The 56,579-nt window shown below is 67.6% G+C and carries 46 protein-coding genes and 1 tRNA gene (2 of these 47 cut by a window edge); 15 read left to right on the forward strand and 32 right to left on the reverse strand.

Annotated elements, in window-relative coordinates; translation table 11 throughout:
- From ACYQ6W_RS01885 to ACYQ6W_RS01920, 8 genes are all read right to left on the reverse strand, one after another.
- A protein-coding gene (locus ACYQ6W_RS01885) for an ABC transporter ATP-binding protein (protein WP_459673217.1) crosses the window boundary here: on the reverse strand, window positions 1-43 show its 5' end (the start). The gene continues 743 nt to the left of window position 1, outside the view; only the first 43 of its 786 coding nucleotides appear in the window; the start codon lies at window positions 41-43; its stop codon lies beyond the left edge, outside the window.
- Entirely contained in the window at window positions 36-1,106 is a 1,071-nt protein-coding gene (locus ACYQ6W_RS01890) for a FecCD family ABC transporter permease (RefSeq protein WP_459673219.1), read from the reverse strand. The genes ACYQ6W_RS01885 and ACYQ6W_RS01890 overlap by 8 nt, the downstream gene beginning before the upstream one ends.
- Entirely contained in the window at window positions 1,096-2,238 is a 1,143-nt protein-coding gene (locus tag ACYQ6W_RS01895; protein ID WP_459673221.1) for an ABC transporter substrate-binding protein, read from the reverse strand. Before ACYQ6W_RS01895 ends, ACYQ6W_RS01890 begins: the two co-directional genes overlap by 11 nt.
- Before the next feature lie 126 nt (window positions 2,239-2,364).
- Entirely contained in the window at window positions 2,365-3,495 is a 1,131-nt protein-coding gene (locus ACYQ6W_RS01900) for a sulfate/molybdate ABC transporter ATP-binding protein (protein ID WP_459673222.1), read from the reverse strand.
- Complete coding sequence (gene cysW / locus ACYQ6W_RS01905) at window positions 3,495-4,343, reverse strand: sulfate ABC transporter permease subunit CysW (protein ID WP_459673224.1); 849 nt, start codon at window positions 4,341-4,343, stop codon at window positions 3,495-3,497. Before cysW ends, ACYQ6W_RS01900 begins: the two co-directional genes overlap by 1 nt.
- Window positions 4,336-5,196: a sulfate ABC transporter permease subunit CysT gene (gene cysT, locus ACYQ6W_RS01910; RefSeq protein ID WP_459673226.1), complete on the reverse strand. Its 861-nt coding sequence runs from the start codon at window positions 5,194-5,196 to the stop codon at window positions 4,336-4,338. Before cysT ends, cysW begins: the two co-directional genes overlap by 8 nt.
- 5 nt (window positions 5,197-5,201) lie before the next feature.
- Entirely contained in the window at window positions 5,202-6,233 is a 1,032-nt protein-coding gene (locus ACYQ6W_RS01915; RefSeq protein ID WP_459673228.1) for a sulfate ABC transporter substrate-binding protein, read from the reverse strand.
- 32 nt (window positions 6,234-6,265) lie between these two features.
- Window positions 6,266-7,579: a porin gene (locus ACYQ6W_RS01920; RefSeq protein ID WP_459673230.1), complete on the reverse strand. Its 1,314-nt coding sequence runs from the start codon at window positions 7,577-7,579 to the stop codon at window positions 6,266-6,268.
- Window positions 7,580-7,829: 250 nt separating this feature from the next.
- Between ACYQ6W_RS01920 and ACYQ6W_RS01925 the strand changes: the two genes are divergently transcribed.
- The 4 genes from ACYQ6W_RS01925 to ACYQ6W_RS01940 all read left to right on the forward strand — a co-directional run bounded on the left by ACYQ6W_RS01925 (window position 7,830) and on the right by ACYQ6W_RS01940 (window position 14,544).
- On the forward strand, window positions 7,830-9,167 hold the full coding sequence (locus ACYQ6W_RS01925; RefSeq protein ID WP_459673232.1) for an MFS transporter: 1,338 nt from the start codon (window positions 7,830-7,832) through the stop codon (window positions 9,165-9,167).
- An 86-nt stretch (window positions 9,168-9,253) separates the two neighbouring features.
- Window positions 9,254-9,835 (forward strand): TetR/AcrR family transcriptional regulator, encoded by a 582-nt coding sequence (locus ACYQ6W_RS01930; protein ID WP_459673233.1) that lies wholly within the window; start codon window positions 9,254-9,256, stop codon window positions 9,833-9,835.
- Window positions 9,836-10,101: 266 nt separating this feature from the next.
- Window positions 10,102-11,346, forward strand: coding sequence for an efflux RND transporter periplasmic adaptor subunit (locus ACYQ6W_RS01935; protein ID WP_459673234.1), 1,245 nt, complete (start codon window positions 10,102-10,104; stop codon window positions 11,344-11,346).
- Between the two features lie 15 nt (window positions 11,347-11,361).
- Window positions 11,362-14,544, forward strand: coding sequence for an efflux RND transporter permease subunit (locus ACYQ6W_RS01940; protein ID WP_459673235.1), 3,183 nt, complete (start codon window positions 11,362-11,364; stop codon window positions 14,542-14,544).
- 60 nt (window positions 14,545-14,604) lie between these two features.
- On the opposite strand, the gene ACYQ6W_RS01945 is transcribed toward ACYQ6W_RS01940, so the two are convergent.
- The 8 genes from ACYQ6W_RS01945 to ACYQ6W_RS01980 all read right to left on the reverse strand — a co-directional run bounded on the left by ACYQ6W_RS01945 (window position 14,605) and on the right by ACYQ6W_RS01980 (window position 23,600).
- Entirely contained in the window at window positions 14,605-15,306 is a 702-nt protein-coding gene (locus ACYQ6W_RS01945; protein ID WP_459673236.1) for a response regulator, read from the reverse strand.
- A complete protein-coding gene (locus tag ACYQ6W_RS01950) occupies window positions 15,303-17,966 on the reverse strand; it encodes a DUF4118 domain-containing protein (RefSeq protein ID WP_459673237.1) in 2,664 nt (887 codons plus the stop codon). The genes ACYQ6W_RS01945 and ACYQ6W_RS01950 overlap by 4 nt, the downstream gene beginning before the upstream one ends.
- Window positions 17,967-17,978: 12 nt before the next feature.
- Entirely contained in the window at window positions 17,979-18,533 is a 555-nt protein-coding gene (gene kdpC, locus ACYQ6W_RS01955) for a potassium-transporting ATPase subunit KdpC (protein ID WP_459673239.1), read from the reverse strand.
- A 1-nt stretch (window position 18,534) separates the two neighbouring features.
- Entirely contained in the window at window positions 18,535-20,562 is a 2,028-nt protein-coding gene (kdpB, locus tag ACYQ6W_RS01960) for a potassium-transporting ATPase subunit KdpB (protein WP_459673241.1), read from the reverse strand.
- A 9-nt stretch (window positions 20,563-20,571) separates the two neighbouring features.
- On the reverse strand, window positions 20,572-22,269 hold the full coding sequence (kdpA, locus tag ACYQ6W_RS01965) for a potassium-transporting ATPase subunit KdpA (protein WP_459673242.1): 1,698 nt from the start codon (window positions 22,267-22,269) through the stop codon (window positions 20,572-20,574).
- 10 nt (window positions 22,270-22,279) lie between these two features.
- Window positions 22,280-22,399, reverse strand: coding sequence for a K(+)-transporting ATPase subunit F (gene kdpF, locus ACYQ6W_RS01970; RefSeq protein WP_459673244.1), 120 nt, complete (start codon window positions 22,397-22,399; stop codon window positions 22,280-22,282).
- A gap of 307 nt (window positions 22,400-22,706) precedes the next feature.
- Complete coding sequence (locus tag ACYQ6W_RS01975; RefSeq protein ID WP_459673245.1) at window positions 22,707-22,889, reverse strand: hypothetical protein; 183 nt, start codon at window positions 22,887-22,889, stop codon at window positions 22,707-22,709.
- Window positions 22,890-23,524: 635 nt separating this feature from the next.
- Window positions 23,525-23,600: transfer RNA gene (locus ACYQ6W_RS01980), tRNA-Glu, on the reverse strand.
- 200 nt (window positions 23,601-23,800) lie between these two features.
- Between ACYQ6W_RS01980 and ACYQ6W_RS01985 the strand changes: the two genes are divergently transcribed.
- Window positions 23,801-26,635, forward strand: a complete 2,835-nt coding sequence (locus ACYQ6W_RS01985) for a phosphoenolpyruvate carboxylase (RefSeq protein ID WP_459673246.1) — start codon at window positions 23,801-23,803, stop codon at window positions 26,633-26,635.
- A 61-nt stretch (window positions 26,636-26,696) separates the two neighbouring features.
- On the opposite strand, the gene ACYQ6W_RS01990 is transcribed toward ACYQ6W_RS01985, so the two are convergent.
- From ACYQ6W_RS01990 to cysE, 4 genes are read right to left on the reverse strand one after another with little or no spacing between them, the layout of a single operon-like run.
- Entirely contained in the window at window positions 26,697-27,026 is a 330-nt protein-coding gene (locus tag ACYQ6W_RS01990; RefSeq protein ID WP_459673248.1) for a ferredoxin family 2Fe-2S iron-sulfur cluster binding protein, read from the reverse strand.
- Window positions 27,027-27,062: 36 nt separating this feature from the next.
- Window positions 27,063-28,235, reverse strand: a complete 1,173-nt coding sequence (locus ACYQ6W_RS01995) for a cysteine desulfurase family protein (RefSeq protein WP_459673249.1) — start codon at window positions 28,233-28,235, stop codon at window positions 27,063-27,065.
- On the reverse strand, window positions 28,232-29,335 hold the full coding sequence (locus ACYQ6W_RS02000; RefSeq protein ID WP_459673250.1) for a cysteine desulfurase family protein: 1,104 nt from the start codon (window positions 29,333-29,335) through the stop codon (window positions 28,232-28,234). Before ACYQ6W_RS02000 ends, ACYQ6W_RS01995 begins: the two co-directional genes overlap by 4 nt.
- A complete protein-coding gene (gene cysE, locus ACYQ6W_RS02005) occupies window positions 29,335-30,012 on the reverse strand; it encodes a serine O-acetyltransferase (protein ID WP_459673251.1) in 678 nt (225 codons plus the stop codon). Before cysE ends, ACYQ6W_RS02000 begins: the two co-directional genes overlap by 1 nt.
- A 360-nt stretch (window positions 30,013-30,372) precedes the next feature.
- Between cysE and ACYQ6W_RS02010 the strand changes: the two genes are divergently transcribed.
- Together ACYQ6W_RS02010 and ACYQ6W_RS02015 are read left to right on the forward strand one after the other, a co-directional pair.
- Window positions 30,373-31,038, forward strand: a complete 666-nt coding sequence (locus ACYQ6W_RS02010; RefSeq protein WP_459673253.1) for an alpha/beta hydrolase — start codon at window positions 30,373-30,375, stop codon at window positions 31,036-31,038.
- A gap of 95 nt (window positions 31,039-31,133) precedes the next feature.
- A complete protein-coding gene (locus ACYQ6W_RS02015; RefSeq protein ID WP_459673254.1) occupies window positions 31,134-31,829 on the forward strand; it encodes an aspartate/glutamate racemase family protein in 696 nt (231 codons plus the stop codon).
- On the opposite strand, the gene ACYQ6W_RS02020 is transcribed toward ACYQ6W_RS02015, so the two are convergent.
- Window positions 31,826-32,974 carry an alpha-hydroxy acid oxidase gene (locus ACYQ6W_RS02020; RefSeq protein WP_459673255.1) on the reverse strand — a complete coding sequence of 383 codons (1,149 nt, stop codon included), beginning with the start codon at window positions 32,972-32,974 and terminating at the stop codon, window positions 31,826-31,828. The genes ACYQ6W_RS02015 and ACYQ6W_RS02020 overlap by 4 nt on opposite strands.
- 10 nt (window positions 32,975-32,984) lie before the next feature.
- Window positions 32,985-33,905, reverse strand: a complete 921-nt coding sequence (locus ACYQ6W_RS02025) for a LysR substrate-binding domain-containing protein (RefSeq protein ID WP_459673256.1) — start codon at window positions 33,903-33,905, stop codon at window positions 32,985-32,987.
- A 417-nt stretch (window positions 33,906-34,322) separates the two neighbouring features.
- On the opposite strand from ACYQ6W_RS02025, the gene ACYQ6W_RS02030 reads away from it, so the two are divergent.
- From ACYQ6W_RS02030 to ACYQ6W_RS02045, 4 genes are read left to right on the forward strand one after another with little or no spacing between them, the layout of a single operon-like run.
- Complete coding sequence (locus tag ACYQ6W_RS02030; protein ID WP_459673257.1) at window positions 34,323-35,987, forward strand: ABC transporter substrate-binding protein; 1,665 nt, start codon at window positions 34,323-34,325, stop codon at window positions 35,985-35,987.
- 23 nt (window positions 35,988-36,010) lie between these two features.
- The gene (locus ACYQ6W_RS02035) at window positions 36,011-36,970 is read left to right on the forward strand and encodes an ABC transporter permease (protein ID WP_459673258.1); all 960 of its coding nucleotides are present in this window, start codon (window positions 36,011-36,013) and stop codon (window positions 36,968-36,970) included.
- The gene (locus tag ACYQ6W_RS02040; RefSeq protein ID WP_459673260.1) at window positions 36,967-37,857 is read left to right on the forward strand and encodes an ABC transporter permease; all 891 of its coding nucleotides are present in this window, start codon (window positions 36,967-36,969) and stop codon (window positions 37,855-37,857) included. The genes ACYQ6W_RS02035 and ACYQ6W_RS02040 overlap by 4 nt, the downstream gene beginning before the upstream one ends.
- Window positions 37,858-37,864: 7 nt before the next feature.
- The gene (locus ACYQ6W_RS02045; protein ID WP_459673261.1) at window positions 37,865-39,883 is read left to right on the forward strand and encodes an ABC transporter ATP-binding protein; all 2,019 of its coding nucleotides are present in this window, start codon (window positions 37,865-37,867) and stop codon (window positions 39,881-39,883) included.
- A gap of 343 nt (window positions 39,884-40,226) precedes the next feature.
- On the opposite strand, the gene ACYQ6W_RS02050 is transcribed toward ACYQ6W_RS02045, so the two are convergent.
- Window positions 40,227-41,039: a bestrophin-like domain gene (locus ACYQ6W_RS02050; protein ID WP_459673262.1), complete on the reverse strand. Its 813-nt coding sequence runs from the start codon at window positions 41,037-41,039 to the stop codon at window positions 40,227-40,229.
- A 168-nt stretch (window positions 41,040-41,207) separates the two neighbouring features.
- Between ACYQ6W_RS02050 and ACYQ6W_RS02055 the strand changes: the two genes are divergently transcribed.
- Together ACYQ6W_RS02055 and ACYQ6W_RS02060 are read left to right on the forward strand one after the other, a co-directional pair.
- On the forward strand, window positions 41,208-41,906 hold the full coding sequence (locus ACYQ6W_RS02055) for a MarC family protein (RefSeq protein WP_459673263.1): 699 nt from the start codon (window positions 41,208-41,210) through the stop codon (window positions 41,904-41,906).
- A 10-nt stretch (window positions 41,907-41,916) separates the two neighbouring features.
- Window positions 41,917-42,603 (forward strand): MarC family protein, encoded by a 687-nt coding sequence (locus ACYQ6W_RS02060; protein WP_459673265.1) that lies wholly within the window; start codon window positions 41,917-41,919, stop codon window positions 42,601-42,603.
- On the opposite strand, the gene ACYQ6W_RS02065 is transcribed toward ACYQ6W_RS02060, so the two are convergent.
- Together ACYQ6W_RS02065 and ACYQ6W_RS02070 are read right to left on the reverse strand one after the other, a co-directional pair.
- Window positions 42,600-43,898 carry an MFS transporter gene (locus tag ACYQ6W_RS02065; protein ID WP_459673266.1) on the reverse strand — a complete coding sequence of 433 codons (1,299 nt, stop codon included), beginning with the start codon at window positions 43,896-43,898 and terminating at the stop codon, window positions 42,600-42,602. The two genes, ACYQ6W_RS02060 and ACYQ6W_RS02065, sit on opposite strands and share 4 nt — an antisense overlap.
- 62 nt (window positions 43,899-43,960) lie before the next feature.
- Window positions 43,961-44,869: a DUF72 domain-containing protein gene (locus ACYQ6W_RS02070; RefSeq protein WP_459673267.1), complete on the reverse strand. Its 909-nt coding sequence runs from the start codon at window positions 44,867-44,869 to the stop codon at window positions 43,961-43,963.
- Window positions 44,870-44,958: 89 nt separating this feature from the next.
- Between ACYQ6W_RS02070 and ACYQ6W_RS02075 the strand changes: the two genes are divergently transcribed.
- Window positions 44,959-46,791, forward strand: a complete 1,833-nt coding sequence (locus ACYQ6W_RS02075) for a hypothetical protein (RefSeq protein ID WP_459673268.1) — start codon at window positions 44,959-44,961, stop codon at window positions 46,789-46,791.
- Window positions 46,792-46,854: 63 nt separating this feature from the next.
- On the opposite strand, the gene ACYQ6W_RS02080 is transcribed toward ACYQ6W_RS02075, so the two are convergent.
- From ACYQ6W_RS02080 to ACYQ6W_RS02095, 4 genes are read right to left on the reverse strand one after another with little or no spacing between them, the layout of a single operon-like run.
- Entirely contained in the window at window positions 46,855-47,772 is a 918-nt protein-coding gene (locus tag ACYQ6W_RS02080; protein WP_459673269.1) for a flavin reductase, read from the reverse strand.
- A complete protein-coding gene (dxs, locus tag ACYQ6W_RS02085; RefSeq protein WP_459673270.1) occupies window positions 47,772-49,697 on the reverse strand; it encodes a 1-deoxy-D-xylulose-5-phosphate synthase in 1,926 nt (641 codons plus the stop codon). The genes ACYQ6W_RS02080 and dxs overlap by 1 nt, the downstream gene beginning before the upstream one ends.
- A 4-nt stretch (window positions 49,698-49,701) precedes the next feature.
- On the reverse strand, window positions 49,702-50,610 hold the full coding sequence (locus ACYQ6W_RS02090; protein ID WP_459673272.1) for a polyprenyl synthetase family protein: 909 nt from the start codon (window positions 50,608-50,610) through the stop codon (window positions 49,702-49,704).
- A 25-nt stretch (window positions 50,611-50,635) separates the two neighbouring features.
- Window positions 50,636-50,905: an exodeoxyribonuclease VII small subunit gene (locus tag ACYQ6W_RS02095; protein WP_459673273.1), complete on the reverse strand. Its 270-nt coding sequence runs from the start codon at window positions 50,903-50,905 to the stop codon at window positions 50,636-50,638.
- A gap of 215 nt (window positions 50,906-51,120) precedes the next feature.
- Between ACYQ6W_RS02095 and ACYQ6W_RS02100 the strand changes: the two genes are divergently transcribed.
- Window positions 51,121-52,956, forward strand: coding sequence for a DEAD/DEAH box helicase (locus ACYQ6W_RS02100; RefSeq protein WP_459673275.1), 1,836 nt, complete (start codon window positions 51,121-51,123; stop codon window positions 52,954-52,956).
- Between the two features lie 113 nt (window positions 52,957-53,069).
- Here ACYQ6W_RS02100 and ACYQ6W_RS02105 read toward each other — a convergent pair whose 3' ends face one another.
- The 3 genes in view from ACYQ6W_RS02105 to ACYQ6W_RS02115 are tightly spaced (at most 26 nt apart) and all read right to left on the reverse strand, a layout consistent with a single transcriptional unit that may run on beyond the window.
- Window positions 53,070-54,068 (reverse strand): ABC transporter substrate-binding protein, encoded by a 999-nt coding sequence (locus ACYQ6W_RS02105; protein ID WP_459673276.1) that lies wholly within the window; start codon window positions 54,066-54,068, stop codon window positions 53,070-53,072.
- Window positions 54,069-54,094: 26 nt separating this feature from the next.
- Window positions 54,095-56,209, reverse strand: coding sequence for an oxidoreductase (locus ACYQ6W_RS02110; protein ID WP_459673277.1), 2,115 nt, complete (start codon window positions 56,207-56,209; stop codon window positions 54,095-54,097).
- Between the two features lie 24 nt (window positions 56,210-56,233).
- Window positions 56,234-56,579, reverse strand: partial view of an ABC transporter ATP-binding protein gene (locus ACYQ6W_RS02115; RefSeq protein WP_459673279.1) — the 3' portion only. The gene runs 446 nt beyond the window's last position; 346 of the gene's 792 nt are visible here — the last part of the coding sequence; its start codon lies off the right edge, out of view; it ends in the stop codon at window positions 56,234-56,236.

Below are 56,579 nucleotides of genomic sequence, written 5' to 3' on the forward strand. Positions count from 1 at the left end.
GGCGGCCCCCGAGGGTGACGGAGAGGCCGGAAACCTCAAGCATGCCCACCCTCCCGCCGCAGGATCTGCCAGAGGAAGAAGGGCACGCCGAGCAGCGCCGTCAGCATGCCGATGGGCAGGATGGCACCAGGGATGATCACCTGGCTCGCGATCGCCGCGACCAGCATGATGAGGCAGCCGCAGGCGGCCGAGGTTGCGAGCGCGAAGCGCTGATCCTCCCCCACCAGCAGCCGGGCGATGTGGGGAGCCACCAAGCCCACGAAGCCGACGATGCCGACCGTCGCCGTCACCGAGCCGGCGAGCAGGGCGGCGGCGGCAAGTAACACGAAACGGAGGCGCGGCAGGCGAATGCCGTAGGCGGCGGCTTGGTCGCCGAGGCCTGCCGCCGCCGTCAGCATCCAGGCGCGGCCGAGGAGCAGCGGCATCAGCGCCAGGAACAACGCGGCGTCGATCGCAACCTTCGTCCAATTCGTGCGCTGCACCGAGCCAAGCAGCCAGAAGACCAGGCTTTGCAGCTGGTCGGCATCGGCCGCGTATTGCGTGAAGGCGAGCAGGGCGGAAAACGTGAAATGGATGGCGATGCCGATCAGGGCGATGGTCTCGGGCCGCATCTGCCGGCGGTGACCGATGAGGCCGATGGCGGCGACGACGAGCAGCGAGAAGAGGAAGGCCGCCGCCGAAATCAGCAGATCGAGCGGCAGGCCGAAGAACGCGGCCACCATCGGGCCGAGGATGATGGCGAGCGCCGCGCCGAAGCCCGCGGCCGAGGAGAGGCCCAGGGTGAAGGGCTCGGCCAAGGGATTGACGAGCGCGATCTGCATGAGCCCGCCGGCGACGGCGAGGCCCGCCCCCGCGAGCGCCGCGGTGCAGGCGACCGGCAGGCGCAGCTGCCAGAGGATGACGCGCGTCGTGGGATCGGCCTGCCCCGGCTGGACGAGGCCCTGCAGCACCTGCCCCAGGCTGAGCGTGCCGCCGCCAATTACGAGGTCGGCCAGGAAGGCCAGCAGGCAGGCGAGGCCGAGCCCGGCGAGGATCACCGCGCGGCGGCGGATCGCCTGGCCATAGTGCCGGGTGAAGGATGTCTCCGCCGCCAGGCTATCCGCCATGGGCGGGGGCCTGCTGTCCGAGGATGGCGGGCGCCGCCGGGATTTCCGTGAACTGCGCGACCAGGCTCCGATAGGTGGCGCCGGGGTCGAGGTCCGCGAAGGCCTGCGGGTAGATGAACTTCGCCAGATATTCCAGGGCTACGATATTGAAAACACTGGAATAGAAGGGGTGATAGAGGCCGTAGACGCGGCGCTGCTGCACGGCATGCAGCGCGCTCAGCCCGGTGCGTGCCTCGAGGCTTGTGAACGTGCGGCCGATCGCCGGCGCATTCGCTCCATAGCCGAAGCCCAGCATGGCGCCGCCCGGCCCCCTGCCCGTCATGACGACGACATCGGGTTGGGCCGCGATCAGGGCTTCGACCGAAACATCGCCGGAGGGCGTCTTCAGCAGGCTGGAGCCGAGATTGCGGCCGCCCACCGCCTGCACCAGCAGGCCCCAGCCGAAGTCGCCATGGGTGAAGCAGCAGCCACCGGCATCCGCGCGCCCAGCCAGCGCCTCGACGAAGACGGTCGGGTGCGGCTGGGGCTGCGCCGCGATCACCTGCTGCAGATGATCGAGATGCGCCTGGTAGAAGGCATCATACGCCGAGGCCTCCGTCTCCCGCCCCAAAACACGGCCGAGCAGGGTGAGGCTGCGCACCGCGTTGGGCACCGGATGCTCGGCATCGTCCACGAAGATCACCGGAACATGCAGGCTGGCGAGGGTGCGCATGGCGCCGTCCTGCTCCAGAACCGGCCGCGCCCGCAGTTCGGCAATCAGAAGCTGTGGCTTCTGGGCGATCAGCGATTCAAGATTGACGGCGCCATTGTCGTCAAACCCCATGTCGGGGATCTGCGCCGCCTTCGGCCAGCGCTGCGCGAGCAGCGGCCAGAGATCACCGAGCTGCCGGCGCAGCAGGTTGTTCCAGATGACGACGCGGCCGAAGGGATCGGCCCGGTCGAGCAGCGCGAGGTCGAGGGCGATGCGCCCGTCCTGCAGGGCGATGCGGGTCGGCGGCGCGGCGAGGGTCACGGTGCGGCCCGCCATGTCGGTAACGGTGATGGGATCGGCCGCCGCGGGCCGCGCAAGCGCCAGCAGGGCCAGGGTGCCGAGGCAGGCGCCGAGCCAACGGCGCAGGATGGGTGTCGTCATCAGGCTCTCCTCACCGCGCCGGAAGCGGCGAGGCCGCCCCGGCCGGGCGGCGCCTCTTATCGCGATTGACTAGCGGTCGCAATTGAAGCGGGCGGAATAGCAGCCTCCCCGCCGCGCCGCCGCCGCTCAGGCGGAGACGGCGACGGCGCGCGCGGCGAAACGGAGGGAGAGCGGCACGGCCCCCTCCTCCTCCGGCCCGAAGGCCAGGCCATGCAGCACGGTGAGCCGGGCACGCCCGCCTTCGCCGAGACCGGAAGCAGCCAGGCGGTGAAAAGGCATCAGCGCGGTAAGGGCCGCGCCCTGCGCCTGCGCCTCGATCTTGGCGAAGGCGCCCGCCATACGGACGCGGGTGATGACGGCAGGGCCCGTCTCATCCGGCTCCAGCAGCAGATCATGCGGCCGCACGTAGAGCGTGAGCGCCTGCCCCGGCCAGGCGAGCGGATGACCCGTCTCCGTGCTGTGGCTGATGACGACGCTGGTCCCTTCCAGGAGTGCGGCGCCAGCCTCACCGATGCGGCAGGGCAGCCGGTTGGCTTCACCCAGAAATTCCAGCACGAAAGGCGTCGCAGGCCGGCTGTAGAGATCGGCCGGCGTGCCAATCTGCGCCACACGGCCCTGGGCCATCAGCACGATATGGTCGGCGAGTTCCAGCGCCTCCTCCTGATCATGCGTCACCAGCAGGCTGGTGATGCTCTGATCATGATGCAGATCGCGCAGCCAGGCACCGAGTTCCTTCCGCACCTTGGTGTCGAGCGCGCCGAAGGGCTCATCGAGCAGCAGCAGGCGCGGCTCGATCGCGAGCGCGCGGGCCAGCGCGACGCGCTGCCGCTGGCCGCCGGACAGCTCACTCGGATAGCGGTCCACCAGCCAGCCGAGCTGCACGAGGTCGAGCAGCCCGGCGACGCGCTTGGTGATCTCCTGCGACGAGGGCCGCTTTCCGCGCGGCCGCACGCGCAGGCCGAAGGCGATGTTCTCTCCCACCGTCATGTGGCGGAAGAGCGCGTAGTGCTGAAAGACGAAGCCGACGCCACGCTCGCGCGGGTGGCGCGCGATATTGTCCTCGCCATTGATCAGCACCTGCCCGACATCCGGCAGATCGAGCCCCGCGATGATGCGCAGCAGGGTCGTCTTGCCCGAGCCGGAGGGACCGAGAAGCGCCACCAGCGCGCCTTCCGGGATGTCGAGCGAAACATCGCGGAGGGCGGTGAAGCTGCCGAAGCGGCGGGTCAGGCCGCGGATGGAGACATGCGCACTCATCAGGCGACCTCGGCTTGCGGGGTGGAGCGGAAGAGGAAGCGTCGCTCGAGTACCGTTTTGGCGACCAGCGTGACGAGCGCGAGCCCCGCGAGCAGCGAGGCAACCGCGAAGGAGCCGACGATGTTGTAGCCATCATACAGCGCCTTGACCTCGAGTGACATGGTATCCGTCAGGCCGAGGATATTGCCGGAGACGACCGAGACCGCCCCGAATTCTCCCATGGCGCGCGCGTTGCTGAGCAAGACGCCATAAAGCAGGCCCCAGCGCAGCTTCGGGATGGTGATGCGCCAGAACATCTGCCAGCCGGAGGCACCGAGCAGGATGGCGGCCTCCTCCTCCTCCGCCCCCTGCTCCTCCATCAGCGGAATGAGTTCGCGCGCGACGAAGGGCAGCGTGACGAAGATGGTGGCCATGATCATCCCCGGCAGGGCGAAGACGATCTTGAGATTATGGGCTTCGAGCCAGGGGCCGAACCAGCCCTGTCGCCCATAGAGGAGCACCAGCATGAGGCCGGCGACAACGGGCGAGACCGAGAAGGGCAGATCGAGCACCGTCAGAATCAGCGGGCGGCCGGGGAAGCGAAAGCGCGTGAGACACCAGGCGGCGGCAATCCCGAAGACGAGATTGACCACGAGAGCGGCGGCCGCGACCACGAGCGTGAGGCGGATCGCCGAAAGCGTCGCCGGGTCCGCGATCGCCGCGACATAAGCCGGTATGCCGCGGGCAAAGGCCTGGACGAAGACGGTGAGCAGCGGCAGCAGCAGGAAGAGCGTCATGAAGGCGAGCGCGCCCAGGATCATCAGGCGGTGCGCCGCGGTACGGCCGGATTGACCATTCATCCTATGCATGGCGGCCTCCGCGCACCGCGCGCTGCAACAGAAGGATCACGAGGAGGAAGAGGAAAGAGAGCAGCAGCATGACGCTGCCGATGGTGGCCGCTCCGGGAAAGTCGAACTCCTCGAGCTGGTTGACGATGAGCAGCGGAATGATTTCGGACACCCCGGGCCGATTGCTGGAGATGAAGATGACGGAGCCGTATTCGCCCAAGCCGCGCGCGAAGGCCATGGCGAAACCCGCCGTCAGGGCGGGCAGGATCGCCGGGAAGATGACGCGGCGAAAGGTCTGGATCGGCCGCGCGCCCAGCATGAAGGCGGCCTCCTCCTGCTCCGCCTCCAGATCCTGCAGCACGGGCTGCAGGCTGCGCACCACGAAAGGCAGGCCCACGAAGGTGAGGGCGACATAGACGCCGTAGACGGTGAAGGAGACGCGCATGCCATAGGGCGCCAACAGACCACCGATCCAGCCATGCGGCGCGTAGAGGGTGGAGAGCGCGATGCCGGCGACAGAGGTTGGCAAGGCGAAGGGCAGATCGACCATGGCATCGGCGAGCCTGCGCCCCGGAAACTCCGTGCGCACCAGAACCCAGGCGATGAGGAGGCCGAAGATCGCCGAGGTGAGTGCGGCGGCCGCGGAACAGACGAGGCTCACGCGGAAGGCCCCGAAGACCCGCGGGCTCGCCAAGAGCTGCAGGATGCCGGCAGGCCCGAGGGTTGCGGCATCACCGACCATGGCCGTGACCGGCAGGAAGACGACCATGGTCAGCCCGAAGAGCAGGATGGCGAGGCTGAGCCGGAAGCCAGGCAGGATGGAGCGCACGGCACGGCCGCGCGGAACTGGCAAGCTTGCAGCCGTGGCACTCACGGCCGTCAGCCCTGATAGATCTGGTCGAAGAGCCCGCCATTGGCGAAGAAGTGCTTCTGCGCCGCCTGCCAGCCACCGAAGGTTGCAATGTCGAAGGTCTCGACCTTCGGAAACTGCGCCGCGTATTTGGCAGCGACGGCCGCATCGCGCGGGCGGTAGAAATGCCGCGCCGCCAGATCCTGCGCTTCCGGCGTGTAGAGACCCTCGAGATAGGCCTCGGCGAGATCGTGCGTCTTGTGCCGATCGGCATTCGCATCGACGACGGCGACTGGCGGCTCGGCGAGGACGCTGATCTTGGGCGTCACGATCTCATAGGCGCCGCCTTGGGCGACCGCCATATGCGCTTCATCCTCCCAGGAGACGAGCACGTCCCCGACGCCGCGATTGGTGAAGGTGAGCGTCGCGCCGCGGGCGCCGGCATCCAGCACCGGCACGCGCGCATAGAAGGCGCGGATGAAGGCATCGGCCTTTTCCGTGCTGCCGCCGTTGGCCTTCAGCGCCCAGCCATAGGCCGCGAGGAACGACCAGCGTGCGCCGCCCGAACTCTTCGGATTGGCGGTGACGATCTGCACGCCCGGCTTTACCAGATCCGGCCAATCCTGAATGCCCTTCGGATTCCCCTTGCGGGTGAGGAAGACGATGGTGCTGGTATAGGGCGTGCTGTTCTGCGGCAGGCGCTTTGCCCAATCGGGCGAAAGCAGACCGGCCTTGGCGATGGCGTCGATGTCGTAGCCGAGGCCGAGCGTCACCACATCGGCTTCGAGCCCGCTGATCACGGCACGGGCCTGCGCCCCCGATCCGCCGTTCGAAACCTTGACCGAAAGCTCCTCGCCAGTCTTGGCCTTCCAGCCTTCGGCAAAGGCCGCGTCATAGGCGGCGTAGAACTCCCGCGTCGGGTCGTAGGAGACGTTGAGCAGCGAACGCGCGGCGGCGGCACGCGCCTGGAAGGGCGCGAGGCCGGCGGCACCCGCCATGCCGATGGCCGCTCCCCATAGCAGCAGATCACGGCGCGGCAGAGGCAAGCTGTTGCGTGTCATGAGCGGATCCCTTTCAGGATGATGGGATGGCACTACCAGTAGAGCCAGGTGCCGACGGCGAAGACCTGGGCATTGGTGTCGTTGTTCGCCGCACCGGCCTTGTTGGCGAGGAAGTTGAATCCGGTCTGGTGACGGCCGCCATAGAGGTAGGAGGCGAAGAGCTTCAGGCCCGGCACCACGAGATAGGTGAGGCCCGCAGCCGCACCGTATTCGCGGCGGGTGCCTTCGGTGCTGGGCGAGGACATGTCACCCTGGCTGTCATAGACGAAGTAGCTGGCACCGACGGTCAGCGGCCCGGTGTTGTAGAGACCACCTGCGAGCCAACCCACGGCGGTCGCACCCCCTTCGTAGTTCGGTTCGAACTGGCCGTTCATGTTGCCGAACTTGGTGTTGCCGCCAACCATGAAGCCGGCATAGCTCAGGGTGAGGCCGAAGCTGCCGACCTGCATGTTCTGGTAGGGGAGACCGGCCTTGGGCGCGCCGGTATACGCAACGGGTGCCGCCGTCTGATAGGCCGCCGAACTGTTGAGCGCGAGGGCACCGAACTTCTGCTTGTAGCGGATGCCGAGTTCGAGCGTGTTGCGGCGCAGGTCGGTCGCGGTCGTCGAGGAGACGGTCGCGGGCGCGTAGTTTTCCGCCGTTTGGTTCGGTTCGAAGCTCGCACCGAAGCTGACCCCGCTGAAGGTCGGCGTCACATAGTCGATCTTGTTGGTCGTCCGCTCGTTGTTCGACCAGGTGAAGGGATAGACCGGGCGGGCCGAGGAATTGACGAAGAAGGTCGGGATGTCACCGTTCCAGCCACCGCTGTCGAAGGCCTCGTTTCCGCCATCGAAACGGCCGGTGTCGAAGAGGTAGAGCGCGCCTTCCTGCTGGCCGAAGCGGGCGAGGCCCACATTGGGCAAGCCGATATAGCCGAAGGCGCGCAGCACGTAGAGAGTTTCGGTGCTGGCGCTGGTGCCGGGACTGGTGGCGGTGTTTTCGCGAATTTCCGCCTGGGCACCATACTGCAGGCCGTTGGCGGCGACGCCGTCGAAGCCCGGGTAGAGGCGCAGATATCCGCCGAGACCGCCGCCCGCGTATTTCGTGCCGTTGTAGCTCTGGCCAGTGAAGCCGCTCACACCGGCCCATTCCGCGACGCGTCCGCCGAGGCGGACGACGACGGTGCCGGGGGCGATCTTCTTGGTGAAGTCGGGGGTCGAAACCTGGGCCTGAGCGGCGGTGGCGAGGCCCAGGCCGAACGGCAGCAGGGCCACGGCCGCCCGCAGCGGCGTCGGGCACAACAGGGTGCGACGATGGCCTTTCCCCCGCCCCTGCCCCACGCCTGCACCGGAACGCCGTCGCCGCATTTCACTAATTCCTATGTTGTTAATAGGATATTGTCACTAAATGAGATCGCGTTCAATATGAATCTGCACGATTGCGTGACGCCCCGTCCCTTTCTACGCTGAAGCTCTTGGCACCGCGTAAATGCCGGCCGCGCGCCTGAGGGCGCGGCTCGCGGGAGGCTGAGAGCGGGCCGGTCTGGATTTCCTGCGCAACCTCGCCCACTCTCCCATCAAGGCTCGGGTCTCACGAGCCACGACAGGGAGAACGCCGATGGACAAGACATCTCGAGACGGAGTTGCGGGCACGCCCCCTTCAGCCTCGCCACGCATCACCTCCATTCAGCGTTGGGCGCTCGGCCTTTTGGTGATTGGAGGCGTCATCAACTACGTGGACCGCGCGACGCTCGCCGTGGCGAACGGCGCCATCCAGCACGACCTCGGCATCTCCGTCGGCAACATGGGCCTGCTGCTCTCCGCCTTTCTCTGGGCCTATGCCTTCTCGCAACTGCCCGTCGGCGGATTGATCGACCGGCTCGGGCCGCGCCTGCTGCTCGGCCTCGGCATGTTCCTCTGGTCGCTGGCCCAGGTGCTGGGCGGCCTCGTCGGCTCCCTGCAACAGTTCATCGTCGTGCGCGCGATGCTCGGCATCGGCGAGGCGCCGCAATTCCCGTCGGGCGCCCGCGTGGTGCGCGACTGGTTCAACATCCGCAGCCGCGGCACCGCGACCGGCATCTTCAACTGCTCCTCCTCCCTCGGCACCTTCATCGCCGTGCCGTTGCTCACCTTTCTGATGCTCCATTTCAGCTGGCGCTGGATGTTCATCATCATGGGCATCGCTGGCATCGCAATCGCCCTCATCTGGTGGGCCATCCACCGCGACCCGCTGCAGGTCGACCTCACGGCCGAGGAGCGGGCCTATCTCACCGAGGGGGACGAGACGAGCCACGCCCAGCGCGCGACCTTCGCCGACTGGCGGCGCCTCTTCGCCTTCCCCACCACCTGGGGGATGATTGCGGGCTATTTCGGCACGATCTACGTGCTCTGGATCTACGCCTCTTGGCTTCCCTTCTACCTGGAGCACGACCGCCACATCTCGGTGGCGAAGACCGGGTGGCTTGCGGCGATTCCCTTCTTCTGGGGCGTGGTCGGCGGCTTGCTCGGCGGCTGGATCGCCGATGTCCTCGTCCGTCGTGGCGTCTCGCCCATGGCGAGCCGCAAATATCCCATGCTGCTGTCGTTGATCGGCATGGCGGCCTTCACGGCCCTCACCGCCATTGCCCCCAACAATATCCTGGTGCTGGTCTTCATCTCCTGCGCCATGTTCCTGTGCTACATCTCGACCAGCACGGCCTGGGCCATGGCCTCGGTCGCAGCCCCCAGCAACTGCACCGCCTCCCTCGGCGCCATCCAGAATTTCGGCGGTTATTTCGGCGGAGCCCTGGCGCCGCTCTGCACCGGCTACATCGTGCAGGCGACCGGCAGCTTCGCGCCCGCCCTCTTCCTGGGGGTCGGCATCGCCCTCGTCTCGGCGCTGCTCTACGGGCTGCTGGTGGGCAAGCCCGTCGCACCCACCGTAACGGCCACCGCCGGCCTTGCCGGACGCCCGTAACGCCTCCGCCCCTGCCATGCAGGGCCCGCACTTCACCCTTCGGATGACGAGGGTCATATAACCCAGCAGAGGCGAAGGAGACCGCCATGCGCGTGTCCAAAGAGGAAGCGGCGCGGAATCGGGAAAAAGTATTGGAAGCGGCCGCCCGGCTGTTTCGCAAACACGGCTTCGACGGCGTCGGCATCGACGCCGTGATGGCCGAGGCCGGCCTCACCCACGGCGGCTTCTACAAGAACTTCTCCTCGAAAGAGGAATTGATCGCCGAGGCTTGTCGCCGCGCAGCGGGCCAGGCCGACCAGGTGTGGCGAGCGGGGGAAGCCGAGGCCGAGGACAAGCTGGCCGCCTTCGTCGACCAGTATCTGTCCCTCGAACACTGCCAGGACCCGAGTTCCGCCTGCCTCTTCGTGACGCTCGCCGGCGATGCCGCACGGCGTGAAACCCCCGTGCGGGATGCCTTCGCCGAGGGCCTGTGCGGCTTCGTCACCCACATCGAATCGCTTCTGCCGCATCTGCCAGCAGCCCGGCGGCGCGACCGCGCGCTCGCCATCGCCTCCGCCATGATCGGCGCGGTGACCATCGCGCGCGCCACCAGCGATGCCGCTTTCGCAAAAACGGTGCTCGCGGCAGCGCGCGAGACGGTGCTGGCCGAGGCCGCCAAGCCCGTCTGATACCGCGCGGGCATCAATCCCCGCCGGCCCTCCCCGCTTTCACTGGACCGCATGGATAATAGATGACGACATTCATCTATTTTCCGTATAGATGGTATCCGTCATCTATTGCTAGCCAGCGGCCTTCGCACGTGCGAAACAAAGCTTCAAGACAGAGCCTCGCCTGCTGGGCGAGGATCGGATGAAGGGTCCTGCCCAGGCGGCTCCCGCTTGCGCTCCACCCCTGGCGACCTCTTGCAAATCTCTTTGTGACGATAGGCAGTCCCATGGACGATGTTTCTTTCGAGCCCCGCACGGAGGAGCGCCTGAGCGCCCCCGTGCGGCGCCGCGCCCGCTGGCGCTGGCTCGCGGCCACCGCGCTGGTGGTGGCCGCAGGCGGCCTCTGGTTCAGCCCCTACAATCCGTTCGGACATAGCGCCGCGCCGCCGGCCCAGGCCGCGATTCCTCCTGCCCCGGTGACGGTGAGCACGCCCCTCGTCCACAAGGTTGATACGGAAATCGGCTTTCTCGGCCAATTTTCCGCGGTCGACCGGGTGGAGCTGCGCGCCCAGGTCGGCGGCACGCTGACCGCCATCCATTTCCAGGACGGGCAGACGGTGAAGCAGGGCGACCTGCTCTTTGAAATTGACCCCACACCTTACCAGATCAAGCTTGCGCAGGCGACAGCGGCCCTCGCTTCCGCCCAGTCGCGACTGATCCTGGCGCGGCAGGAGCTCTATCGCGCGCAATCCCTCAAGAAGACGGATTTCGGTACGGCCGAGAACGTGGACCAGCGGCAGGCTGATGTCGGCGCGGACGAAGCGGCGGTGGAAGACGCCAAGGCGCAGATCCGCGACGCCGCCTTCGACCTGCAGCATTGCCGCATCACGGCGCCCTTCTCCGGCCGTATCGGCGCACATCTCGTCTCCATCGGCAGCCTGATCGCCGGCAGCCGCGCAGGCGGCGCCGGCACCACGCTGCTCGCCACCATCGTCTCGCTCGACCCCATCCATCTCGATTTCGACATGAGCGAAGCCGATTACCTCACCTTTACGCGGGAACGTGCGGCGCTGCAGGGCCCCGCGGCGGATCGCGTGCTGTTCCATCTCAGCGACGAGACGCGCTTCACCCGCCAAGGGCGTCTCGATTTCGTGGACAACGAACTCGATCGGTCCAGTGGGACGATCCATGCTCGTGCGACCGTTCCGAACCCCGACCTCACCCTGACACCGGGCGAGTTCGCGCGCATTCGCCTGGCCGTCGCGCCGCCCCAGACCGCCCTTCTGGTGCCGGACGCGGCGGTTATGCTCGATCAGAACCAGCACATCGTCATGACCGTCGCACCCAACGGCACGGTGGTGCCCAAGCCGGTGGAAACCGGCGCGCTGCGCGGCGGCCTGCGCATCATTCGGGACGGCCTCGCCGCGAACGACCGCGTGATCATCGACGGTCTCATGCGCGCAATGCCGGGCGGCAAGGTGACGCCGGAGCCCGGCACGATCACCTTCAACGCTGCCGACGATCAGAGCTGAGGCAGGAGACCGATCATGCGTCTCGCCCATTTCTTCATCGAAAGGCCGATCTTCGCGATCGTCCTCAGCGTCTTCCTGACGATCATCGGTCTCGGCGCGCTCACCGTTCTGCCGATCGCGCAGTATCCCGAGATCGTGCCGCCTACCGTGCAGATCTCCACCGTCTATCCCGGCGCTTCGGCAGAGACCGTGTCGCGCACGGTGGCAACGCCGCTGGAACAGCAGATCAACGGCGTCGAGAACATGCTCTACATGAGCAGCCAGTCGACGGGCGACGGCAAGCTGACGATTACCGTGACCTTCCGCATCGGCACCGATCTCAATGTCGCCCAGATGCTGACACAGAACCGGGTGGACAACGCCCTGTCCCGCTTGCCCGAGTCGGTGCAGCAGGAAGGTGTCACAGTTCGCAAGTCGACCCCGAACATCCTGCTCGCCGTGCATCTCTACTCGCCCGACAGTTCGCGCGACCTGCTCTACATGTCGAACTATGCGACGCTGCACGTGAAGGACGCGCTGGCGCGCCTGCCGGGCGTGGGCGACGTGCAGTATATGGGTGCGCGCGAATATGCCATGCGCATCTGGCTCGACCCCGACAAGGTGGCGGCGCACGACCTGAATGCGGACGAGGTGCTGGCAGCGCTCCGTGCGCAGAACGTGCAGGTCTCGGCCGGCGTGCTCAACCAGCCGCCGGTGCATTCGGACGAAGCCTATCAGATCAACCTGCAGGCACTCGGCCGCCTGTCCTCGCCCACAGAATTCGGCAACATCGTCCTGAAATCCGACAGTGACGGGCGCGTGACCCGCCTGCGGGATGTGGGGCGTGTCGAAATCGGCGCGGCGGATTATGGCTCGACCAGCTACATGGATCGCGGGCCCGGCCTGCCGCTGCTGATCTTCGCCCAGCCCGGCGCCAATTCGGTGGCGGTCGACCACGAAGTGACCAGCACCATGCAGCGGCTCTCGGCGGATTTCCCGCCGGGTGTCGAATACAAGATCATCTATGACCCGACGATCTTCATCGGCAAGTCGATCCACGAGGTTGTGCAGACGATCTTCGAGGCGATCCTCCTCGTCGTCCTCGTCGTCATCCTCTTCCTGCAGAGCTGGCGCGCCTCGATCATTCCGGTGATCGCGATCCCGGTCTCGCTCATCGGCACCTTCGCCATCCTCGCGGCCGTCGGAATATCGCTCAACAACCTCTCGCTCTTCGGCCTCGTGCTGGCCGTCGGCATCGTGGTGGATGACGCGATCGTGGTGGTCGAAAACGTCGAGCGCAACCTCGCCATGGGCATGCAGCCGAAGGAGGCCGCGCATCGCACGATGGATGAGGTGGGCGTCGCGCTCATCGCGATTGCGCTGACGCTCTGCGCGGTCTTCGTGCCCTCCGCCTTCCTCTCCGGTATCTCGGGTCAGTTCTTCCGCCAGTTCGCGGTGACGATCGCAGCCTCGACCATCATTTCCTGCTTCGTCTCGCTGACGTTGAGCCCGGCGCTCTGCGCCCTGCTCTTCAAGGCGCATGTGACGCATGCCCACCAGCGGCTCAGCCTCGGCCGCCGGCTGCTGAACGGCTTCTTCGGCGGCTTCAACCGCGGCTTCGACCGGCTGTCCCACGGCTATGGGCGGGCGACGCGCCGGCTGGTGCGGGTGAGCGCGCTGATGCTCGGCCTCTACGCCGGTCTGCTAGTGCTGACCGGCGTGCAATTCGGCCGCACGCCGACGGGCTTTATCCCCGAGCAGGACCAGGGCTATCTCATCACCGTCGTTATGCTGCCGCCCGGCGCTTCGCTGGAACGCACGGAAGCGGTGGTGAAGCAGGCGGTGGACATCATCCTCAGCACGAAGGGGGTGGAGCACGTGGCGCCCTTCGCCGGGCTTGATGCGACAACCTTCACTGTCGCCTCCAACTCCGGCACTATCTTCTCGGGCCTCCCCTCGCTCTACAACCATCACATCAAGGGTGTGACGGCCAATACCGTGCTCGCCGATCTCCGCCAGCGGCTCTCGGTCATCCAGGGCGCCTATGTGCTGACCATCCCGCCGCCGCCCGTGCCCGGCATCGGCAATGCCGGCGGCTTCAAGATGATGCTGGAGGATCAGGCGGGTCTGGGCTCGGATGCCTTGGCCCAGGCGGCGCAGGCCATGGTCGCCGCCGCCAATCAGGACCCGGCGATTGCCGGAGCCTTCACCCTGTTCAGCGCCCGCTCGCCCTCGGTCTATCTCGACATCGACCGCGAGAAGGCCGAGATGCTGGGGCTGACCCCCTCCAACGTCTTCGACACGCTGCAGCTCTATCTCGGCTCGCAATACGTCAACGACTTCAACTATCTCGGCCGCACCTTCCAGGTGATCGCGCAGGCCGACGGGAAGTTCCGCCGCAACGGCAACGACATCTCCCGCCTCAAGGCCCGCAATGCCCAGGGCGAGATGGTGCCGATCGGCAGCGTGGCGCAGCTGGAGCCGCAGACGATTCCGTACCGCGTGCCGCGCTATGACCTCTTCCCGGCGGCCGAGGTGCAGGGCGTCGCCGCACCGGGCGTCGCGACGGGCGTGGCCCTCGCCCATATGGAAGCGATCGCCCGTCGCGTGCTGCCGCATGGCATCGGCTTCGAATGGACGGAACTCGCCTATCAGCAGCAGCAGAAGGGCACGCCGACGCTGCTCGTCTTCGCCGCCGCCGCGCTCTTCGTCTTCCTGGTGCTGGCAGCACAATACGAAAGCTGGAAGCTGCCGCTGGCGGTGGTGCTGATCGTGCCGATGTGTCTGCTCGCCTCCGTCACCGGCCTCGGCTTGCGCGGCATGCCGATCGACATCCTGGCGCAGATCGGCTTCGTGGTGCTGGTCGGCCTCGCCGCGAAGAACGCGATCCTCATCGTGGAATTCGCCCGCCAGGCGGAGGAGGAAGGCGCCAGCACCATCGAAGCCGCGGTGCGCGCGGCGCGCACCCGCCTGCGGCCGATCCTGATGACCTCCTTCGCCTTCATCCTCGGCGTCGCACCACTGGTGGTGGCGACCGGCGCGGGCTCGGAGATGCGCCAGTCCCTCGGCACCGCCGTCTTCTTCGGCATGCTGGGCGTCACGGGCTTCGGTCTGCTCTTCACCCCGGTCTTCTACACCGTGGTGCGGCGCTTCGGCCGCAAGCCTGTGGCGGCGCCGGCGACGTTACACGGCGCGGCAGGCTTTCCCGGCGCCGACTGAACAGGGCTCTATTGATCGAAAAGGGGGCGGGTCGCGCGAGCGGCCCGCCCCTTTCGTCTTTCAGGCCGGGCTGTCACCGTCCCGCAGGCGGTAGCCGACGCCCGGTTCCGTCACCAGCAAGGCGCCGGCACTGCCGAGCTTCTGGCGCAGCTGCCCGACATAGACGCGCAGATACTGCACGTCCTCAGCATGCGCTGGGCCCCAGATCGCGGTCAGCAGCTGCGTATGCGTCAGCACCCGGCCGGCATTCTGGGCGAGGAGCGCGAGCAGCGCCCATTCGCGCGGGCTGAGGGTGAGCGGTCCCTCCCCCTCGCCGAGCCGCGCTTCGCGGCGGTCGAGATCGACGACGAGGCCGGGCAGACGGATGGCTTCGGGCGTGCCTGTCTCGCTCCGATGATGACGCAAGGCCGTGCGGATGCGTGCCAGCAGCTCGCCGATGCCGAAGGGCTTCTCAACATAGTCATCGGCACCCGCATCCAGCGCCGCGACCTTCTCCTCTTCCCGATCCCGCGCTGACAGCACGATGACGGGCACGGCGCTGAAGGCGCGTAGCCGCGCAAGCACCGTATGCCCATCCTGGTCCGGCAGACCGAGATCGAGCAGCACCGCCTGCGGGCTGCGGGTCGCGGCCAGGCGAAGCCCCTCGGCCGCCGTGTCCGCGCGCTCCACCCGATAGCCCGCAGCTTCCAGCGCCGGGCGCAGAAAGCGGTGGATCTGGGGTTCGTCGTCGATGACGAGGATGAGGGCGGCAGGTCCGCTCATGCCGCGGACCGCAGGGCGATGCCGATCACGGTGCCGGGCATGCCGTCGCGCGCGGCATCCGGGCGCGGGCTACGCGCCGAGATGCGGCCGCCCATCGCTTCCACGAGGCCGCGGGCGATGGCGAGGCCGAGACCCGTGCCCGGGGCCACCCGATCCCCGCGGCTCGCGCGGAAGAAGCTGTCGAAGACACGCGGCAATTCCTCCGCTGGAATGCCGACCCCCTCGTCGGCGATGTCGAGCTGAATCATGCCCTGGGTTTCGGTCGCCGTCACGCGCACGAGCGAGCCTTCGGGCGCATAGCGAAAGGCGTTTTCCAGCACGTTGAAGAGCGCCTGTTCCAGCAGCGTGGCATCCGCCATCACCCGCAGCTCCGGCGGCACGTGCAGCCCGACGAGATGCGCCGCGGCCAGCCGGCCGACCGCGGCCTCCACCACGTCAAGCAGCGCGACCGGCACGAGGTTCGGTCTGATCTCGCCACTCTCCAGCCGCGTCAGCTCGCCGATGCTGGCAAGGAAGCGCGTCATCCGGCCGACATCCTCCTCGATACTCGCGAGCAGATCCCGCGCGGTCTCGGGGTCGAGCTGCCCACCCAGGCTGCGCAGCGTGCTGGCCGCCCCCTGGATGCTGGCGAGCGGCGTGCGCAGATCATGCCCGAGCGAGGCGAGCAGCGCCGCGCGCAGGCGCTGCGTCTCCTCCATCGCCGTCGCCCGCGCGGCCTCCAGCGCCAGGCGCACGCGCTCGAGCGCGACGGCCGCCTGATCCATCAGCGCTTCCAAGGCCTGAAGGCGCGGCTCGTCCAGCGGCTGATCGGATTGCACACCCACCACGGCGAGGCGGCCGCGCAGGGTGCCGAGCGGCAGGAAGCGCCAGCTGGCCGCCGGCAGCGTGGTGGTCCCCTGCCCGGTCGGCTCGCCCCGCGTCCAGGCCCAGCGCGCCGCGGCCCAAGCCCCTTCGTCGAAACCGGCTCCGGCCTCCGGCGGATGGGCGTTCCGCAGCGTGAGATCCTCGCCCGCACCGGTCAGCACCACTGCTGCGGCACCGAAACCGGCGGCCTGGCGCGCGATCTCGGCCAGCAATTCGGGCTCCGTCGTCGGCTCGCCGAGGCGCCGGCTGAACTCGCCGATGCGGCGCAGCCCGTCGATCCGCGCGGCGGCCGCCCGCTCCTCCCGCCGCAGGCGGCCGGCGAGCGTGCCGGCAAGGACGGCGACGATGCCGAAGACGACGCCGGTCAGGATGTCGCGGGGGCTATCGATGGTGACGGTGTAGAAGGGCTGGATGAAGAAGAAGTCCCAGCAGACGACACTGAGGCCGGCGGCGAGCAGCCCGGCGGCGAGCCCCCAGCCCGTGGCGCAGCCGAGCACGATCGCGAGATAGACCATGTCCGCCGCTTCGATCGGCAGATCGCGGCGCAGGAGATGGCCGAAACCGGTGACGAGCCCGACCGTCGCGGTGGTGCCGGCATAGGCGAACCAGCGCGGCCGGGCCGGACGCAGCACAGGCAGCCGTGGCGCCGTGGCCTGGTCAGGCGGCGGCACCAGATGCAGCACGAAGCCCCCAGCCTCGCGCAGCAGCCGGTCGGCGAAGCGGCGCCCGAGCACCCGGCGCCACCATGGTGCCTTGAGACGACCGAGTACGAGATGGGTCGCGTTCAGCGCCTGCGCGCGGCTGAGGATGACGGCAACCGGCTCGGCGCCCCCCGCCACCGCCACTTCCGTCTTCGCCCCGAGCTGCGCCGCGAGCGCCAGAGGCGCGCGGGCGGCAAGGCCCGAACCTGTATCCGGACCCGGCCGTTCGACATGCAGCGCGATCCAGGGGGCGTTCAGCCCGTCGGCGAGGCGCTTGGCCTGCCGCACCACGGCTTCCGCCGCCGCATCGGCGCCGACCAGGGCCAGGACGCGCTCCGCATTCGGCCAGGGCCCGGTGACGCCGGTGCGGCGCATCCAGTCCTGCACGTCGCTGTCGACATGGGCAGCGGCGCGGCGCAGCGCGATTTCGCGCAGAGCCGCCAAGTTGCCTTCGCGAAAGAAGCCGTTCAGCGCGCGCGCCGCATTATCTGCGCGGTAGATCTTGCCCTGTTGCAGCCGCGCGCGCAGTTCACCCGGCGGCACGTCGATCACCTCGATCTCGTCCGCCATCTCCAGCACCCGGTCGGGCAGGGTTTCGGCCGGGCGGATGCCGGTGATGCGGGCGATGTCGTCGTTCAGGCTTTCGAGGTGCTGGACGTTGAGCGTGGTCCAGACGTCGATGCCGGCGTCCAGCAGTTCGGCCACATCCTCCCACCGCTTGGCGTGGCGGCTGCCATGGGCATTGGTATGGGCCAGTTCGTCGACCAGCAGCAGGCCTGGGCGGCGGGCAAGCGCTGCGTCCAGGTCCAGCTCTTCCAGCATCTGGCCGCGATAGGGAATGCGGCGGCGCGGCAGGACAGGCAGATCGCCGATCTCGGCCTCGGTCTCCGCCCGGCCATGGGTTTCGATGAGGCCGGCGAGAACGTCTCGCCCCTCGGCCCGCCGGCGGCGGGCCTGGGCCAGCATCTCGAAGGTTTTGCCGACGCCTGGCGCCGCGCCGAGGAAGATCTTGAGATGGCCATGCGCCCGCTCTTCCCGGGCGAGCGCCGCGAGAAGAGCTTCAGGGTCCGGCCGGTCCTCGTCGCGCACGCCCATCCGCCTGCTTTGCTACTGCGGGCCGATCTTGTCGAGGGCCAGATTGAGCGCCAGGACATTGACATGCGGCTCGCCGAAGATGCCGAGGAAGCGGCCCTGCACATGGGACGCGACGAGAGCGCGCACCTGCTCCTCGGGGAGATGCCGCGCCGCCGCGATCCGCGCCACCTGGCGCTCGGCATTGGCGGGCGAGATATCGGGGTCGAGACCGCTCGCCGAGGTTGTTACCGCATCGGCAGGCACCGGGGTCGCGCCCATCGCCGCGACATCGGCCTTCACCCGCGCGACCAGCGCCTTGCTGGTGGGGCCGAGGTTGGAGCCGCTGGAGGCGCTCGCATTATAGGCCGGGGTCGTGGCGCTCGGGCGGCCATGGAAGTAGCCCGGCTTAGTGAAGGCCTGGCCGATGAGGGAGGAGCCGATCACGCGCCCCCCCTGCGTCACCAGCGAGCCGCCGGCAACCCCGGGCACGAGGCCCGTGGCAAAGCCAGTGAAGGCGAAGGGAAAGGCGAGACCGGTCAGAAGCGTGAAGACCGCGATGAGGGTGAAAGCGGGACGAAGATGCTGCATGTCAGGCGAGCCCCAGGGTGGAGATGACGAGGTCGATGAGCTTGATGCCGATGAAGGGCGCGATCAGCCCGCCGACGCCGTAGACGAGCAGGTTCCGCCGCAGCAATGCGGCCGCGCCCACCGGGCGGAAGCGCACGCCACGCAGCGCCAGTGGCACCAGCGCCACGATCACCAGCGCGTTGAAGATCACGGCCGAGAGGATCGCGCTCTTCGGCGTCGCCAGATGCATGACGTTGAGCGCCCCGAGGCCGGGATAGGCGGCGACGAAAATAGCGGGCAGGATCGCGAAGTATTTGGACACGTCGTTCGCGATGCTGAAAGTTGTCAGCGCACCGCGGGTGATGAGCAGCTGCTTGCCGATCTCCACCACCTCGATGAGCTTGGTCGGGTCACTGTCGAGATCGACCATGTTGCCGGCTTCGCGCGCCGCCTGGGTGCCGGTCTGCATGGCGACGCCGACATCCGCCTGCGCCAGGGCCGGGGCATCGTTCGTGCCGTCGCCGCACATGGCGACGAGGCGGCCTTCCGCCTGCACCTGCCGGATATAGTCGAGCTTGTCCTGCGGCTTGGCCTCGGCAATGAAGTCATCGACACCCGCTTCCGTGGCGATCGCCGCGGCGGTGACGCGGTTGTCACCCGTCACCATCACCGTGCGGATGCCCATACGGCGCAGCGCGTCGAAACGAGCGCGGATGCCGGGCTTGACGATGTCCTTCAGTTCCAGCGCGCCGAGCAGGCGGCCATCCCGCGAGACGGCGAGCGGCGTGCTGCCGGCGCGGGCGATGCGCTCGACCGAGAGGGTCAGCGCCGCCGGCGCCTCGCCACCGACCGCGTTGACCAGGCTATCCACCGCCCCCTTGCGCCAGGAGCGGCCGCCGGCATCCAGGCCGGACAGGCGCGTATTGGCACTGAAGGGCACGACGACGGCATCCGCCGGCCGCTCCGGCACGATGTCGAAGCGGTCGCGCACGAAGGCGAGGATGGAGCGGCCTTCGGGCGTATCGTCGCCCAGCGAGGCGAGCACCGCCGCTTCGGCCAAGTCCCGCTCCTCGATGCCCGGCAGCGGAAACAGCGCGGCGCATTGCCGGTTGCCGTAGGTGATGGTGCCGGTCTTGTCGAGCAGCAGCGTGTCGACGTCGCCGGCCGCTTCCACCGCGCGGCCCGAGGTCGCGACGACATTGAAGCGCACCAGCCGGTCCATGCCGGCGATGCCGATGGCCGACAGCAGGCCGCCGATCGTCGTCGGGATCAACGTCACCAGCAGCGCGGCGAGCACCGGGATCGTCAGATGCGTGCCGCTGTAGCGGGCGAGACCCACCAGGGTGACGACCGCAATGAGGAAGATGAGCGTGAGGCCCGCGAGCAGGATGTCGAGCGCGATTTCGTTCGGTGTCTTGCGGCGGGAGGCGCCCTCGACCAGCGCGATCATGCGGTCGAGGAAGGTATTGCCGGGCGCCGCAGTGACCCGCACCACCAGCCAGTCGCTGACCACCAGCGTGCCGCCGGTGACGGCGGAACGGTCGCCGCCCGCTTCACGGATGACGGGTGCGCTCTCACCGGTGACGGCGCTTTCGTTGACGCTCGCGACACCTTCCACGACCTCGCCATCCGACGGGATCAAGTCGCCGGCTTCGACGAGGACGAATTCACCCGCGCGCAGCAGGGAGGAGGGCGTGGGCTTGAAGAGGGCGCGGTCATCGGGCTGCAGCAGCACCTTCGCCTGGGTATCGCTGCGGGCACGGCGCAGGCTTTCCGCCCGCGCGCGGCCACGGCCTTCCGCCATGGCCTCGGCGAAGGTCGCGAAGAGCACGGTGAGCCACAGCCAGGCGGCAATCGCCAGAGAGAAGCCGTAAGGGCCACCCGTCAGCAGATCCTGCAGGCCGAGCACGGTGACGAGGATGGAGACGACTTCGGTGACGAAGATCACCGGGTTGCGGATGAGCTTGACCGGATTGAGCTTGAGCACCGCATCCCGCGCCGCCCGGCGCAGGATCGTCCCGTCGAAAAGGGCGATGGTCTCGGTTGACATGACGATGTCCTAGAAGGTCTGGCCGGCGAGGAGCGCGAAGTGCTCGGCGATGGGCCCGAGGGCCAAGGCCGGCAGGTATTGCAGCCCGCCCAGGATGAGGATGACGCCGATGAGAAGGCCGATGAAGAGCGGCCCATGCGTCGGGAAGCTTCCCGCGCTTTCAGGCAGTTTCGGCTTGGCCGCGAGCGAGCCCGCGATGGCGAGCACCGGAATGAGATAGGCGAACCGCCCGAGCAGCATGGCGATGCCGAGACCGTAGTCGAGCAACGGCGTATCCGCCGAAAGTCCCGCGAAGGCACTGCCGTTGTTGCCGGTGGCGGATGACCAGGCATAGAGCATTTCGCTCAGCCCATGCGGCCCGGCATTGGCGAGAGAGCTGAGCCCGCTCGCGAGGTTGAGCGAGATCGCCGTGCCGCCGAGGATGCAGACCGGCAGGATGAGGACGGCGAGCATGGCAAGCTTCACCTCCTTCGCCTGCACCTTGCGGCCGAGATATTCCGGCGTGCGCCCGACCATCAGGCCGGCCACGAAGACCGAGAGCAGCGCGAAGACGAGGATGCCGTAGAGGCCGCAACCCACACCGCCCGGCACCACCTCGCCCAGCTGGATGAGGAAGAGCGGGATCATGCCGCCCAAGGGCATGAAGCTGTCATGCATAGCGATGACGGAGCCGTTCGAGGTCGCCGTCGTCGTCACCGCGAAAAGGGAGGAGAGCGCGGTGCCGAAGCGGACTTCCTTGCCTTCCATGTTGCCCATGGAGGGATCGACGCCCAGCGCGGTAAGCAGCGGATTGCCGCCGGCTTCGGCCCAGTAGACGACGACGACGCAGGCGAACAGGATCAGGCTCATGGCAGCGACGAGGGCGAAGCCCTGGCGCTTGTCGCGCACCATGTAGCCAAAGGAGAAGGCAACGGCGAAGGGAAGAACGATCTCCGCCCAGGTTTCGATGACGCAGCTGAGCGGCGTCGGGTTCTCAAAGGGATGGGCGGAATTGGCGTTGAAGAAGCCACCGCCATTGGTGCCAAGCAGCTTGATCGCCTCCTGGAAGGCGACGGGGCCGCGCGCGATGACCTGCTTCACGCCTTCGAGCGTCGTCGCGTCCACCGAGGCGCCGAGGGTCTGCGGCACCCCACAGAGAATGAGCACGGCGGCCAGCACGCAGGAGAGCGGCAGCAGGAGATAGAGCGTCACCCGCGTGATATCGGCCCAGGCATTGCCGAGACTCTGCAGCCGACTACCGGTGAAGGCGCGGGTGACGGCGGCGGCGGCGGCGATGCCGGTTGCAGCCGAGAGGAAGTTGTGGACCGTCAGCCCCCACATCTGGCTGCCATAGGAGAGCTGCGATTCTCCGGCATAGGCCTGCCAGTTGGTGTTGGTGACGAAGCTGATCGCCGTGTTGAAGGCGAGGCGCGGCGACATGCCGGCGATGCCTTGCGGGTTCAGCGGCAGATATTGTTGAAAACGCAACATGAGGTAGAGCAGCGCGAAATGCGCGGCGTTCAGGATGATGAGGGCGGCGGTATAGCCGCGCCAACCCATCTCCTGCTTGGGATCGACGCCTGCCAGGCGGTATAACCCGCCTTCCACGGGTGCGAGCCAGCGCGTGCGACCCGTCAGAATCGCAGCGAGGTACCGCCCGAGCGGCACTGCCGTCGCCAGGATAAGGGCGAGGATGAGAAGGATCTGCAGCCAGCCGGTTCCGGTCATGGCACCCTCCTCAGAAATCTTCCGGGCGCACCAGCGCCCAGACGAGATAGACCATCAGCAACAGCGCGGTGACCGCGCCCAAGATGTCGGCCAGCATGATGCACCTAGATGCGATCGCAGAGCGCGGCATAGGGCAGCATCGCGAGGATGCCGCCCGTGCCGAGCACCAGCAGAAGAATGTCGAGCATGGAGAGGTCTCCGATAGGGAGACCGCAGGCTAGGCGCGTCGGGCGTAAAGGCGCGATGAGGATCGGGGGGCTCCCTCATAAAGGGAGCATAAAGACGAGCGCCGGCCGCCACCTCGGCACGAGAGACCGCGCGTCCGGAGACCGAACCGGATGCCGTGACCCTCTCTCGTGCCGTGGCGGATCAGGAAAAGCGGATGGCTTCCCTGTCAGGGGCCAGAGAAAGCCGCGGGACGGCCATTCTGGCGATGATCACAGATTTAGGCTGTGAACGAGGGTGGCCAGTTCATAGAGCAATGCGTCTGCCCATTGCTCGGCGGTCCACTCGGCGCGCCCCGGTGTCATCGGTACCGAAAGCTGCAGAATGAGCCGGCCGAGCGTGCCGGAGATGGACACGACATGATCTTCTATGCGGTAGGAGAGAAGACGGAACATGTTGATCTTGCAGTCGTTTTGGGGTTTCGAGAAATAGTCCGGAGATTGCCGACCAGTCGGCTGGCATAGCATGGAGGGACAGACACTACGCTATCAGCGACTTCGCTTCGGTATTGGGATTACTGCGAAGGAGGATCAGGCCCGCCGTCTCCTCTGTCCCACTCTCGCAGTTTCATCCAGGCTGTCATTCTTCGACGACTCCTTCCTTGATTGTGCGTTCAAATCAATGCACGCCACCTCTGGCAGGAGACCGCGGCAAAATCTTGTTACAAATTCCCAAACGACTAATGCACGAAAGGAAAATAGTTGCCAGGTCGACTCTGTTACGACACGTTGCGGCGTCGTCGAGATCCTGAGTATGATCTCAAGGAATACCGGCTGCGAGCCGCGACGGCACAAAGCAACACGAGCGCATCGAAGGGCGACGCCGCGATATTGATGCGCGAACGGCGCGAAAGACCCTGATCGGCCAGCTATCGACGAGGAGACCCGCACCTGCGCCGGCGGCTCTCACCATGGGAGGTTCAGTCTGCGTGCGACGGCCGGCCAAGCATGGGAAAGAAGCCGTCGGCCACCGCCGAGGCGGCCCGGCAGCGCCGACTGGTCTGAAGACAGTCTTTGATCTGGAAAGAAAATGGCGTCCCGTAGGGGATTCGAACCCCTGTTACCGCCGTGAGAGGGCGGTGTCCTAGGCCTCTAGACGAACGGGACAGGCCTGGTGCGCAGCACGCTGCGTGGGGCGGGTCTATAATGCGGCCTCCGCCCGAGGGCAAGGGCTTCCCGCAGGCCACCCGGCGCCTCGCCCCGCATGGCAGCCCCTTGGGCGCCCTGGCACAAGAAAATATGCAGGGGACGGGCCCAAAAGTGCAGCAAATCATTGCTCCGCAGCCGCTGCGATGCACAATAGGCGCATGCCAGATCAGCAGCACACCGGCGCCGAGCCGCCACTCACCTCTCCCGTTCCCCAGCATATCGCGGGTCTTGCCGCCGAGCTTCTCGGCGTCATGCAGGAGGCGCTGGCGCGCGGGGCCGAGGACCCCTTCAGCAATCCGGTGATGGCGACGGCGCTCGCGATCTCTCGCCGGATCGACCAGGGCCGGCTCACGGATGCCGATCTCACCGGTCTCGTCTGCTGGCTGCGGGACGAAGCCTATCAACAGCGGGCCGCCCGGATCGCGGATTATGTGGGCCTCACCGGTGGCATCGACGCAGCGGCCGCCATGGCCGAACTCGCCCGCCACCTGGTCCGCCCCGATCCGAACGACAGCGCCATCCCCTTCGCGCAGTTCCGCAAGGCGGTGGAGCGCACGCGCTTCTCGGCGGTCTTCACCGCCCACCCGACCTTTTCCCTTCCCTATCCCGTGGGGGATGCGCTGGCGCGCGCCGCCTCCGGCGAGGCCTCGGCCGCCTGCTTCACCTCGCACCGGCCGACGCCGGTGACGCTGGAGGATGAGTTCAACCAGGCGCACGCCGCCATCGCCCGCGGGCGCGACGCGATCGATACGCTGACCGGCGCGCTCCTGGATGCCGCACGGGAGACCTGGTCGCACCGCTGGCTGGACCTCGCCCCCTGCCCGGTCACGCTGACCAGCTGGGTCGGCTATGACACCGATGGGCGCACCGACATCGGCTGGTGGGATACGCTGCGGCTGCGGCTCCGCATGAAGCTCTATCAGTTGCAGCGGCTGGAAGCGCAGCTCGCGCCCCTGCCCGCAGCCGGTGCCATCCATGCGCGCGTTCTCGCCGCCATCGCCGCCGTCGAGGAGCAGATCGCCGCCGCACCCGAGAGCGGAACGGATGTCGCGGCCGTCGGCGCCTTCGGCCGCGCGCTGGTCGATCTGCACGAGGCGGCGCTGACCACGCCGGCCCCACTCCTCGCCCTCTTCCCGGCCGCCCTTGCCCAGGCGGAGGAGAGCGAACAGCGCGCCCTGCTCGTCGCCCGGGCCGGCCTCGTCTCCCACAATCTCGGCCTGGCCCACACGCATGTCCGGCTGAATTCAGCCCAGCTCCACAATGCGGCCCGCCAGCGCCTCGGCCTCGCCGATCCGCCGGCCGATGCCTCGCGCCGGCGCATCCTGCTCGCGGCGATCAATGCCGCCCTCGACACGGTGAAGCCCGAGCCCATCAATTTCGGCACGCTGATGGCCGAGCAGGCCTCTGCCGCGCGGCTGATGATGACGGTCGCGCAGATGGTGAAGCACGTCGATGCGGCGAGCCCGGTGCGCTTCCTCATCGCCGAGACCGAAACCGGCTACACGTTGCTGACGGCGCTCTATTTCGCCAAGCTCTTCGGCATCGACGACAAGATCGAGATCAGCCCGCTCTTCGAAACGGCCGAGGCGCTGTCCCAGGGCAACCGCATCATCGAAGAAGCGCTGCGCAGCCCACACTATCGGGCCTATCTGCGCCGCACCGGCAAGCTCGCGGTCCAGTTCGGCTATTCCGATTCCGGCCGATATGTCGGCCAGATCGCCGCGACCTATCTGATCGAGCGGCTGCGCATGAAGATCGCCGAGGCGATGACGAAGCATGGCCTGACGGATGTCGAGATCGTGCTCTTCGACACGCATGGCGAAAGCATTGGGCGCGGCGCGCATCCGGGTTCGCTCGCCGAGCGTCTCGCCTATCTCTCGCCCGCCGCCGGGCGCCGCGCCTTCACGGCCGCCGGCATCGCCTATCGCGAGGAGAGCGCCTTCCAGGGCGGAGACGGCTACCTGCTCTTCGGCACGCCCCAGCTCGCCGCCGCCACCGTGCAGCGCATCGCCGAATTCGCCCTCGGCAGCCCCGAGGAAGGCGAAGACCCAATCTACCAGGACCCGGATTTCGCCGCAGATTTCTTCGCGACGATCCGCAGCAGCATGGAAGAGCTGGTGGAGGACCCGGGTTATGCCGCCATGCTCGGCACCTTCGGCCCGGCACTGATCGACCGCACCGGCTCCCGCCCCGCGGCGCGGCAGAGCGACAGCTCAGGCGGGCCTGCCATCATCAGCCATCCGCGCGAGCTGCGCGCCATACCGAACAATGCGATCCTGCAACAGCTCGGCTGGTGCGCGAATACGCTGCAAGGCCTGGGCCTCGCCGCCAGCCGCAACCCGGATGCAGTGAGCGAACTGCGCCGCACCAGCCCGCGCTTCCGCCGCGCCATGGATTTCGCCTCGCACGCCATGCGGCATTCGCATCTCGACGTGCTGCGCGCCGTCGTGGAAACGCTGGACCCCGGCACCTGGCTGGACCGTGCCGGCCACAGCAGCATCCCGGGCCGACGCGAAGCCTTGACGGCGGTCGCGACCGGCCTGGAACAGCTCGGCATCTGGTCCAACGTGCGAGCCATGTTCCGCCGCGTCCATGCCGATCATCTCGCGCTGCGCGCCGCTTGGGCCGATGCGCCGCAGATGAGCGAACGGGAGCTGCTGCTGCATGCGCTGCGCCTCGCCGCCATCCATCGCATCTGGATTCTGACGGCGATGATTCCGGATTTCGCGCCGCGCCTCGGCGTCATGCGCAGCGGCTTGCAGCAGCGACTGCTGCGGCTGGACGTGCCGGCAGCCTTGCAGACCCTGGGCCGCATCTTCCCAAGCGCGCCGGACGATACCGCGGGCACGGATTTCGGCGAACCCGGCACCTCCCCCAACAGCCTCGGCTATGGCCGGGAACATGCCGAGATCTTCACGCCGATCGCTCGCTACTTCTCCCTCGTGCGCGAAATCTCGACCGCCATCTGCCACGAGGTCGGCGCCTTCGGCTAACGAAAAACCCCCGCCTCTCTTGCGAGACGCGGGGTTTTTTCAGCTCAATGGCCTGATCCGCTCAGCCCTGGGCGTTGCGCGTGCCGGCCGGCAGCCTCACCACGAGACCGTCCAGGCTCTCGTCGATGACGATCTGGCAGCCGAGGCGCGAGGTCTCTTCCAGCCCGAAAGCGAGATCGAGCATGTCCTCCTCGTCTTCCGAGGGGGTGCTGAGCTTGTCGAACCACTCCGGGTCGATGATCACGTGGCAGGTCGAGCAGGCGAGCGATCCCTCGCAGGCACCCTCCAGATCGACGCCGTGCTTGTGGGCCACTTCGAGCACGGAGAGGCCCAGGGGGGCATCCACCTCGCGCCGGGTCCCGTCACGTTCCACGAAGGTCATCTTCGGCATGCAGCTATCCTCTGGTCCGGACTGCCTGAAGCGCCATCACGCAGCGTCGGGCCGGTCCGCCGCCGCACGATGGGCGGCCGCGCTGAGCAGGCGGGCCGCCGTTTCGATGTCGGCCTGGGAGGTAGAACGTCCCAATCCGATGCGCAAGCTGCGCCGCGCCTCGGCAGGCGAGAGGCCGAGAGCGGTCAGCACGTGGCTGGCGCCTACCGCGCCATCCGGGCCCGAGGTGCAGGCCGAACTGGAGGAGAGGCAGAGATCGGGCGCGGCCGCCAGGATGGCGGCGCTGGTGGCTATGGGAAAGGTCAGGTTGAGGTTGCCTGCCACCCGATGCAGCGGATCGCCGTTCAAGCGCAGGCCCGGCACCGCCTGGCGCAGCCGCTCAAGAAGCTCCGCCGAAAGCGCGGCGAGCCGCTGGCTGTCTGCCGCCCCTTCGGCGGCTGCGATCCGCGCGGCCTCCCCCATGGCGACGGCGAGCGGCACCGGCAGCGTGCCGGACCGCAGACCCCGCTCCTGCCCGCCGCCTTCGACCAGCGGGCTGATGCGCATGCGCGGCCGACGCCGCAGATAGAGCGCGCCGATCCCCTTGGGCCCATACATCTTGTGTGCGGACAACGAGAGAAGATCGGCGCCTATGGCGGAGACGTCGATCACGATCCGCCCGGCTGCCTGCGCGGCATCGACATGAAAGGCGGCACCGGCCGCCTTCACCATCCGCCCCAGCGCCGGCAGATCCTGCATCACACCGATTTCGTTGTTCACCGCCATGATGGAGACGAGCAGCGTCGGCGTGGCGAGCGCCTCTTCGAGTACTCCCGGATCGAGCAGCCCATTCCCCTGCACCGGCAGGATGACGGGCTCGAAGCCTTCCTTGCTCAGGGCGACGACCGGGTCGAGCACCGCGTGATGCTCGGTCGCCAGGGTGATCACCCGGCGGCGACGGTCCCCCAGCGTCTTCGCGAAGCGCGCGGCGCCGAGGATTGCCAGATTGTTCGACTCGGTGGCGCCCGAGGTGAAAAGGATCTCCGAGGGTTCGGCGCCAATGAGCGCGGCGATGGCGGCGCGCGCCTCGGCAACCGCCGCTTCGGCCTCCCGCCCCATGGCATGTTCGACACTGCCGGCATTGCCGAAGCGCTCGGTGAACCAGGGCAGCATGGCGGCGAGGACCCGCGGGTCACAGGGCGTCGTCGCGTGGTGATCCAGGTAGATCATGCGGCGTTCCGGCTCATCCGGGCGGCCATGGCGGCATAGGCACGGGCAAAGGCGTCCACCGCCTCTGCCCGGGCATTCCACGGCAAGGAGACGCGAATCGCCTCGCCCGCTGCCTCGCCGAAGCCCATCGCCTCCAGCACATGGCTGCGCGCGACCTTGCCGGATGAGCACGCAGAGCCGGCAGAGACGGCGATTCCGGCGAGATCGAGGGCGATCACCTGGGATTCGGCGCGGGCGCCGGGCAGCAGCAGGCAGGTGGTGTTCGGCAGACGAGGCGCCCCCGCGCCGACCACATGCGCGCCGCAGGCCTGCGCCGCCGTTTCGATCGCATCGCGCAGGCTGGCGAGGTGGGTGGCATCCTCTGGTCGGCTCACCGCGGCGGCGGCGGCGAAGCCGGCGATGGCCGGTAGGGCATGGGTACCGCCACGACGACCGCGTTCCTGCCCGCCACCCGCGACGAGCGGGGCGAGACGATCGGCCGCCTCCGCCGTCAGCAATAGCGCGCCCACCCCGGGCGGCCCGCCGAGCTTGTGGCCGGACAGGCTGATCGCATCCGCGCCGATCTCCGCGAGAGAGACCGCGAGCCGCCCCGCCCCCTGCACGGCATCGACGTGGAACAGGGCGCCCGCCGCATGGCAAAGGCGCGCGATCTCGGCCACGGGCTGCACCGTCCCGGTCTCGTTATTGGCGAGCATGACGGAGACGAGGGCCGGTCCTTCGGCCAGCATCCGCTCCAGCACCTCGAGCCTGATCACACCCGCGGCGTCGACCGGAAGGATGCCGGCGTCGAGGCCCGCGGCGGCGATCACCGCGGGATGTTCGGTGGCGCCGCGCAGGATGCGCCGGCCCTGAGACAGACCATGGATCGCCAAGGCGTCGGCTTCGGTTCCGCCTGCGGTGAAGACGAGGTTGCGCGCCACGCCGCCGAAGCGCGCGGCGATCACCTCCCGCGCATCTTCCAGAATCCGCCGGGCCGCGCGCCCCTCGCCATGGATGGAGGAGGGATTGCCCGTAACCTCCATGGCCGCCAGCATCGCCGCACGCGCCTCCGGCCGCAGCGGCTCGGTGGCATTGGCATCGAGATAGAAGCGTGCCGCCATCACTCCGCCGCCGTGCGGCTCTCCCTGGCACGGCCAAGCTGCGCCACCCGGCCTTCCAGCTCCGCCAGTTCGGCGCGCAGGCTCTCGATGTCCTTGAACAGCGGGTCCACCGACATTTCCGAGCAGGGCGTGCCATAGGCGTCGAAGCAGGGGTCGCGGCGCGTGCGGTCCAGCGGATTGGCGGGAGCGGCGACCATCGTGGTGCCCGCCGGCACGGGCTTGATGACGAGGGCATTGGCGCCGATGCGCGCGCCGTCACCCACCGTGATGGCGCCCAGCACCTTGGCGCCGGCGCCAATGATCACGTTGTTGCCGATCGTCGGGTGCCGCTTGCCGTGGCTAAGGCTGGTGCCGCCCAGCGTCACCTGGTGATACAAGGTCACGTCGTCGCCGATTTCCGCGGTTTCGCCGATCACCAGGCCCATGCCGTGGTCAATGACCAGCCGGCGCCCGAGCGTCGCCCCGGGATGGATCTCGATCCCGGTGAAGAAGCGGCCAAGATGGGCGACGAAGCGTGCGAGACCCCAGGCGCGGCGACGCCACAGGCGGTTGGCCAGCCGGTGCCAGAGCACGGCGTGCAGGCCGGGGTAGGAGAAGAAAACCTCGAGGGAAGAACGGGCCGCAGGGTCCCTTTCTCGATAGGCCTGGATGCTTTCGCGAAGAAACATAAAGGCCATGCGACATTTCCATATGAAACCGGCACCTTACCGACCTATTATCATACCCGTCCTCGACAGAAGAAAGGCTTTGCCGGGGCGGCTGCTATCCATTGATGCCTTCCTCCGCTCCCCGCTGTCATGCCTGGGCGGTGCTAGTCTCGCGTGCTGCTCCAGGTCGGGCCCTCGCAACTCAGCCTCTTCGGAGACTGCCGCTGCCATCCAATGGGGCGGCCTGCTGGGTTTTCGGCTCTGAATGTCGGGGCGCGGGACGGAGTGGAAGGCAGAGCCGCCGTTCGGCCGCTGTCGGGGGGACGAGCCTTGGACGGTTACCCGGTTCGCCGGGGAACCCAATCGCTATGAAAATAGGTTTAGAGCGCCATGCCTGAAGTGATGTTCGCCGGCCCCGACGGTCGTTTGGAAGGCCGCTACCACCACAGCAAGGAGACGGGCGCCCCGCTCGCCCTCGTGCTGCACCCGCACCCCCTGCATGGGGGGACCATGAACAACCGCATCACCTATGTGATGTTCCAGGCTTTCCAGCGTCTCGGCTTCTCGGTGATGCGCTTCAACTTCCGCGGCGTCGGCCGCAGCCAGGGCCGCTATGACGGCGGCATCGGCGAAATCAGTGATGCGGCGGGCGCGCTCGACTGGATGCAGTCGGTCAATCCCAATTCCTCCGGCCTGTGGATCGCGGGCTATTCCTTCGGTGCCTTCGTCGGCATGCAGCTGCTCATGCGCCGCCCGGAGATTTCCGGCTGGATCAGCGTGGCCCCGCCGGCGACGCATTACGACTTCGGCTTCCTCGCCCCCTGCCCGACCGGCGGGCTGATGATCCATGGCGATGCCGACGAAATGGTCGCCGAGCCCGGCGTGCGCAAGCTGGTCGACAAGCTCAACACCCAGAAGGGCGTCTCGATCGATTATCGCGTCTATGAGGGCGCGGACCACGTGATGGCGAATTACGCGGACCGGATCGGCGAGGACGTGGAGGGCTATGTGCGCCAGAGCATGGCGCGCAAGCAGATGGCGCTGGCCGCCGACTGAAACCGCTGGCCTCCGGGTTCAGCTCAAAAACCGGGCGCCCTCTGCGGGCGCTCGGTTTTTTTGTGCCTGCAGCCCGGCTGGGCTAGCCTCGTGCCATGAAGATGATCGGGCTGATCGGCGGCATGAGCTGGGAAAGCTCCGCCGAATATTATCGCATCCTCAATCAGGGGGTGCGCGCGCGACGCGGCCCCACGGCGTCCGCCCGCTGCCTCCTCTGGTCCTTTGACTTTGCGGAGATCGAGCGGCTGCAGCATGCAGGGGATTGGCCGGGCCTCGAATCGCGCATGGTGGAAGCCGCCCGTGCGCTGGAGCGCGCCGGCGCCGAGGTCCTGCTGATCTGCACCAATACGATGCACCGCATGGCCGATCAGGTTCAGGCAGCGGTCCCCATCCCGCTGCTGCACATCGTCGACCCGACTGCTGCGGCGATCCGTCAGGCAGGCTTCCGCCGCGTCGCCCTGCTCGGCACCGCCTACACCATGGAGCAGGATTTCTACAGAGGCCGGCTCGCGCACCAGCACGGGCTCGACGTGCTGGTGCCGGAGGCGGAAGACCGCGCCGCGGTCCACCGCATCATCTACGAGGAATTGGTGGCAGGCATCGTCCGGGACGATTCGCGGGCGGTCTATCGCACCATCATCGCCCGTCTCGTCGCCCGCGGCGCGGAAGCCGTCATCCTCGGCTGCACCGAGATCATGCTGCTGGTCCGCCCTGAGGATAGCGCCGTGCCGCTTTTCGACACGACGGCCCTCCACGCCGAAGCAGCCATCGCCGCCGCCCTCAGCGACTAGGCGGCAGCCACCGCCTCGCGCCCCAGGGCGCGCAGTTCGGCGACGCTCGCGATGCCCATCAGGGCCAGCGTAGCCTCCAGTTCCCCCGCGATCAGCGCAATCGCCCGGGCGGCGCCTGCCTCGCCATCGGCGGCGATGCCCCAGGCCTGAGGGCGACCCAGCGAGACGGCAGAGGCGCCGAAGGCCAGCGCCATCGCCACATGGGCGCCGCGCCGGAAGCCGCCATCCACCAGCACGTCGATCCGCCCCGCCACCACGTCGGCGACGGCCGGCAGTGCGGTGATGGTGGAGGCGGCATGATCGAGCTGGCGGCCACCATGGTTGGAGACGACGACGCCGTCGGCGCCGCAATCGATCGCGCGCTGCGCGTCCTCCGCCTCCAGAATTCCCTTGATCACCAGCTTGCGTGGCCAGCGGCGGCGCAGCCAGTCGACATCGGCCCAGGAGAGCGCGGGGTCGATCTGCCGGGCCAGATTGCCGGCCTGTTCCATCACGCCCCGGCCGTAACCGGCGGCCCGGGCGTGCCCCACCTCGGGCATCCCGTCGGCGATCATCGCGCGGCACCAGGCAGGCCGGCCCAGCATGTTGAGCCACTGGCCGAGGGTGGGCCGTGTCAGGTTGCGGAAGCCGTTGCGCACGTCGCGCTCGCGCGCTGGCGTCACCGCCGTATCGACGGTGAGGAACAGGGCCTCCGCCCCCGCCGCCTCGGCGCGCGCGATCAGCGCTTCCGTCATCCCACGATCCTGCAGCACGTAGAGCTGGGAATAGAGCGTCGTCTGCGGCGCTGCCCGCGCTACCGCATCGATCGGGCAGATGGCAAAGGCGGAGATGCAGGAGGGAATGCCCGCGGCCCCGGCCGCGCGTGCTGCCGCCGCCTCGCCCTGGCGTGCCAGCATGCCGAGGAAGCCGACCGGCCCCAGCATCAACGGCAGGCCATGGCGCCGGCCGAGGAACTCCGTCGTCAGATCCCGCTGGGCGACGTTGCGCAACACCCGCTGGCGCAGGCGGAACCGCGCGAACTCCGCCTCGTTCGCGGCGAGCGTCACTTCGGCATTGGCGCCGCCGTCCACGTAATCGAAGAAAATGCGGGGAATGCGGCGGCGCGCGATGGCGCGCAGGTCGCCGATGGTCTGGGCGGTCTTCATGCGCTGCGGCTCAGGCGGCTTTGCGGATCGCGCGGCCGAGCCGCGCGATCATCCAGGAGCGAAAGAGACTGATCACGGGGTCGCCCAGATCCTCGGAATGGAAGGTGAGGTAATAGCCATAGCCGTCCTCCGCCGTCACGCCATAGGGGGCGACGAGACGGCCAGCGGCAAGTTCGGCTGCGAACATCACGGTATCCGCCAGCACCACGCCCTGGCCCGCCATGGCATATTGGGCGGCCAGGGTGACCGTATCGAAGGCCATGCCGCGCCGCGTTTCCAACGCGAAGCCCTGGGCCCGTGCGAAATGGGCCCAAGGGGCGCCGATCGGCTCTCCCGGCAGCTTCACGTGCAGCAGTTCCTGGCCCGCGAGAAACTGCGGGAGGTCCTGCCCGGCAGCGGCGGCCGCCACCGCGGGCGCGCAGACCGGGGCGACCTGCACCGTCCACAACAGGTCGCGCACCGTATTCCCGCCTTGCGGCCGGTCATAGACCACGGCGACGTCCACCTCCCCAGGCGGCAGGCCCGTGCCGAGGCTGGTCGAGACGTCGATCAGGATGTCGGGGAATTCGCGCCGGAAATCGCTCAGGATCGGCAGAGCCACCTGGTGCAGGAAGGAGGGCGGCATGTGCAGACGCAGCCGCCGCTGATGGCCCGTCTCCTCCTGCAGGATGTCGTTCATCACCTCTTCGAGGCGATCGAAGGATTTCTGCACCACGGGCAGCAGCGCGGCACCGGCGGGGGTCAAGGCTAGGCCCGAGGGGCGGCGCTCCAGCAGGGGGCGGCCCAGCAGATCCTCGAGCGAGGCGACGTGGCGGCTCAGCGCACTCTGGGTCACTTGCAGGCGCTGCGCCCCCCCGGTGAAGCTCAGCTGACGGCCAACCGCTTCGAAGGCGCGCAGCGCGTTCAGCGGCAGCCATCTGCGGTCGATCACGGCCATCCCATCTCACCCATTCTCACGCGGCAGCAGGCTCGGCGCAGATGCACCGCGCCGCCTCTATTGTCTAGGCAATTGCTGCCGAGACAGGCACGCGCCGCCCACCCTCGCGGCACTTACCCTGCCGCTGCCCTGAAAACGCCCATCTCCCTCCTGGCATCATCCTTGCTGATACGGGACCCATGGTCCTCGTGACGCCGGTGAGCGATCCGGAACAACGATGCGGGACAGTGGCGAGACAGATCATTTTCACCTTCTTGCAAGGGAGAGCATAGCCACGAATTGACAGGCGCGGCATTTCGCGCCGTGATGCCATACCCAAAGCGCATAGCGCGATTTCGATTTGTTGCCTGCTGATCATTCCGCATTCATTCAGCCCGCGCCGCCCTTGGCGGCCCCCACGATGAGGATGCCATGTCCAAGCGCGATCACTTCATCTCCCGCATTCGCCGCAACCTGTCCGAGGCCGAGAACGACCTCATGGACAATGCGCTGGCGGGCCATATCGACCGCCGCGGCTTCCTCGTCCACGGCTCGCGCCTCGGCCTGTCCCTGCCGCTGCTGGGCAGCCTCGCCGGGGCCATGGGCATGGCGGCTCCCCGTGTCGCCCGCGCCGCGGGCACCACGGGCGGCACGCTGCGCATTGCAATGACGGTGCCGGCCGGCGCGATCGACCCCGTGACCATCGCCGACGACGGCGGACTGATGGTGATGATGCAGACGGCCGAATATCTCTGCGCGCTCAACCCAGATTTCACGCTGCGCCCCGTGCTCGCCACCAGCTGGTCGCCCAATCAGGATGGCTCGGTCTGGACCTTCAAGATCCGGCAGGGCGTGAAGTTCTCCAATGGCGAGCCGCTGAATGCCGACGCCGTGGTGGCCAGCGTCGAAAGACTGGTCAACCCTAAGAACGGATCGAACGCGCTGTCCGCCTTCAAGGGTGTGCTCTCACCCGGCAGCTCGAAGAAGATCGACGACTATACGGTGGAGTTCCACCTCGACAGCCCGAGCGGCAACTTCCCCTACACCCTGTCCTCCGACAACTACAACCTCGTCATGCTGCCGGCGAACTACACTGGCGATTTCGAGAAGACCTTCATCGGCACCGGTCCCTTCAAGATCGAGAAATACATCCCGAAGGTCGGCTGCTCCTTCGTCCGCAACGAAGACTACTGGGGCCCGAAGGCTCTGCTGGACCGGGTCGAGTTCACCTTCTATGGCGACATGCAGCCGCAGGTGCTGGCGTTGCAGGGCGGCCAGGTGGACATGCTGGCGCAGATGCCCGTCGCCGCCGGTCGCGCCATTCTGCACAATCCGCAGTTCAACATCATCCGCTGCAAGTCGACCGCGCATAACCAGGTGCACATGAACTGCGCCGATGGCCCCTTCAAGGACAAGCGCGTGCGCCAAGCCTTGGCCCTGTCGCTGAATCGCAAGGCGCTGATCAAGGGCCTCTATCAGGGCTATGCCGATATCGGCAATGACAGCCCCTTCGCGCCCGCCTTCCCCTCCACCGACACCAGCGTGCCGCAACGCGAGCAGGATCTGAAGAAGGCGCGCGCGCTGCTGGAACAGGCGGGCGTGGGCAAGGGCTTCTCCGTCACCCTCACCACCGAACAGTTCCTCGAAATCCCCGACTACGCCGTGCTCATCCAGAGCTTTGCCAAGAAGATCGGCATCGACATCAAGCTGCACATCGAAAGCCAGGATGCCTATTACGGCAAGGCCGTGCCCGGCCAGTCGGACTGGCTGGATAGCCCGCTCGGCATCACCGATTACGGCAATCGCGGCGTGCCCAACGTCTTCCTCAACGCGCCACTGACGAGTGACGGCACCTGGAACGCCGCACACTTCAAGAACCCGACCTATGACGGGCTGGTGAAGGACTACGTCAAGGCGCTGGATCTCTCCGGCCAGAAGGCCGTCTCCGGCAAGATCGAAAGCCTGCTGCTCGACGAGACGCCGATCATCTTCGGCTATTTCTACAACTATCTGTACGCCACCTCGAAGGCGGTGTCCGGCGTGCCGGCGGTGGGTGACCGGCCCTTCCTGCAATACGTCAGCATCGCCCAGAGCTGATAGGGACGGGAGACGACCGCCGCATGGGCTTCACCCGCGCACTTCTCTACCGGCTCGCGCTCGCGGTCGTCACCCTCCTGCTGCTCAGCCTGATCGTCTTCGCGGGCTGTCAGATCCTGCCCGGCGATGTCGGGCGTGCCATCCTCGGCCCCTTCGCGGATGCGCGCTCCGTCGCTCAGTTGAACCATCAACTGGGCGTCGACCGGCCGCTCGCCGTGCAGTACTGGAGCTGGATCAGCGGCATGGTGCAGGGCCAGATGGGCATGTCCTACACCTACCGTGCCCCAGTCGCCCCCTTCGTCGGCCATGCCCTGGTCAACTCGCTGAAGCTTGCCGCCCTCGCCTTTCTTCTCGTCGTCCCGGCGGGCATCGTGGGCGGCATCATCGCGGCACTCCGCGCCGGCGGCTGGATCGACCGGGCGATCGTGATCGCCGGGCTCTCCGCGACGGTGGTGCCGGAATTCGTCTCCGGCATCGTCCTCATCATGCTGTTTTCGATCCTGCTGCACCTGTTCCCGCTGACCGCGACAGCGCCCCGACATGCCGGCTTCTTCGAGCAGATCTATTACCTGCTGATGCCGTCCATCCCTCTGGTGCTCATTCTCTTCGGCTATATCGCGCGCATGGCGCGGGCCGGGATGATAGAGGCACTGAACGCGGACTACACGCGCACCGCGGTGCTCAAGGGCCTCACGCGGCGGCAGGTGATCTGGCGCCACGTGCTGCGCAACGCCCTGCTGCCTACCATCACCGTCATCGCGACGCAGACCGGCTATCTGATCGGCGGACTCGTCGTCGTCGAGACGCTGTTCAACTACCACGGCATCGGCAGCCTCATCTTCGCCGCCGCCAAGGCGAAGGATTTCCCCATGCTCGCTGCCGGTATCCTCGTCATCGGCGCGGTCTACGTCCTCGCCAATCTGGTCGCCGATCTCCTCTATTCCGCGCTGAACCCCCGCATCTCCTTCGGAGGCCGCCGATGAGCGCACCCGCCGGCGCCGCCGTGACGGCGGAGACGGAGACGGCGCTGGAAACGCCCCGCCACATCCGGCGCGAGCGCCTGCGGCTGCTCGCCCGCAACCTTCCCTTCCTCTGCGGCAGCCTCATCCTGCTCTTCTGGATCGTGATGGCGATCGCGGGCCCGTGGATCGTGCCTTACGGCGCGGATGATACCGACCTGCTCAACACGCTGACGCCCCCGGCCGCCGACCACTGGTTCGGCACCGACCAATACGGGCGGGACATTTTCTCGCGTGTCATCATGGGCGCGCGCGACATCCTGATCGTCGCCCCCCTCGCGACCCTGCTCGGCACCGTCGTCGGCACCGTCCTCGGCCTCGTCACCGGCTATGCGCGGGGACTGACGGACGACGTGGTGAGCCGCATCGTGGATGCCTTCCTGGCACTCCCGCTGCTCATCCTCGCCATGCTGGTGATCACCGCGCTCGGCATCTCCAACACCACGGTGATCGTCGTCATCGGCCTGTCCTTCGGCCTCATCGTAGGCCGCACCGTACGCGCCGCCGTGCTCGGCGAACGGGATCTCGACTATGTCGCCGCCGCCCATCTGCGCGGCGAGAAGCCGATCTACATCCTGTTCGTGGAGATCCTGCCCAACGTCATGCCGCCGATCCTGGTCGAGACCACGGTACGCCTCGGCTACGCCATCTTCACCGTGGCCTCCTTGAGCTTCCTCGGCCTCGGCATCCAGCCGCCCTCGCCCGATTGGGGCCTCTCCATTTCGCAGAACTACAGCCTGATCGGCGCCGGCTATTGGTGGACGGTGCTGTTCTACGCCCTCGCCATCGGCAGCCTCGTCGTCGGCGTCAATCTCGCGGCCGAAGGCACGCAGGCGGTGCTCGATGCCTGAGGGACCCATGCCCATGCAAGACGGCAGCGAGGCCGCGCTCAGCGTGCAGGACCTCGACATCGCCTATCGCGTGCGCGGGCGCGACCGGCAGGTGATCCGCGGCCTGTCCTTCACCATCGGTCGGGGCGAGACCTTTGGCCTTGTCGGCGAGTCCGGTTGCGGCAAATCGACGGTCGCCCTCGCGGTCGCCCGCTACCTGCCTTCCAACGGCCGCGTGCGCGGCGGCGCCATCGCGATCGGCGGGCAGGATGCGCTCGCCATGCAGGGCGAGGCGCTGCGCCGCTTCCGCGCGCGCAACCTCTCCATGGTCTATCAAGATCCGGGGCGGGCGCTGAACCCGTCCATCCGCATCGGCCAGCAGGTCGCCGAAGTCTTCGAGATTGCCGGCGTGCCGGCGGCCGAGCGGATGGACCGCGCGCGCGCCATCCTGGAGCGCGTACGCATCGTGGATGCCGGGCGGGTGATGACGCGCTATCCGCACCAGCTCTCGGGCGGCATGCTGCAACGGGTCGTCATCGCCATGGCGCTCGCGGTGGACCCGACGCTGCTCATTCTGGACGAGCCCACCACGGCGCTGGACGCGACGGTGGAAGCCGAGGTGCTCGACCTGATCGAGGCGTTGCGTGCGGAGCTCGGCAGTTCCGTTCTCTTCATCGGCCACAACCTCGGCGTCATCCGCCGCATGTGCGCCCGCGTCGGCGTGCTCTATGCCGGCACCCTGGTGGAGGAAGGCCCGACGCGAGAAATCTTCGCCGCCCCCCGCCACCCCTATACAGTCGGCCTGCTGCGCTGCCTGCCGCAGCCGGGCATCTCCAAGCACGCGGCGCGGCTGGACACCATCCCGGGCTTCCTGCCCACTAGTCTTGCCGGAGTGACCGGGTGCGTCTTTGCCCCGCGCTGCGGCTTGGCGCAGGATATCTGCCGGGTGGAGGAACCGCCGCTCATCCCGGTCGCGCCCGGCCGGGTCAGCCGCTGCCATTTTCACGAGCAGGCGCCCGACCTGCCGCGCGCGACGCCGCCTGCCCCCGCCGCGCGCGCACGCAAGATGGCGGCGATGCGTCCCGTCATCCGCGCGGCCGGAATCAGCAAGACCTTCGGTTCCCACATGCCGGTCTACGCGCTGCGAGACGTCTCGATCGAGATCTGGCCGGGCGAGACCCTCGGCCTCGTCGGGGAATCCGGCTCGGGCAAGACGACGCTTGCCAAGCTCATCATGGGCCTGACGCCGCCTGACCCTGGCGGTGTGATCGAGCTTTCGGGCGAAAGCCTCGCGGGGAGCGCGACACGCCGGCAGCCGGCGGAGTTGGAGGCGCTGCAAATCGTCTTTCAGAACCCGGATGCCGCGCTCAACCGCAGCCAGACCATCCGCCGCATCATCAGCCGGCCGATGAAAAAGCTTGGCGGCTATCGGGGGGAAGCCCTCGGCACCCGCCTGCGCACGCTGATCGGGCATATCCGCCTCGCCGAGCGCTACCTGCCCATGCGCCCGCGCCAGCTCTCCGGTGGTCTCAAGCAGCGCGTCGCCATCGCCCGCGCCTTCGCTGGCGACCCGCGCATCGTCGTCTGCGACGAGCCGACCTCGGCGCTCGACGTTTCGGTCCAGGCGGCCATCCTCAACCTGCTGGCGGACCTGCAGGCGGATCAGGGGGTGAGCTACCTCTTCGTCAGCCACGATCTACGGGTGGTGCGCTACATTTCGGACCGGATCGCCGTGCTCTATCTGGGCAGGCTGATGGAGATCGGACCCGCCGAAGAGGTCTTCAGCGGGCCGCACCATCCCTACACCGAGAGCCTGCTTGCCGCCTCCGCCGAGGAGGAGGCTGGCAGCAGCCTGCGCCTGTCGGGCGAAATCCCGAGCGCGATGAAACCGCCGTCGGGCTGCGTCTTCCATACCCGCTGCCCACGCAAAATAGGCGCGATCTGCGAGACGACGGAGCCAGACCTCATCCAGCACCGCGGCGATCACGCCATCCGCTGCCACCTGCCGCGCGAGGAGATGGGGCGGGTAGAGGCCAACAAGACGTAGCTGCGTCCCACTTGGATCCTCCTATCGAATGGCTATCGTGACGTCCTGGACAGGGCTAGGCGGCCATGAGGCTGATTGGGTTGAGCCGAAGATCCTTGTCTCGGCACCCCAACCCATGGATGCCCAGCTCAAGGCCGGGCATGACGACTTTGAACGCGACTCTGCCAAAGCTTGAACCGCTTTGATGTCTGCTGGGTTCCGACGAGATCCCTTCCAACATAGTCATGGCCGGACTTGACCCGGCCATCCACCCGTGGTTGCGCCACGACGAAGAGATGTGCCGCATCTCACCGACAGAGCGCGCATGGCGATATCCTATCGATATCGGTGTTTCGTGACCTGATCACTCCCCGGGCTTCGGATAGTCCATCGTCTGCACCGCCTGGGTCAGCGCCTCGAAGGGCTCGACCGAGACGTGGCTGGTGCCGAGGAAGGGATTGTCGAGCAGGACGATGACCACGAGCACGAGGCCGATCGAGGCGCCGAGCATACCCACCATCACCGCATGCATGCGCAACCGTGGCGCGCCGAAGAGGCAGCTGAAGGCCACCAGCAGCACGGCACCGACGGTGAGGTTCCACCACACGACCGCCGGCAAGCCATCCTCCGCGGCATGGAACCGTCCACGGCGCACGTCGTAAAGCTTCCGCAAGGTCTGCAGCATCGCGCTCTGCGCGTTCACCTGGGACGGGTTGTGCGGCTCGAAGGCAACGAGCTTGAGGTGCACGTCGTCCAGCACGCGCCAGCCATGGAGATGAGACGGCATGGCGGCTTCCATGCGGGGCCATTCCTTCTCCACCACCGTTTCGGTATAGTCGTAGAGATCCTGCCGCAGCTTCTGCGCCAGATCGGGCGGCAGGCTGATCGTGTCACGGTAGAGATCGTCCACCATGTCGGCCTCGGTCTGCACGAGATTGCCGGCGTCCGTGTAGCTCTCCCATACCGCGACCGCGATGAAAGCGAGCAGCACTGCGTAGATCACACCGATGATCGCGAGCACGAAGCCGGCAAGATCATTGTGCGCGCTCCGCAACGGATGCGGAATCACCCGGTGCGCGACGAGCAGACCCGCGATCGAGAGCGCGGCCGAGCCGAGGACCGCAACCAGCACGGCGACCGTGGTGGGCAGAAGGCACAGCCAGTGAACCAAACCCATCAGCACGCGCATTCCTCCAAAAGACTCTGCCGAGACCGTTGCGGCAGGGAACCGTCAAAGCCACCGCCTTGGCAAGATTCGTCGCCCGGCCGCCCTCCGTTACCTTGACCGGCGCCAGGCTCCGGCCCTTGATGCGAAACGAGACCCCACGGACATGTCCACGCGCGCATGACGCTTCCGCCCAACCCCGTCTCCGGCTTCGTTCATACCTTCCTGCTCGCCTTTTCGGCGCTCTTCGCGATCGTCAATCCGATCGTGAATGCCATGATCTTCGCCCAGATCACGGCGGACCGGCCCTTGGCCGAGCGGCGGCGGCTCGCGCTGCATGTCGGCCTCTATTCCTTCCTGCTGCTGCTCTTCGCCCTCTGGGCCGTTTCCTACGTGCTGAATTTCTTCGGCATCTCCCTCGGCGCGCTGAAGGTGGCCGGTGGATTCATCATCGTCTTCGGTGCCTGGCGTTTGTTGCATGCGCCGCAGCAGCGCGAAGCGGAGAAGGAAAGCCAGGCGCGGTCCGACGGCCGCACCGAAACCGCGCCGCGGGTCACGGACATCGCCTTCTTTCCAATGAGCATCCCCTTTTCCGTGGGGCCGGGGGCAATTTCCGTCTGCATCGGGCTCAGCGCCGCGCGGCCGGCGACGGGCGCCCTGCCCTATCTCTTCACCCTCTCGGCCGCGGGCCTGGCCATGGCGCTGACCATCTGGGGCCTGCTACGCTTCGCCGACCGACTGACCACGATCCTCGGCCGCACCGGCGCCCGTGTCATCACCCGGCTCTTCGCGCTGCTGCTGCTCTGCATCGGCGTCCAGATCATGGCGGCCGGCGCGGAGGCTCTGCTGCTGCCGGTCATCCAGGCGGCGCGAGGATGAGGGCGCGGCGATGACATCGGACTTCACGCGCGGCCTGCTGCTCGGCTTTCCCGCCCTCTTTTCGATCATCGACCCGATCGGCAACGTCGTCATCTACAGCCAGATGACGGGCGACCGCACGCCCGCCGAGCGGCGGATGATGGCGAAGCTCCTCGGTCTCTTCTCCCTCGTGCTGCTGCTCGCGGCTCTCTGGGCCGGCACGCCGGTTCTGCACTTCTTCGGCGTGACCCTGCCGGCGCTCAAGGTCGCGGGCGGCAGCGTCGTCGTCGCTACCGGCTGGCGCCTCCTGCTGCAGGAAGCGTCGAGCGAGGCCAACCGCGTGGAAGCCCGGCAGGCCGCCGCCGCCCGTGCCGCCGGCCCGACGCCGGGCCTCGCCGACTTCACCTTCTTCCCGCTCACCATGCCGCTGACGGTCGGCCCCGGCTCGATCTCGGTTTCGATCACCCTCGGCGCCACGCGGCCGACGCCCGGGCTCGATCTCGCCTATATGCTCGGCGTGTCGCTGGCGGCGGCCGCCAACTGCCTGCTGAGCGCGGTGCTGTTTCGCTACTCAGACGTCATCGGCAGGGCGCTCGGCCCCACGGGTTCCCGCGCGATCAAGCGCATCGTCGCCTTGCTTCTGCTCTGCATCGGCGTGCAGATCATGGCGACGGGGCTGCAGCAGATGCTGATCGACTGGCTGGCGACCCTCCGCTAACGCAACGATCCCGCGACTCTCTCGCGTGGCAGAGTGACGGCAGCGGCCAGCGCCAGCACCGCCCAAGCTGTCAGGTAGAGCGCCGGTGCCATGGGATGCCGCGCATGCGGATCGACGAGCGCCGCCGCGATCAAGGGTGAGAGACCGCCGCCGAGGGCCGCTCCCAGATTGTAGCTCACGGCGACGGCGGAGCATCGCGCCGCGCCCCGCATGCTCTCCGCCAGCGCCGCGGGAAGCGGTGCCGCAATCACCATCAGCAGCGCCGCCATGGCGGCCTGACCGGCCATCACCTTCAGCTCGACATGATGACTGGAGAAGAGACGGAACAGCGGCCAAGTGAAGAGCGCGAGGCCGAGAAAGCCCGCCACCATCACCTGGCGCCGGCCGATGCGATCGGAGAGATGGCTAAAGATCGGCATCAGGACCAGGCAGAGGACCAGCGACAGGGTGTTGATGGTGAAGACGGTGGGGCCGGGCAACCCATCCACCTGGCTCGCGAAGGTCACGAAATAGACGAAGAGGATGTAGAAATAGGCGAGCATCGCAGCACTCAGGACGAAGCCGCGCAGCATGCCCCGCCAGTCTGACCGCAGCGCCTCCACCAGCGGAAAGCCGGGTGCCCGCGCCTGCGGTTCTTCCTGGACGAGCGTCCGGCGGCGTAGCCAGAAAGTGAAGCCGCCGAGCACGATGCCGAGCAGGAAGGGCATGCGCCAGCCCCAGGCGGCCACGGCATCCGCGGGCATGAGGCGTGTCACCAGCATGCCCAGACAGGAGCCCAGGAGAATGCCCAAGGTTGCGCCCGCGGCAGCCAGGCTGCTCGTGAGCCCGCGACGGTGCGGCTGGCTCGCTTCCGCCAGATAGGTGATGGAGGCGGAATATTCGCCGCCGACGGAGAGGCCCTGCAGAAGCCGGAGCAGCACCAGCAGCAGCGGCGCGGCGATGCCTGCCGTGGCATAGGTCGGAAGACAGCCGATCAGGAAGGTCGCTGCCGCCATCAGCAGGGAAGAGACGGTCAGGGCGCGCGTGCGGCCCAGCCGATCGGCGATGTGGCCAAAGACGAAGCCGCCGAGCGGCCGCATGAAAAAAGCCGCAGCGAAGACGCCGAAGGCGGACATCAGCGAGACAATATGATTCGTATTCGGAAAGAAGTTTTGGCCGAAAATGGCAGCGAAGAAGCCGTAGGCGCCGAAATCGTACCATTCCAGAACATTGCCGACGGCGCCGGCCAGCAGCGCCGCGCGGGGTTGCGCCACCGCGACCGGAGGTGCCTCAGCCGCCACGCTCCTCAACGCCATCCTCTTGCCCCTTCCGCTGCCCGATCCTGCTAACCGGACAAGGACAGGGAAGGCTAGAGGAATCAAACGGGATTTCCCGCGCCATCCTCCCCGCTCCGCGCCAACTTCAGCCGGTGCATCAAGCTGCGCGCGTCAACCGGCGCGCGAACCTTCATGTCGTTGTCAAAATAGACATAGACGTCGCGCGGGACCTTCGCGCCGGGCGGCCCGACACGTTCCGCATCGCGGGGCTCCCGCCCCTCCGCCCAGGCGCGGATGCGCCTGGCCCAATCATCCAGCGCCTGGTCGTCATAGCCGCTCGCATAGAGGACCTCGGACCCGTGCAGCCGGCAGTACATGAAGTCCGCCGTCGCATCCATCAGCCGCGGCCAACTGACGGTATCGGCGCAGACCATGGCAATGCCGCGCTCGCGCAGCATCGCCACGAAACGCGGGTCGCGGAAACTCTCGTGCCGGATCTCGATCGCATGGCGCAGCGGCCGCCGCACACCCACCTCCAGCACGGGCCGGCCCTTGAGACGCTGATCGTGCCGACGGGCAAGCCGCGCTGCCGCCTCGGTATCCATCGGCAAAAGGTCAAAAAACCGTGAAAAGCGGTCGGGGTCAAAGCGGAAACGTTCGGGCAGTTGCCACAGGATGGGACCGAGCTTGGGACCGAGGGAGAGCAGCCCGCCCGCGAGGAAGTTGGCAAGAGGCACCTCGATATCCGTGAGCCGCCGAATGTGGGTGAGGAAGCGCGGCGCCTTCACTGCGAAGACGAAACTCTCTGGCACGGCTGCAGCCCAGTGCATGAAACTTTCGGGTTTTTGCTGGCTGTAGAAAGTGCCGTTGATCTCGATCGAACCGACCTGCCGCGCAGCGTAGGCAAGCTCGTCCTTCTGCCGCAGACCCTCGGGATAGAAGACCCCGCGCCACGGTGCGTAGGACCAGCCAGAAATGCCGATGCGGATCGTCCCCCTGCTGCGGGCCATCTTCCCTCCCTCGCCGGGGTGTCCCGGCCCTCTTGCGTCGTCCTCCTGGGCAGATGAGAAGGAGCGGGAGTCAGAAGAAGGGGCTTCACGTGAGACTGTCGAAAGTTCAGATCGCCGTGCCCTCCGCCATCGTACTGCTGGCGGCCTTGGCCGGTGGGGCCCAGCTCTGGGGCCAGCACGAGGCCCACGTGCGGATCGATCAGACCCTGGCCTCTCTCCCCCCCGGGACGCAGGGCCATTACGACGACCTGAGCTACAACGTCTTCACCCGGACGCTGCGCCTGAGCGGACTCTCCGTCACCCAGAGCGGCCATCCGTTCCTCTCCATCCATCGCATCGTGCTGCATCACCTCTCCGGCCAAGGCACGGATCAGAACCCGCTGCAGGCGGACTCGGTGCACGTGACCGGTCTGGATGCCTGGCGGCAGGGCCGCCGCGTCTCGGTCGGCTTCGCCGTCGTGACGAAACTCGCGATGCTGGCGCCCGGCCAGCCTGCTCCGCCGACGACGCCGCTCTGGATGCAGATCCCGGGGCAGGCAACCTTGCTGTCGGCAGGCTCGATCGAAGCGCAGGACATTTCGGATGATGCCGGCGACAGCATCGCCGCCATCTCCGCCACGGGCTACGACCAAGGCAAGCTCGCCGCGGCCAGCGGGCGGGACTTCGCCAATCGCGCGGGCGATCGCGTCGCCTCCGTAGCGGTCCAACAGGTCGATCTCGATGGTCTTGACCGGGTCTTCGACACCGGCCGCTACACTGCCGATGCGCCGAGTTGGACCGGGCTGCGGCCCCTGATCGGCCATGCCGAGATCAGCGGCTTCACCAGCAAGAGCAATTCCGGCAACGGCGCGGTGATGCATGCGGCGGTGGACAATTTTGCCGCCCGTCCCTTCGCCCTGTCTCCCACCGGCAAGAATACCCAGACCGACGCCTTCCGCAGGGATGCGGCCCAAGCCGTGTCCCTCGGCTCGGCCTCCATCACCGGCTTCACCTTCTCGGACCCGCGGACCAAGAGCCAAGGTGGCCTCGGACAGTTCTCCGTGACCGGCTACCAAGCGGGCAAGCTCGCCAATGTCACGCTCAGCGACTGGTCGATGACCGATCCCGACATGGCCGAGGTTCACGTCGGAGAGTTCCAGGTCTCGAATTTCGATGCGAGTGGCTTCCTGACCGGCGACACCCCGCTCGACACCGCAGACTGGATCATCGCCGCGCAGAAGGGCGCGGTCACACTTGGCGGCATGAGCGTCACCAAGGTCTCGGTCAAGCTGCCGGACGGGAACACGGTCTCCCTCGGCGCACTGAAGGAGACCATCAGCGCCGGCAACCCGCTCGATGCCAAGATTTCGCTGCAGAGCCTCAGCGTCCCCGCGGCCATCAGTGCCTACTTGCAGGAAGTTCTGGACCCGCTGGGCATCAAGACCCTGGTCCTGAACCTGGAAGAGTCCGGAAGCTTCAACCGGACAACCGGCGATTCGACGCTCGATCACTTCCTGCTCAGGGCGGAGGGGCTCGCCAGCCTCTCGATCACCGGTCAGTTCGGCAGCGTGCCGCTCAGCCTGCCGACCCAGAACGATCCGGCCGCGGTCTTCGCCCTGATCGGCAAGATGACGATCGGCCACGCGGCCATCACCTTCACGAACGACAGCCTCGTGCAGAAAATTCTCGCCATGATGGCGAAGCAGTCCAACCAGAGCCTGGCGGACGTGACCAGCGGCGCTCGCGTCGCCATGTCGTTCTTCGCCTCCGCGGTGGTGCCCGATCAGCCGGATGCCGGCCAAGTGGTCGGTGCGTTCATGGCCGATCCGAAAAGCCTGACGCTCACGGCGACCCCGGACAAGCCGGTGGCCGTCGGCGGCTTGCTCGGCTCCGATCTGAACGCGACCCAGGCCGCGCTCAATCTGAAGCTCTCGGCCAACTGACACGAAAAACCCCGGGGCACTGCCCCGGGGTCGTGTCTTGCCACGCAGAGAGGTGTCGCGACGTCAGTCTTCTTCGGTCGCGGCGATCCGCGCCAGGAGGCGCCGCAGCAGGGCTGCTTCACGCGGGGTGAGGCCACCCGTCGCGGTCTGTTCGATCGCCGCGATCTCCGCGGTGCCTCGGGCCAGGGCCTCGCGTCCGGCTTCGGTGAGCGAGACCTTGCCGTCCTCCGGCGCATCCAGAAGGCCACGCTCGGACAGATCCTCGACGAGGACGACGGTCGAAATCTCCTGGGCCGGGCCCGCCCATTCCTCGAGCTCTTCGAGGCTCAGCGGCAGGTCGACCAGGCTGCGCAGCACCTCGTATTCGGCAAGCGATAGGCCCGCCTCGCCCATCGCGCCCTCCACGCGGCGGAGCAGCGCATCCTCGGCGCGAACCAGAAGCTCCGTCAGCAGCGGCGGCGCCACCTCGCCGTCGCTCGGCGCCGGCGCTTCGTTGCGGATGAACATGCCGTAGCGGCCGCTATGGAAGGCCAGCGGGGCATGGCCATCATGGTCGAAAGCCTCGACCTCGCCGACCAGAATGTAGTGGTCGCCCGCCTCGTGACGGAAGGCGATGCGGCATTGGAAGCGGGCGGCGCAGCCCTCGAGCAAGGGCACGTCGCCGATGCCGCGGGAGACGGAGAGGCCGGCGAACTTGTCCGTGCCGGATTTGGCGAAGCGCCCGGACAGTGCCTCCTGCTCCGCTGACAGAACGTGCACGGCAAAACGCTCGGCCGCCATGAAGGCCGCGAGGCTCGAGGAGGTCTTGCCGATGCTCCACAGGATCATCGGCGGATCAAGCGAGACCGAGTTGAAGCTGTTGGCGGTGACGCCGACGTCAGCCCCCTCGGGTGACAGCGTCGTGATCACCGTCACCCCTGTGGCGAAGGCGCCGAGGGCGTTCCGGAACAGACGGGTCTGGTCGACGACCGGCGCAGACATCAGGCGCGCACCTGCGCGCTCGTCGTCTCCGCGACGCCGAGGGCAGACAGTGCCGTGTCCACGATATCCTTGGCCGTCAGCTTGGCGTCGATAGACTGGCCGGCCGGCGTGTTGTGGTCGATCAGCCGGTCGGGGATCACCATGGGACGCATCTTCACTCCACGATCGAGCAGGCCGGATACCGCCATGTAGTGCAGCACGGCCGAGCCGAAGCCACCAGAGACGTTGTCCTCGATGGTGATGATGACTTCATGATGTTTCGCGAGCTGCTGGATGAGCCCTGTGTCGAGCGGTTTCATGAAGCGCGCATCGGCCACCGTCGTGCTGAGGCCGCGTGCGGCCAGTTCGTCCGCCGCCTTCATCGCCTCATAGAGGCGCGGGCCGAGCGCCAGGATGGCGACCTTGGAGCCTTCCCGCATCACCCGGCCGCGGCCGAGTTCGAGCACCGAGCCGCGCTCCGGCAGATCGAGGCCGAGGCCTTCGCCACGCGGATAGCGGAAGGCGGTGGGGCCGTCATTCCGTGCGGTGGCGGTGGCGACCGCATGCATCAGCTCCAGCTCGTCGGCCGGCGCCATCACCACCATGCCGGGCAGACAGCCCATGAAACACAGGTCGTAAACGCCCGCATGGGTATGGCCATCGGCGCCCACCATGCCGGCGCGATCCATGGCGAACCGCACCGGCAGGTTCTGGATGGCGACGTCGTGCACCACCTGGTCGTAGGCGCGCTGCAGGAAGGTCGAGTAGATGGCGACGAAGGGCTTCATCCCTTCCGTCGCCATGCCGGCCGCGAAGGTCACGGCATGCTGCTCGGCGATGCCGACGTCGAAGGTCCGGTTCGGGAACTTCTTGGCGAAGGCATCGAGCCCGGTGCCGGAGGGCATGGCGGCCGTCACGGTGACGATCGAGGGGTCCTGCTCGGCCTCGGCGATCAGCGCCTTGGCGAAGACCTTGGTGTAGCTCGGAGGCCCGGGCGGCGCCTTGCCCTGCTCGCCCGTCACCACGTTGAAGCGCGTGACGCCGTGATACTTGTCGGGGCTCGCCTCGGCCGGGGCATAGCCCTTGCCCTTCTGCGTCACGACATGCAGCAGCACCGGGCCGCTTTCCTCGGCATCGCGCAGATTGCGCAGCACCGGCAGCAGATGGTCCATGTTGTGGCCGTCGATCGGGCCCACGTAGTAGAAGCCGAGTTCCTCGAAGAGCGTGCCGCCCGTCAGGATGCCGCGGGCATATTCCTCGGCGCGCTTGGCCGTCCGCTCGATCGAGCGCGGGAAGCGCTTGGCCATCTTAGCCGCGAGGTCACGCAGATTCATGAAGGAGCGCGAGGAGATCAGGCGCGACAGATAGGCGCTCATCGCGCCCACGGGCGGCGCGATCGACATGTCGTTGTCGTTGAGGATGACGACGAGCCGGCTCTTCATCGACCCGGCATTGTTCATCGCCTCATAGGCCATGCCGGCGCTCATCGACCCGTCGCCGATGACGCAGATGACCTGCTGGTCGCTGTCCGGGTTCTGGAGGTCCCGCGCCACCGCCATACCGAGCCCTGCGGAGATCGAGGTCGAGGAATGGGCGGCGCCGAAGGGGTCGTATTCGCTCTCGGACCGGCGGGTGAAGCCCGAGAGGCCGCCCGGCTGGCGCAGCGTGCGGATACGGTCACGACGGCCGGTCAAAATCTTGTGAGGATAGGCCTGATGGCCGACATCCCAGATGAGCCGGTCCCGCGGCGTGTCGAAGACGGCATGGATCGCGACCGTCAGTTCGATGACGCCAAGCGCGGAACCGAGATGGCCACCGGTGACGGAAACCGTGTCCACGACCTCGGAGCGCAGTTCCTCCGCCAGTTCGGCGAGCTGTTCGGCCGAGAAATTGCGCAGATCGGCCGGGTAGCGCACGCGGTCGAGAAGAGGGGTGTGCGGGGGCATGGGCTCAGCTCCGTCTCGAGACCACGAACTCGGTGAGGGCGATCAGATTCTGTGCCCGCTCGCCGAAACTCGCGAGGAAATTGGCGGCCTGTTCCGCCAGCATGGCGGCATGGGCGCGGGCCTGTTCCAGACCCATGATGGAGACCATCGTCGCCTTGTTGGCGGCGGCGTCCTTGCCCACCGTCTTGCCAATCTCGGCTTCGGTGCCTTCGGTATCAAGGATGTCGTCGGCAATCTGGAAGGCCGCACCGAGATCCCGGCCGAAGGCCGCGATGAGATGGCGCTGCTGCGGGGCGGCGCGGCCGAGGATGGCGCCGGCCTCCGCACTGTATTGGATCAGCCGGCCGGTCTTGAGCGCCTGCAGGCGCGTCACCTCGGCGCCGCTGAGCTCGCGCCCTTCGGAGACCATGTCGATCATCTGGCCGCCGACCATGCCGCGGGCGCCGGCCGCCATGCCAAGAGCGGCCACGAGCTCGCAGCGGGCTTGGGCATCGGAATGCGTATCCACGTCGGCCAGCACCTCGAAGGCGCGGGTCAGGAGGGCATCGCCGGCGAGGATCGCCGTCGCCTCGTCGAAGGCTTTGTGACAGGAGGGCTGGCCCCGGCGCAGATCGTCGTCGTCCATCGCCGGGAGATCGTCATGCACGAGTGAATAGGCGTGCAGCATCTCGACCGAGGCCGCGACACGCGCGGCGCAGGCGGGTGCCACCGAGAACAGGCTCGCCACTTCCATCACCAGGAAGCCGCGCAACCGCTTGCCGCCGCCGAGCACGGCATAGCGCATGGCCTCGATCAGCCGCTTTTCCTGCCCGTCCGGCAGGGGCAGGAGAACGTCGATCGCATGTTCGACCTCCTGCGCCCGCTTCTTCATGACGTCGGCAAGCTTCGCTGCCTGCTCGCTCACTGCGTTCATCCGAGTCCCACTCTGTTCATAACCGTTAGTCGACCGGCCGGGTCGCGAGCGCGCCATCGGCCCGCTCCACGATCGCCTGGATGCGTGTCTCGGCTTCGGCGAGCTTCGCTTCGCAATGGGCGCGGAGGCGGCTGCCGCGCTCGAAGGCCGCGATCGCCTCTTCGAGCTTCTGCTGGCCGCTTTCGAGGCCGCGGACGATCCGCTCGAGTTCGGCGAGCGCTTCCTCGAAGGACAAATGGGCCACCTCGCCCGCCGTGGCGGACGGCGGCGGGGCCGATGGGGCGGCGGCAGACATCACGCACCCCCCAGGGTCAGGCAGAGCCGGAATTTCAACATGACCATTCTCGTAATCCTTTTGCCGCAGCGCCGCCAACCCCCCGTCTCCGGAATGGCCCCAGGGTCGGAAGCGCCCGTTGCCGGACGCACCCCTCCCTTGTTCCGGAAAAGGTCGCGAATGGGGAAGGCTTTGCGCTATGGAGCGGCCACCCTTTCGTGGATCCCCGATCGAATATGCCCTTTCCGACCCCCCACGCCGCTCTGGCGCAGGCCCTTGAAGCGCGCGGCTATGCCGAACCGACCCCCGTCCAGGCCGAGATCCTGGCCGCCGAGACCGGCCGCGACCTCCTGGTGTCCGCCCAGACCGGCTCGGGCAAGACCGTTGCCTACGGCCTCGCTTTCGCCGACAGCCTCTTTGCCGGGGAGGAGCGCCTGCCCCCCGCCGCGGCCCCCCTCGCCCTCATCATCGCGCCAACGCGCGAACTCGCCCAGCAGGTGCATGCCGAACTGACCTGGCTCTATGCCGAAGCCCAGGCACGGGTCGTCGCCTGCGTCGGCGGCATGGATGCACGCAGCGAAGCCCGCGCCCTGTCGCGCGGCGCTCACATCGTCGTGGGCACGCCCGGCCGTCTGAAGGATCACCTGGAACGCGGCCAGCTCGACCCCTCCGCCCTCCGAGTCGTGGTGCTGGACGAGGCCGACGAGATGCTCGACCTCGGCTTCCGCGAGGAGCTGGAATTCATTCTCGACGCGGCCCCGGCCGAGCGTCGCACCCTGCTCTTCTCGGCGACCATCGCGCGGGACATCGCCCAGCTCGCCCGCCGCTATCAGCGCGACGCGCTGCGCATCGACACGGTGGACCGGCGGCAGCCGCATGCCGACATCGAATACCGTGCCATGAAGATCAATGGGCACGAGACGGAAGCGGCGGTCGTCAACACGCTGCGTCTGATCGACGCGCCCACCATCATCTTCTGCGCCCGGCGCGACGGCGTGCGCAGCCTGGCCGAGGCGCTGACCCGGCGCGGCTTCACCAGCGTTGCCCTCTCGGGCGAGCTGTCCCAGCAGGAACGCAACAACGCCCTCGCCGCCGTGCGTGAAGGCCGTGCCCGCGTCTGCGTTGCGACCGACGTCGCCGCCCGCGGCATCGACCTGCCGGAGCTGGGCCTCGTCATCCATGCCGATCTGCCGACGAACAAGGAGACGCTGCTGCACCGCTCCGGCCGCACCGGCCGCGCCGGGCGCAAGGGCATTTCCGTGCTGCTGGTGCCGCACAGCCGCCGCCGCAAGGCCGAGATGCTGCTCGCGACCGCCGGCCTGCAGGCGCGCTGGAGCACGGCGCCCTCCGCCGAGGAAATCCGCGAACAGGATCGGGCGCGCATTCTGAACGATGCCATCATCGCCGAGCCGACCTCGGACGAGGATGCCGCCCTCGCCTATCAGATGGCCGAGCGCTACGGCGCCGAGGCGCTGGCCGCCGCCTTCATCCGCCTCCGTCGCCAGTCCTTCCCCGCGCCCTGCGAGATCGACGGCGCGCGGCCGGGCTTCGAAGAAACGCGGGCGGCCGAGCCGCGCGGCTACAAGGAGCGCGACCGCACCCGCGGCGAGCGCTTCGAGCGTGGCGGCGAGCGCAGCGAACGCACGCCGCGCCCGGCCTTCTACGAAAACGAGGGCGAGCCGATGGTGTGGTTCCGCACCAGCGTCGGCCGCAGCAAGAAGGCCGATCCCAAGTGGCTGTTGCCGCTCATCTGCCGCCTCGGCGGCGTGAGCAAGCGTGAAGTCGGCGCCATCCGCATCACCGATCACGAGACGCGCTTCCAGATCAAGGCGGACGCGGTGGAGGATTTCAACGCGGCGCTGCGCGATGCCGGCGAAAACGAAATCCGCATCGAGCAGGCCGATGGCCCGCCGGCGGCGCAGGACGGTTTCCGTCCGCGCGGGGACTTCCAGCGTACGCGCCCGCCCCGGCGGGACGGCGACCGGCCGGACTTCGCGGCCCGAAAGCCGCGCTACGGCAAGGCCGCGGAAGGTGGCGCGCCGCGCAGCTTCCGCAGCCGCGCGAAGGGCTGAGCACCCGACTGCCCATCGAGCCGGAGGCCAGCAGGACCCAAGCTCAATCGGCTGAGACGAAAAACGCCGGAGGTCACCCTCCGGCGTTTTCATTTTTGGACCTGCGAGACGGCTTACTTGTCGATGAAGCTCGGATCGATCACGTCCGCATAAGTGATCGGCATCTTGATCTTGGATAGCTTGCCCCAGATCTCGAGGCCGAGCTTGATCACGCCCGCCGCCGGACCCGGCTGCTGCACGGTGCCGAAATAGGACTTGTTCATCGCCGCCGTATAGAAGTTCACGCCGGCTGCGGCCGCTGCGAAGTCCGACGGCTTCGACAGATAGCCGCCGACGCTCTTGGCCATGTCGGCATAGGCTTCCTGCGGATGCGCCTTGGTGTAGTCGACCGCTTCGAGGATGCCGTCGACCAGCGCCTGCACGTCCTGCGGATCGTTCTTGATGGTGTCACAGCGCAGCGCCAGCACATCGAGGATCACGCCCGGGGTCGCGGCGGAGCTGACCAGCACCTTGCCCTTGTCGTGTTCCTTGACGAAGGAGAGGTTCGGCTCCCAGGTCACCGCGGCCGGCACGCGGCCGGCGATGAAGGCGGCGGCGGCATCATCCGCCGTCATGTTCACCACCTTGAAGTCGCTCTGCGTCATGCCCTGCTGGGCCAGCAGATAGTTGAACCAGAACTGGCTGGTTGAGCCCTCGTTCAGCGCGACCTTCTTGCCCTTCAGCTGCGCGATGCTGGTGACGTCCTTGCCTGCCACCATGCCGTCGGCGCCATGGCTGTCATCCAGCGCCATCACCGCCTTGAAGCAGAATTCCGGCGAGCGGTATTTCAGGATCTCGTCCAGCGTCACCGCCGTGCCCTGAATCTGGCCCGCCGCCATCGCGCCCATGGAAAGCGCGGAATCGCTTACGATCTTCAGATCGACATCGAGGCCGCGCTTCTTGAAGAAACCCATGTCGCGCGCCAGGAACATCGGGCCATAGCCCACCCACACCGTCATGGAGAGGCTGAGCTTGCCGGCTTCCGCAGGCCGGGCGGTGCCGAGGGTCGCACCCGCGGCGAGCACGAGGCCGAGGGCCGCGCCCGCGAGGCCACGCCATTTGAAGGTCTTCATTCAGGTCTCTCCTTGGTGTTTCAGGTTCAGGCGGCAGGCAGCGTGGCGTCGACGATCTGACGCACGTTGAAAGGAAGAAGCTCGGCGACCTCGCGACGGAAAGGCACCGGACCGGGGAGGCGCGGTGCCTCCAGCTCCTCGGCATAGCGGCGGCCGCTCCAGGTTGCGGCGGCGATGGTGCCGGGGGCCAGCGCATCGCCGATCAGCGTCACGCTCAGCAGGCCCGCGGCCTCCCACGCGCCGCGGCGGGCCATCACCGCGTCATGGAGCGCGGTTTCGGGCAGGCGCGCGGTGACCAGCAGCAGGCTCTCCGCCTCCCGCGGCTCGGTGCGCCCGGTGAAGGTGCAGGCAAGCGTGACGCCCCCCTTCTCCGCCGCCGTCAGGATGCGATGCGGCAGGATCGTCACACCAATCTCCAGCAGCCGCGCCTGGATGCGGTGCTGCTCCATGGTATTGCGCGTCCAGGTGGCGACTTCGGCGGCGGGCGTGACATAGGTCACACGGTAGCCTTCCCGCACCAGCAACTCGGCCAGGACGTTCGCCATGACGTAGTGATCGTCATCATAGATCAGTACCGAGCGGCCGGAGGGGCGCCGCCCGTCCATCAGGTCATCCGGTGTCAGCACATCCGTCTCGGGCGCGATCGGCATCGGCGTCACCACATGCCGTGCCACGGTATCGCGCCGCCAGCGCGCGCCGGTTGCGATGGCCACATGGGAGAAGCCCATGTCGAGGATGTCCTCCGCCGTCAGCGCGCTGTCCCTGTAGAGGGTGACATTGGCCATGGCGTTGATCTGGCCCAGGCGGTAGTCCGCGACACGCCCCCAGGCGGCGAGGCCCGGCAGCAGCCGCTCCCGCGCGACACGCCCGCCCAAGCTGGTGCCACGCTCGGCAAGTGCCACCTCGTAACCGCGGCGGCCGAGCATCATCGCCGCTTCGAGCCCGGCCGGGCCGGCGCCCACCACGAGCACGGTGTTCTCGGAGCTGCGCGGCCGAATACGTTCGGGGTGCCAGCCGCGCCGCCATTCCTCGCCCATGGACGGGTTCTGCGTGCAGCGGATAATCGAAGCCGTGTGATCGCCCGAGACGCAGATGTTGCAGCCGATGCATTCGCGAATGTCTTCGATCCGGCCTTCCTCGATCTTCTTCGGCAGGAAGGGATCGGCGATGGAAGGGCGAGCGGCGCCGATGAAGTCCAGCACGCCGCTTTTCACCATCCGCACCATCGTGTCGGGCGAGGTGAAGCGGCCGACGCCGACCACCGGTTTCGTCGTCAACTGCTTGATGCCGGTGACGTAGGGTTCCTGATAGGCTTCCTCGGCGAAGCGCGAGGTCTGGCTGTCATTGTCCCAGGAGGAGAGGGTGAGATCCCAGAGATCCGGCAGCTCACCCATATGGGCGATCAGGTCGCGCGCCTCGGCAGCGTGGAAGCCTTCCTCGCCGATCAGCTCGTCCACCGAAATGCGGCAGGCGACGGCGCAACGGTCGCCCACCACGTCACGCACATCCTCGATCAGTTCACGCAGCAGGCGCGCCCGGTTTTCCAGGCTGCCGCCATATTCATCGGTCCGCGTGTTGTAGCGGCGGGAGAGGAAGAACATCGGCCCGCCGAAGAGCTTGCCGGCATAGACGTAGACCACGTCATAGTCGGCGCGCTTGGCGCGGAGTGCCGCTTCGCGGTGCCAGCGGCGCAGATCGGCGATATCGGCCTTGTCCATCGCCCGCGCCTGCACCGGATCGTTGAAGATGCTGGCGACCGGCAGATGCGCAGGCCCCATCGGGATCTCACGCGAATAGAGGTTCGGCGCATTCATCCCGTTGTGGCACAGCTGCAAGCCGGCGAGCGCACCATATTCATGCACCGAACCCGCCATACGGGCGAGCGCCGGCAGGTCCTGATCGTCCCAGATGCGCAGCTCGATGAAGGGGCAGATCTCGGCACTCGGATGGATCTCCGCCTGCTCGGTGCAGACGACGCCCCATCCGCCCTCCGCCTTGATCGCCCGCATGGTGGCGAGCGCGGAGGGGTCGCGATAGCCCATGCCATTGCAATGCGGCACCTGAAAGAAGCGGTTCTTCGCCGTCACCGGCCCGATCTTGACGGGCTGGAACAGGATGTCGTAGCGCGGATCGCGGCTCATCTCGGTTGATCGATCCCTGGCCGCTCAGTGGTCTTCGTCGATTTCGTCATGCAGCAGGCCGAGGATCTGCCGCTTGATGGCGATGAAGTCGGGATCGAGCATCATGTCGAGCGAGCGCGGGCGCGGAATCTCGATATCCACCACCGCCTTCATCCGCCCGGGCCGCGCCGTCATCACATGCACGCGGTCGCCGAGGATGATCGCCTCGTCGATGTCATGCGTCACGAAGAGCACCGTCTTGTGGCTGTGCTCCCAAACCCGCAGCAGCAGCTTCTGCATGGTCGCCCGCGTCTGGCTGTCGAGCGCGCCGAAGGGCTCGTCCATCAGAAGGATCTTGGGGTCGTTGGCGAGCGCGCGCGCAATCGCCACG

This window comes from Acidisoma sp. 7E03 (assembly GCF_054665075.1).

Bases quoted from the DNA above. Each gene is read 5' to 3' on its own strand.
- ACYQ6W_RS01890 (WP_459673219.1), bottom strand. From the start codon at position 1,106: ATGGCGGATAGCCTGGCGGCGGAGACATCCTTCACCCGGCACTATGGC.
- ACYQ6W_RS01895 (WP_459673221.1), bottom strand. From the start codon at position 2,238: ATGACGACACCCATCCTGCGCCGTTGGCTCGGCGCCTGCCTCGGCACC.
- ACYQ6W_RS01900 (WP_459673222.1), bottom strand. From the start codon at position 3,495: ATGAGTGCGCATGTCTCCATCCGCGGCCTGACCCGCCGCTTCGGCAGC.
- cysW (WP_459673224.1), bottom strand. From the start codon at position 4,343: ATGCATAGGATGAATGGTCAATCCGGCCGTACCGCGGCGCACCGCCTG.
- ACYQ6W_RS01915 (WP_459673228.1), bottom strand. From the start codon at position 6,233: ATGACACGCAACAGCTTGCCTCTGCCGCGCCGTGATCTGCTGCTATGG.
- ACYQ6W_RS01920 (WP_459673230.1), bottom strand. From the start codon at position 7,579: ATGCGGCGACGGCGTTCCGGTGCAGGCGTGGGGCAGGGGCGGGGGAAA.
- ACYQ6W_RS01925 (WP_459673232.1), top strand. From the start codon at position 7,830: ATGGACAAGACATCTCGAGACGGAGTTGCGGGCACGCCCCCTTCAGCC.
- ACYQ6W_RS01930 (WP_459673233.1), top strand. From the start codon at position 9,254: ATGCGCGTGTCCAAAGAGGAAGCGGCGCGGAATCGGGAAAAAGTATTG.
- ACYQ6W_RS01935 (WP_459673234.1), top strand. From the start codon at position 10,102: ATGGACGATGTTTCTTTCGAGCCCCGCACGGAGGAGCGCCTGAGCGCC.
- ACYQ6W_RS01940 (WP_459673235.1), top strand. From the start codon at position 11,362: ATGCGTCTCGCCCATTTCTTCATCGAAAGGCCGATCTTCGCGATCGTC.
- ACYQ6W_RS01945 (WP_459673236.1), bottom strand. From the start codon at position 15,306: ATGAGCGGACCTGCCGCCCTCATCCTCGTCATCGACGACGAACCCCAG.
- ACYQ6W_RS01950 (WP_459673237.1), bottom strand. From the start codon at position 17,966: ATGGGCGTGCGCGACGAGGACCGGCCGGACCCTGAAGCTCTTCTCGCG.
- kdpC (WP_459673239.1), bottom strand. From the start codon at position 18,533: ATGCAGCATCTTCGTCCCGCTTTCACCCTCATCGCGGTCTTCACGCTT.
- kdpB (WP_459673241.1), bottom strand. From the start codon at position 20,562: ATGTCAACCGAGACCATCGCCCTTTTCGACGGGACGATCCTGCGCCGG.
- kdpA (WP_459673242.1), bottom strand. From the start codon at position 22,269: ATGACCGGAACCGGCTGGCTGCAGATCCTTCTCATCCTCGCCCTTATC.
- kdpF (WP_459673244.1), bottom strand. From the start codon at position 22,399: ATGCCGCGCTCTGCGATCGCATCTAGGTGCATCATGCTGGCCGACATC.
- ACYQ6W_RS01975 (WP_459673245.1), bottom strand. From the start codon at position 22,889: ATGTTCCGTCTTCTCTCCTACCGCATAGAAGATCATGTCGTGTCCATC.
- ACYQ6W_RS01985 (WP_459673246.1), top strand. From the start codon at position 23,801: ATGCCAGATCAGCAGCACACCGGCGCCGAGCCGCCACTCACCTCTCCC.
- ACYQ6W_RS01990 (WP_459673248.1), bottom strand. From the start codon at position 27,026: ATGCCGAAGATGACCTTCGTGGAACGTGACGGGACCCGGCGCGAGGTG.
- ACYQ6W_RS01995 (WP_459673249.1), bottom strand. From the start codon at position 28,235: ATGATCTACCTGGATCACCACGCGACGACGCCCTGTGACCCGCGGGTC.
- ACYQ6W_RS02000 (WP_459673250.1), bottom strand. From the start codon at position 29,335: ATGGCGGCACGCTTCTATCTCGATGCCAATGCCACCGAGCCGCTGCGG.
- cysE (WP_459673251.1), bottom strand. From the start codon at position 30,012: ATGGCCTTTATGTTTCTTCGCGAAAGCATCCAGGCCTATCGAGAAAGG.
- ACYQ6W_RS02010 (WP_459673253.1), top strand. From the start codon at position 30,373: ATGCCTGAAGTGATGTTCGCCGGCCCCGACGGTCGTTTGGAAGGCCGC.
- ACYQ6W_RS02015 (WP_459673254.1), top strand. From the start codon at position 31,134: ATGAAGATGATCGGGCTGATCGGCGGCATGAGCTGGGAAAGCTCCGCC.
- ACYQ6W_RS02020 (WP_459673255.1), bottom strand. From the start codon at position 32,974: ATGAAGACCGCCCAGACCATCGGCGACCTGCGCGCCATCGCGCGCCGC.
- ACYQ6W_RS02030 (WP_459673257.1), top strand. From the start codon at position 34,323: ATGTCCAAGCGCGATCACTTCATCTCCCGCATTCGCCGCAACCTGTCC.
- ACYQ6W_RS02035 (WP_459673258.1), top strand. From the start codon at position 36,011: ATGGGCTTCACCCGCGCACTTCTCTACCGGCTCGCGCTCGCGGTCGTC.
- ACYQ6W_RS02040 (WP_459673260.1), top strand. From the start codon at position 36,967: ATGAGCGCACCCGCCGGCGCCGCCGTGACGGCGGAGACGGAGACGGCG.
- ACYQ6W_RS02045 (WP_459673261.1), top strand. From the start codon at position 37,865: ATGCCCATGCAAGACGGCAGCGAGGCCGCGCTCAGCGTGCAGGACCTC.
- ACYQ6W_RS02050 (WP_459673262.1), bottom strand. From the start codon at position 41,039: ATGGGTTTGGTTCACTGGCTGTGCCTTCTGCCCACCACGGTCGCCGTG.
- ACYQ6W_RS02055 (WP_459673263.1), top strand. From the start codon at position 41,208: ATGACGCTTCCGCCCAACCCCGTCTCCGGCTTCGTTCATACCTTCCTG.
- ACYQ6W_RS02060 (WP_459673265.1), top strand. From the start codon at position 41,917: ATGACATCGGACTTCACGCGCGGCCTGCTGCTCGGCTTTCCCGCCCTC.
- ACYQ6W_RS02065 (WP_459673266.1), bottom strand. From the start codon at position 43,898: ATGGCGTTGAGGAGCGTGGCGGCTGAGGCACCTCCGGTCGCGGTGGCG.
- ACYQ6W_RS02070 (WP_459673267.1), bottom strand. From the start codon at position 44,869: ATGGCCCGCAGCAGGGGGACGATCCGCATCGGCATTTCTGGCTGGTCC.
- ACYQ6W_RS02080 (WP_459673269.1), bottom strand. From the start codon at position 47,772: ATGTCTGCGCCGGTCGTCGACCAGACCCGTCTGTTCCGGAACGCCCTC.
- dxs (WP_459673270.1), bottom strand. From the start codon at position 49,697: ATGCCCCCGCACACCCCTCTTCTCGACCGCGTGCGCTACCCGGCCGAT.
- ACYQ6W_RS02090 (WP_459673272.1), bottom strand. From the start codon at position 50,610: ATGAACGCAGTGAGCGAGCAGGCAGCGAAGCTTGCCGACGTCATGAAG.
- ACYQ6W_RS02095 (WP_459673273.1), bottom strand. From the start codon at position 50,905: ATGTCTGCCGCCGCCCCATCGGCCCCGCCGCCGTCCGCCACGGCGGGC.
- ACYQ6W_RS02100 (WP_459673275.1), top strand. From the start codon at position 51,121: ATGCCCTTTCCGACCCCCCACGCCGCTCTGGCGCAGGCCCTTGAAGCG.
- ACYQ6W_RS02105 (WP_459673276.1), bottom strand. From the start codon at position 54,068: ATGAAGACCTTCAAATGGCGTGGCCTCGCGGGCGCGGCCCTCGGCCTC.
- ACYQ6W_RS02110 (WP_459673277.1), bottom strand. From the start codon at position 56,209: ATGAGCCGCGATCCGCGCTACGACATCCTGTTCCAGCCCGTCAAGATC.